This is a genomic window from Clostridium sp. BL-8, from assembly GCF_002006495.1.
GTDB lineage: Bacteria > Bacillota > Clostridia > Clostridiales > Clostridiaceae > Clostridium.
Genome location: NZ_LZZL01000021.1, coordinates 1 through 57,671 on the forward strand (window position 1 = coordinate 1; position 57,671 = coordinate 57,671).

The window sequence follows — 57,671 nt, forward strand, 5'->3', positions numbered from 1 at the left end:
TATGACACAAAATAGGCAAGCATACTGGTCTGTTATTTTTTTGATTGTGCCTAAATCGCTATTACCAACAGATTACTAGTAAGTGGTAGTAGTTGTGCGTTATAAATTGTTAATTGCAATATATGTAGATATAATAATACTGTTTTATTTTATAATAACATTATATAATTAGCAATGATAATAAGGATAAACATGAAGCCTAATACAAATTTAAACTAAAATTGTATTAACTCATTATATAATCTGATAAAATATAATTTGCAAAGCAATAAACAAATATTAATAGATTTGTGTGAGCATCTATAGTATCAGGTTTGAGGAGGACTATTATGAAATTTAATAAAAGTAATTATAGATTAGGTGCAGTAAGTGGTATCATATCTGCTGCTACATGGGGATTAGATACAGTTTTGATGGCAATTGTACTTGCAATGAGCCCATTCTTGCCAGAAGGTGCAGTATTTTTAGCACCATTTATAACAGCATTCTTTCATGATTCTTTTTCAGCAGTATGGACATTTATATATCTTGCTTTTAAAAGACAATTAAGTAATTTATTCAAAGCTATGAAAACCAAAAGTGCTTTATTTGTTGTACTTGCAGCACTTATGGGAGGCCCTATTGGAATGACTGGATATTTACTTTCAGTTAAACTCATTGGACCATCTTATACAGCTATAATTTCATCACTTTACCCAGCAGTTGGATCAATCTTAGCATATATAATATTAAAAGAAAAAATGAATAAGAAAGCATGGCTTGGATTAGTATTTGCAATCATAGGTGTTAGTATAATTGGTTATTCATCAGGCGAAAATGGAACTAACATAGTGGGCTTTTTATGTGCATTATTATGTGTATTTGGATGGGGAAGTGAATGTGTTATATGCGCATATGGTATGAAGGATGATGAGGTATCATCAGAATTCGCACTTCAAATAAGACAAATGACATCAGCTATTGTTTATGGGATTCTTATAGTTCCTGTTATTGGAGGAATAGGGCTTTGCTTTGAAGTTATAAGGACAAGTGTAATCTGGTGGATTGGAGCTACTGCTTTATCGGGAACTATATCATACTTATTCTATTACAATGCAATTTATAAAATTGGTGCGACTAGAGCTATGGGCTTAAATATAACATATGTTGTTTGGTCTATTATGTTTGATATATTAATCAATGGACGTCAAATAGATTTGATAACAATTGTATGCAGTATTATGGTTATAGGTGGGGTTTATTTTGTAGCAAAACAACCAGAGGCTAGGAGTGAGGAAGATGGAGAAATTGTAGAAGCTAAGTAGCTTACTATAATTGTTACAAAAATACTTAATAAAAAATGAATTAATAAGTTCTTTAGTAATAATGAGTAATCCAATGTTTTTAATACATTTATGTGTTGGAAATATTGGATTATTTAGTTTGCAATACCATTTAATACGATGTTATAATTAATGTGGAATAATAGTATAAAAATAACATATGATGTAGCTTGCTTTGATGCATAATAAAATATGTATCAGCAGGTGAATAAGTGGAGGGATAATAATGTTTTGTAAAAATTGTGGAAATGAAGTTTTGGACGGAGATAAGTTCTGTGGAGTTTGTGGATGCCAACAATCAGAAACGGGTAGTATGCCAAGAAGTGGACATACACGTATTAAAGTAGTGGATGCGGGTTTAATAAAATTATGTAAGAATTATTTTATTAAGCCAGTATCCTTTTTTAGTGAATTAAAAGGTGAAGAACTGTTAAAATCATCAATTGCTTTGCTTATAGGATTACCAATTATATATGGAATATTAAATATCTTATATGCTTCAGCATTCCTTAATTCTATTTTTAGCATGATACAGAAATTGCCGCAGATTTTAGCTAGTGCCAAAATAATATCTGAGCAAGAAGCCGCAAGAGGATCACAAGAGCTTATGATGTCTAACGAAATGCTAGAGGCTAAAAGTAAAATTAACGCATTAATTGATAATAAGGATATATTTTTAGGTGCATTTGCTCACATATTTATAATTATGATTTTAACCGCTATAATATTGGCAATTTTAAATGCAATAATATTAAAAAATAAAATAAACCTAGTAGATATATTATTTTTATCAACTGCATCATATATACCACTAGTAATTTCTATGGCATTAGCAAGTATAGTTACATTTATCAGCATTATTTTTGGATTACTTATATTGTTTTCAGGATATGCATTATCGTTTATAACTCTATATAGTGGAATAAAGCAAATAAGTGAAGAAAATAGAGATAAGGTATTTATGATAATCACAATACTATTTGTTTTATGTTCTGCTTTATTATCAATAGTTATTGTTAAATACATAGAATCGTCTCTAATATCAACAATGAATATATTTAATTCTTTTAAAGGATTAATATAAGCGTGAGGGAATAGTTTATGAAATGTTGTGAGAAATGTGGAAGCAAGTTAAGGGATAACTCTAAATTTTGTCCTAGCTGCGGGAATCCGATTGGTTCAAAGTATACTGACAATATTTCTGATGATATTGGTGTTAATCTGCACAAAAATATAGAGAAAAAAAGAAGTAGTGCGTTAAAAATAATATTAATCTGCGTATTATTAGCTCTATTGTTTTTGGGTTCAGCAGGAGCAGCATATATGAAGATAAGTTCAGAAAATAAAGCCAGTGCAACCAAAACTATAGAAATATTAAATGTTGATATTGATAAGTATCCTGAAGTAACAGTTTCAATGAAAATTAATAATTATGAAAATAAGCTTAATGAAAAAGATGTTACTATAAAAGAAAATGACGCATTTCAAAAAGATTTAAAATTATCTGATGGAGAAAATACTAATGAGTACAAGATTACTTATAAAACCTCAGATGAATCTGATACTGGAGAGAAGAATATGAAGGTAGCCTGTGCATTAGATGGAGATGAAGTTATAGCTGAGTATAGCTACACACCACCAGAAAAAAAGCAAACAAGCAATCAAAAATCTAATTTGGATAATACAGTCAGTACTTATGACAGCAATGAGATCAAAGTTAAAAATGCATTAGATAGTTATGAAGCAGCATACGTAAAAATGATTAATTCAAAAAATATTGATTATATTAAAGGAACAATAGATTTAAGCGGAGGCTTAATTGGTGAATTTACTACACTTATAAAAAATTATTCAGAGCAACAAATAACTGAAGACTTATTGAGTGATAATATAGAAGGAATTAAAAAAATAAGTGATTCAGAATATGAAGTGACTGTATATGAAAAATATTATATATCATATGGAAAAGATAAAAAATCTTCATATGAAGATTTTAGAAGCACTTATGTAGCTAAATCAACTAATTCAGTGTTCAAAATATACGCTGTTAAAAATGCGGTTACCATTAGCAACAAACAAACTCCATAATTGGAATTTCAAAATTCGGTTATGGATAGAGATTAAGAGGTGATAAAATGAAATTTTGTACTAAATGTGGGAATCCGCTTAAAGAGAATATAAAATTTTGTACGAAGTGCGGAAATCCAATTAAAAATTTAGATGTAGATAATAAAAAAACTAATCAAGATAAAACTGATTTTTTAAAAAAGGCTAACAATAATATTAGTGATACTATAGATTTTTCTAAAGAAAACACAATTAAATCTATAAATGATTCAGTAAATATATCTAATGATGTACCGAATCAACAAAATCCAGTTTCTAAAAAAGAAGATAGAATGAACCGTAGTTATGAAGATAATGAGTACAAAAAGTTTGAAGCTAATAAACACTCAAGTGATAATAAGATAAATAATGGACATAAAAAGGAAAAAAATACATTTTTTTCTGGAAGCGCTCCTAAAATTTTAGTGGCAGTTGTTTTAATTGTAGCAATATGCAGTGGGATATTCTTTGATAGAATAAGAGGGGAATATTATATAATAAAAACTAATAATGCAGCTAATGCTGCTGAAAAGTTTGAGTATGCTGCTAAAGCTGTGAAAGTATTAAACTCTAATGATACTAAGGAGTTATTAAAATCTAGTCTTGTTGAAATTGCTAAAAACGATGTGGATTCAGCTGAGGATAAATTAAATCAGGTATCGAGCTTAATATCTCAAGGGGATTATCAAAATATTGCAATAGGCATAAAGGATAAAAAGATAGATAGCCTTTATAAGGATGGAAAATATCAAGAAGCCGTAGCAGAATTTAGTGAAATGGATAAATTAGGTGGTAATTTTAAAGACAATAAAAATTATGACGATATTATGTTAAACGTAATTTCAAAATTAACTAATACTCCTCTAGCTAATACTAAAGACTTGCTTATGGAAGATACACAAATATGCTTTGATAACTTTGATGATGATCCTTTTGATGAAATAATGGAAGTAAAGAGTAACGGAAAATATTCATATAATTCTGGTTTTAAGATAAATTTATATAAAATGAAGAATGGGCAATATAAATTAATTGATAGCAATGTCATTAATAATGGATGGGATAGCAATATTCAAGGAGTATATAATTATGCTGCTGATAAGAAAGGTCTATTTGTGCATTATGCAAATACTTCTAATGCTAGTGGGACAAGCATTTTTGGAGTAAATGGCGATAAAATTCAATTAAAGGGGACTGTATTTGGAAATAATTATACAAAACCAGATGATGTAGATAATGATGGAATATATGAAGTTTTATCAAATAGCACAAGTATAGTGCCATCAGCTAAAAAGGATAATTCAAAGTGGTACAAAATATATGAAGATGGAAGAACTCCAACTGAAGTAAACGTAAGTAATGGTGGGGCGTCTAATTCAAGTACGAAATCATCAAATGACTATATATTTAAAGATAGTGATAAAGCGTATCTTACAGAGGATGACGTAAAAGATTTGAGTAAAGATCAGCTAGGTCTTGCTCGAAATGAGATATTTGCGCGTCATGGATATGTTTTTACAGAGGATGAATATAAAAAATATTTTTCTTCAAAGAGCTGGTATGTTCCTAATCCTAGCTATGATGGAAGTGATTCCACTTTAAATCAATATGAAATAGCAAATTATCAATTATTACAAGCGTGGGAGAAAAAGAAATAAATGAAGAAAGTTTTATGTGGAGCTTTATCAATTTTAATACTTATAACCTTATTTGGATGTAGCTCAATTATGAGTGGAAATAGGGAGGTGAAAAATGATAATACTAATTCCCAAGAAGAGAATGAAAATGAATCAGTAGAAAATAAAACAGCAGATAATAGTGATAAAATAAAGGATGAAGATAAAACTCAAAATAATGAGGAACAACCATCTGCTATAAATAAAAAGATTGTAGTTATAGATCCAGGGCATTCTTCTACTGGAAATAAGGAGATGGAAAAGCAATCGCCAGATTCTGATATAATGAAGATAAAAGATCCAGGCGGGGCAGAGGGTATTTATACGAAGACACCGGAATATGTTGTTGCTATGAGTGTGTCACAAAAATTAAAGGCATTATTGGAGCAACATAATGTTACAGTTATAATGACAAAGACTCAAGATGCTGACAGTCCAGGAAATATTGAAAGAGCAGAAATTGGAAATGATAACAATGCGGATTTAGCTATAAGAATACATTGTGATTCAGCTGATTCTGAAAGTGCTAATGGTGCATCCATGTTAACTCCAGCACCCATAGGTTATGCGAAAGACATTAGTGGAATAAGTAAAAAGTATGGGCAGATAATATTAAATGATTTAGTTGCTACAGCAGGAATGAAAAATAGAGGCGTAGTAGAGAGAGAGGATTTAACAGGATTTAACTGGTCAAAGGTTCCTGTAGTTTTAATAGAAATGGGATTTATGTCTAATAAAGAAGAAGATAAACTTTTAAGTGATTCTGACTATCAAGAAAAGCTTGCAGAAGGACTTTGCAATGGTATATTAAAATCACTACAAATATAAGTAAATAGAGTTAGCTTATTAAGCTCATATTAATTCAAAGAATAATAGCCTTGTTACTATATTTACAAGGCTATTATTTTTTTATATACATTATAAAACATCTTGTTTTCAAAAAAAACAAATAACTAAAAAGCAGTACGTGTTCCTAAAGTGCAGAAATTGAAGTAATTGTTTTCAATATATGATAAATTAAAGTAAAGAACTTAAAACGGTTATGAGTTATAAGTTATAAGTTTAGGAAGAAAAGCCTACAGGCTTTTCAACGAAATATATATATTTAAAATTCTATTTAGGGGAAAAGTGAGATAAGTGAGAGTCCAAATTTTATATTTGGGTTCTCGAACTTTCTCTTTGAGCTTCATCTTCAACTTATAACTTTTAATTCATAACTCTCAACTGATGAAAGTGGGGATGAGAATTTATGAAAAAGTTAAAAATTGTTACTATTGGCGGTGGGTCAAGCTATACTCCTGAACTGATTGAAGGATTCATAAAAAGAAAAGATCAATTACCTATTAAAGAAATTTGGCTTGTGGATATTGAAGAGGGAAAGGAAAAACTAGAGATAGTTGGAGCTATGGCTCAGAGAATGGTTAAGGCTGCTGGACTTGATTGGAAAGTAAATTTAACGTTAGACAGAAGAGAAGCACTTAAGGATGCTGATTTTGTATCAACTCAATTTAGGGTTGGACTTTTAGATGCCAGGATAAAAGATGAAAGAATTCCTTTAAACCACGGGATAATTGGACAGGAGACAAATGGAGCTGGAGGTATATTTAAAGCATTTAGAACGATTCCAGTAATATTAGACATAATAGATGATATGAGAGAATTATGCAAAGATGCATGGCTGGTAAACTTCACAAATCCATCAGGTATGGTGACAGAAGCAGCAATTAAGTATGGCGGATGGGATAGAACTGTTGGCCTATGTAATATTCCTATTAACTGTGTACAGGAAGAGTCCAAGATACTCGGAATAGATTCTAGTGAATTGTTTTTTAAGTTTGCCGGATTAAATCACTTCCATTGGCACAGAATATGGGATAAGGATGGAAATGAAAGAACTGCTGAAGTAATCGAGAAATTATATGATCCAGTATTTTCAGAGGAGAGAGAAAATGCCGGAGTTGCAAATATTAAGGATATTAAATTTAATTATGAACAAATTAAAGATTTAGGAATGTTACCTTGTGCATATCACAGATATTATTACGTTACAGATGATATGTTAAAGGAAGAGCTTGAAAGTTTTTCAAAAGGTGAAACTAGAGCAGAAATAGTAAAGAAAACTGAAGCGGAGTTATTTGAATTATACAAAGATCCAAAACTTGATTATAAGCCAGAACAATTAACAAAAAGAGGTGGAGCTTATTATAGTGATGCTGCCTGTGAATTAATTGCTTCTATTCATAATGATAAGAGAAGCACAATGGTAGTCAGCACAAAGAATAATGGAACATTAGAGGATCTTCCATATGATTCTATAGTGGAAGTTTCAAGCATAATAACAGCTCATGGACCTGAACCAATAAACTTTGGAAAGTTTGAGCCAGCACCAAGAGGAATGGTTCAAATGATGAAAGGAATGGAAGAAACAATAATTTCAGCTGCAGTTACAGGAAATTATAACAAGGCTCTTCAAGCATTTACGATGAATCCACTAATTCCAAGTGGAAAGGTTGCAAAAGATTTATTAAATGAGATGTTAATAGCACATAAGAAGCATTTACCACAATTTAAGGACACAATAGATAGACTAGAGGAAAATAAATAAAAATAGAATAGGAGTGGTTAAGTTGAATAACAAAATTAATGTTTTACCTGAAGATTTTTTATGGGGAGGAGCAACAGCTGCAAATCAATTTGAAGGTGGATATAAAGAAGGTGGAAAAGGTCTTAGCACAGCTGATGTTATGACAGGAGGAACACATACAACGCCAAGAAGAATAACTCCGGAATTAGAAGAAGGAACATATTATCCAAGTCATGAAGCTATAGATTTTTATCATCATTATAAAGAGGATATAAAGTTATTTTCAGAAATGGGTTTTAAAGTTTTTAGAATGTCTATAAATTGGAGCAGAATCTTTCCAAATGGGGATGACTTAGAGCCGAATGAGGAAGGATTGAAGTTTTATGATGAGGTTTTTACAGAATTAAAGAAATATAACATTGAACCATTAGTTACAATTTCTCATTATGAAACACCTTTTGGATTAACTAAAAAGTATAATGGATGGGCAGGCAGAGAAGTTATTGATTGTTATGTGAGATACTGTGAGACTATCTTTAAAAGGTATAAAGATTTGGTAAAATATTGGCTGACTTTTAATGAAATAAATGTCTTAACTACACCATTTGGAGCATTTATGGGTGGGGGAATTTTATTAGACGGAGGTGGTGAAGTTTCCTTTAGTAAAGAAAATAGAGACAGTAAGCAAATAAGATATCAGGCACTTCATCATCAATTTATAGCTAGTGCTAAAGCTGTTAAGCTAGGCCATGAAATTAACAAAGATTTTAAAATTGGCTGTATGATCGCATACATGACAGCATATCCGTATACTTGCAATCCAGAGGATGTATTTTTAGCTCAAGAAAGAGATAATTTGAACAATTTCTTATGTTCAGATGTGCAGGTAAGAGGAGCTTATCCAGGCTTTGCAAAGAGATTTTTTAGAGATAATAACATTGAAATAAAAATGGAGGAAAATGATGAAGAGATTTTAAAAGAAGGCTGCGTAGATTTCTATACATTTAGTTATTATATGTCAAACTGTGCAAGTACAGATCAGGAATTAGAGAAAACATCAGGAAACATCCTAGGAGGAGTAAAGAATCCTTATCTTAAAGCAAGTGACTGGGGATGGCAGATTGATCCAAAAGGTTTAAGATGGACATTGAATAATATTTACAACAGATACCAAATTCCTCTAATGGTTGTGGAAAATGGATTAGGTGCTGTGGATGAAGTAGAAAAAGATGGATCAATAAATGATAACTATAGAATTGATTATTTAAGAGCACATATAGAAGAGATGAAGGAAGCAGTAAAAGATGGCGTTGAATTAATAGGATATACTCCATGGGGATGCATTGATTTAGTAAGCGCATCAACAGGAGAAATGAAAAAAAGATATGGCTTTATATATGTTAATAAAGACAATGATGGAAATGGAGACTTAAGCAGATCAAGAAAGAAGAGCTTCTACTGGTATAAAAAAGTTATTGAAAGTAATGGAGAAGAACTTTAGGCAAGTGTACAATTTGTGTTATTTATAGGATATCCTGTGGACAACTTTCAGCTGACAGTTAATAAAAGATGTCCGTAGATATTCATTAAAATATATAGATTGAAAATTTTAAAATATATTTGCATGTAATAAGTTAAATTCATATTTACTTATTCATGCATACAATGGAGGTTTAAATATGTTTCATAAAAAGTTAAAAGATTTTCCAAAGGATTTCTTATGGGGGGCTTCAACATCCGCTTATCAGGTGGAAGGAGCTTATAATGAAGATGGAAAGGGATTATCAGTTCAGGATACAAAAGATCCAGTTCCAGGAACACCAGATTTTAAAGTATCTAGTGATCACTATCACCATTATAAAGAAGATATAGCACTATTTGCAGAAATGGGCTTTAAAACTTATCGTTTCTCGATTTCATGGGCTAGAATAATGCCAAATGGTGTAGGAGAAGTAAACCCTAAAGGAATAGAATTTTATAATAATTTAATCGATGAATTATTATCATATGGAATAGAACCACTAATAACTATGTATCACTTTGATTTACCAGATGAGCTTCAAAAAGAAGGCGGTTGGTCTAATAGAAAAACAGCAGATGCATTTGTTAATTATGCAAAGGTTTTATTTGAGAACTTTGGAGGCAAAGTCAAGTACTGGCTTACAATAAATGAACAAAATATGATGATACTTCATGGCGGTGCAATTGGAACTGTAAATGATGGAGCAGAAAATATTGAAAAAGAATTATATAAGCAAAATCATCACATGCTTCTTGCACAAGCTCAGGTAATGAAATTATGTCATAAAATGTGTCCGAAGTGTAAAATAGGACCAGCACCGAATATAACATCTATATACCCAGCAAGTTCAAAACCAGAAGATGTATTGGCTGCGGGAAATCTATCTTCTATAAGAAACTGGTTATATTTAGACATGGCCGTATATGGAAGGTATAACTCAATAGCGTGGAGCTACATGGTTGAAAAAGGAATAGAACCAACAATTGAAGAAGGAGATATGGAAGTTTTAAAGGGAGCAAATCCTGATTTTATAGCATTTAATTATTATTGTACAGGAACAGCGGCTGAAAGTAAGGCTAACGATAAGGAAATTTCTTCTCAAGAGGGAGATCAGCAGATTGCAATGGGAGAATTAGGTGTTTATAAAGGCGTTTCTAATTCGAATTTAGAGAAGACTCAATTTGGATGGGAAATTGATCCAATAGGCTTTAGAAATACATTAAGGGAAGTATATGAAAGATATAATTTACCGATTATTATAACTGAAAATGGCTTAGGGGCTTATGATACTGTTGAAGAAAATGATACTATAAATGATGATTACAGAATAGATTACTTAAGGAAACACATAGAACAGGCAAGACTTGCTATAACTGACGGAGTAGATTTAATTGGGTATTGTCCATGGTCAGCAATAGATCTTATAAGTACTCATCAAGGTTTTAAGAAGAGGTATGGCTTTATTTATGTAAACAGAGATGAATTTGATCTTAAGGATTTAAGAAGAATAAGAAAGAAGAGTTTCTTTTGGTATAAAAAGGTTATTGAAACTAATGGGGAAGAACTTTAAGATTTAGAATAAATAATAGTCTTGCACTTAAAATTATGTGGTGACTTACTGAAATTATATGAAATCTAGCAAATCTGTAAACTGGGATTAAAACAGATAGATGCTTGTTCTACAGTACTATGAAATTTAGATGAAAACACTTAGAGGAAGGTTGGATACAATTTAGCATGCTCAAGTTACGGTTGGACAAGCTGAATTAGAACACCCTTCCTCTAATTATTTTTAATAGTTAATTTTCAAATTCCTGTTTAATAAACATGTATCTCTTTTCTTTGTTTCAATATACATTTAAGTAAAGTAAATGTTAAATGTATATCTTAAATTTTAAGGTAAGTAGATAGATTTTTATGTTATATATTTAAACCTTCTTTTTGTATGGAAAATGTTTACCTTGTGATATATTATTTATATAGGTAGATAAATTAAAATTCAGTTTATAATTTGCAGATTGCTAACTGTAAACTGATTAAGGAAGGATGGAGTGCAACTAATATATGTTTAATTATGAAATTATTCAAAGTCTGAACGATTTAGAATTATTATTATATAGATATATAATGAAAAATGCAGAAAAAGTTGTTTACATGAGAATTAGGGAACTATCTGATGAGGCGCATGTATCAACAACTACCATATTGAGATTTTGTAAAAAGGTCAATTGTGAAGGTTATTCAGAATTTAAAGTAAAATTAAAAATGCATATACAGAAAAATGAAGAAAATAAAATAAGTGATGATACATCTATAATAATTGATTTTTTTAAAAAATTAGATAATAGCGAATTAGATAGGAAACTCAATGTTGTTTGTGATTTTATCAAAGAGGCGAGAAATGTTATATTTATAGGAACAGGAACCTCTGGAATACTATGCAAATATGCTGCAAGATATTTTTCTTCAATAGGCAGATTTGCAATGTATATAGATGACCCGTATTTCCCAAGAAATTATAAAATGTATGAAGAATCTGTAATAATTGCAATATCAGTTTCTGGTGAAACACCTACAGTTATTGATCACATAAGTAATTTAAAAAGAGAACATAGTACAGTTATAAGCATAACTAATAGTGAAAATTGCACAATAGCTAAAATATCTGATCTTAACATATCTTATTATGTACAACGAGAAAAAATAGGAATCAGCGATATAACTACTCAAATACCGGTATTATACATAATAGAAAGCATTGGAAAAAGACTTCATAATAAAGTCTTAGAAAATTAAAATCAGCCATGTTTATAAAGGTGAACATGGCTGATTTTAGCTATATATATTATTTGAGCTTATCTGCAAGTGTAGGTTCTGTGTTTAGCAGAAGATTCATTAAATAACAAATCTCATCATCTATTATATTTATATTATATTTAATATTTATAAAGTTAAGATTGTCTTTTACTATATTGTATAAATTAATATTTTCATTAATAAAAGCATCTTTATTAGGATAAACAGCCGGATTATCATCATTTCTAAGCCTTCCAACGACAAAGGATAAATGAAGAATAATACCAACAGTATTTTCGTCTGATAATTTAATAGATAGTTTCTCTTGTAATGTATTTAATAAATTTGTTACATCTTTAAATAATTCAGCACCATCAATATTGTATATATTTTCTTTTATTATCTTAGGTAAATTAAGCATAGTGTTTTTGGAATCAATAGCAGCCTGAAGCTCTTTTAGTACGTCCATATTAAATACTTCATACATAGCGTATTGTTTTATAGGTGAATTTACAGGAAAAGAAGAAACTATAAACAATATCTCATTATGCTTTTGAAGATTAATAATTTTTTGTTTGAAGTAATTTTTGTCAAGGCAGTTTAAGCATACAATTTCAAAGTAGTCACTGTTTAATCTAAGATTGCTAAGTAAAAAATTTTTGATAGCAATGGCAGCACCCTCTCCTGTTAAACAGGCTGTTATAATCAATATCTTATCTTGATTTTCAGATACATTATTTATATTTTTATGTATTTCTACATAAGAATTAACCATAAGCACATCGTTATATATATCATCTAAAGAAGATCCGATTAATGCTTTTCTTGTAGCTTCTAATACATGCAAAGTTGAAACAAGAGATATTACTTTAATATCCACATTAAATTCTTTTTTGATAACATCCGCAAAGGTAGTTAAAGAACCCATGTCAACTAATAAGAGATATCCTGCAGAAGTAGGATTATCTTGTATACATATTTTTAAGCTTTCTAAAACTTTTGATGGAGCAATATCAACAGGCGCATTTATAGGAATTACATAATCTTCACCTAAAAGTTTCCCAGCAACATCAGCCATTGAAGTTGCTGTAGATTCTCCGTGAGCAATAAGTATAACTTTTACTTTATCTTGAGACACATCATTAAAAGTATTATCTGGTATTAAAAAGAGGGTTAAGTAACCAGCTTCATCTATTGGAATTGATTTACTAATGTGGTTTTCAATAAGTTCCTTTACCTCAAGGGCTATGGCAAATTCTGCTGGATAAAGTTCTTTAATCTTGTTTAAGTTAGTATTAATTATTATCTTATCGCTCTTTATTCTATTTATTAACGTATTAATGTGCAAAGCAAAAGCAGTGTAAAGATTGTTATCAAAGATTATAGGAAGTCTTTTAGTAATATGAGTTATTATTGCATCAAGGCAGCCTAATGTACTTTCATCAATTATCGTTAATAAGTTTTGTCTATTTATTTCTTTAGGCACTTCAGAGTTATTCTTATTAAAATGTTTTGCGATATCTTTCTCAAGAATATTTTCAATATCAATATTAGAAATATCTAAAGACTTAAGTTTTTCAAGCTTATTTTCTATAAAATCATAGATTGTATTATCACTATTATTAAATATGGTGTTGTTATCTTCATTAGAGCCATTGAATCTAAAATACTCAATTTCTTCACTCATAAGTTTATTCCACAAAACTCTATGTTCCTTTTCTTTATAAAGGCCTTCCTTAATATAAGGGGGTAACATTTTACTATAAATTCTTACATCTTTTTTAACATTAGTTAGAAATTCTGAATAAGCTTTTGCACAAAGAAGCTGAACATCACTTTTTAGTTGACCTATATTGTTAGGACAATCATAGGAGAGCAGAGCCCTAAGAGAATTTAACGAGGCATAAATGTCTTTATTTATACGAATACTTTCGTGTTTAAAAAAGTTTTTGATTAAAAATAAACGCTCATCTAAAGTTCTGTCTTTAAGAGAAGGAATGTTAATTACAATTGGAATTCTTCGAGTAAAAGTATTTAGTAAGGCAGAGTTTGGATCTTCTGTGGTAGCTGAAATTATTAAAACATCTGATTTTCTAGTTTCAGAATCACCAATTCTCCTAAAGGTACCATTATCCAAAAATACAAAAAGAGCTTCCTGGCCTTCAGGAGGAAGTCTATGAATTTCATCTAAAAATAAAATTCCGCCATCTGCCTGTTCGATTAATCCAGTTTTATCAGCTTCAGCACCTGTATAAGCACCTTTTTTTACACCAAAAAGCTGCGAGGTAAGCAATTGAGGATTATTACTATAATCAGCACAATTAAACACTATAAATGGAGAATCAGCAGATTTTACGTTCATTTCTACAGCATAATTGTGCATTAAAGAAGCAAACATAGATTTACCAACACCAGTACTACCTAGTATTAAGCAATTCATACCCTTAGGTGGATATAATATAGCAGCCTTGGCTTGCTCGACACAATCTTTAAGTGAAACATTATTTTCTGCTAGTAAATCTAACTGAGATTTTTTACTTGTAACCTTATTCTCTGAAAGAAAAAATAGTACTGGCCTAGTAGAAGATTTGAATAATTTACCTTCTTTACAAAGTTCGTTTAATTCATGACTTAAATTAGCTCTGGACATATTGATTAATGTTGATAGTGTTTGAGTATCTATACCATCTGAAAGGTTTAATTGGAGCAGTTTTTGGTAAACTAAATCTTTTTTCGTCATTGATATCCTCCTATTATAATAAGTATTTGCAATTAGTATATATGAATTTAATATTTTCTACATTTCAATGAAAATGATATCATAATTTTATTAATTGAGTCAAATAACAATTGCCATAGTGTTTGATAGTGTTTAAAAGAAATAATAAACACTATATTTATGACATCAAACACTAGAAATTTATAATAAACAGTTAATTTTAATCAATAGATGAGTATAAAATAGTAAAAAAATAATATATAAAAAAATAATAAAAATGCAAAGTGTGAAACATATTGAAATTAAAAGGTTTTCATTCACTAAAAGGATATATATAATATAAAAAATAATAAAATATATTGAAAATTTTTAGTGATTTTTAGTGTTTGGCATAGGTCTTGCTATATATAATGGCATAAAGCAATAAAAGCATAAACAGGAGGCGAGAAGATGGATCAATTAGAAATGGCAATTATGAATATTATAATTAACGCAGGAGATTGCAAGAATCATGCTTATATGGCTCTTAATATGGTAAACGAAGGAAAGTATGAAGAGGTTGAAAAAGAAATGGAGTTAGCTAATGAAGCTTTAGCTAAAGCACATGATGCGCAAACAGAGATGCTTCAAAAAGAAGCTGCTGGAGAAAAAATAGAACTATCAGTTTTATTTGTTCATGCGCAAGACCATTTAATGACAGCTATATCAGAAAAAAATTTAATTGAACAAATTATTGATTTAAGAAAAGTTGTAAACACGTTATTAAAATAATAGTAAATGAAGAGAAAACGATACAAGCTAGGCAATGTTAAATAGTAAATATAATATATGTATTGCAATTCGAAATGTATGTTTTACAATTAACAATTGTTGAAGAAATCCTGTAAGGATTTTAATCATAATTGTCAATTGTACATTATAAATTTTTAATTGTAACATATATAAAAGTATAATATATTTTTAAATATTTAGGAGGAGAGTATTATGATAACAATAAAATTATTCTGTGCATCAGGAATGTCTACAAGTGTTTTGGTTAATAAAATGAAAGATGCAGCAAAAAGCAAAGGAATAGAAGCAGAAATAGTGGCTTTTCCAGAAGCACAAATGGATAGACATCTAGACAGTATGGATGTTGCTTTACTTGGACCACAAGTTGGATATACTTTAGGAAAAGCAAAGAAACTTTGTGAACCAAAAGGAATTCCTGTAGAAGTAATACCAATGGTTGATTATGGAATGATGAATGGAGCTAAAGTTTTAGATTTAGCATTAAAGTTGGCTCAAAAATAAAAAACACTGTTGATTTATGAAATGTGAAAATAACTTAATTGATAAATAAATATTAAAGTACGGTTTGCCTTATTAAGATTAAAGCAAACTTATAAGAACTAAGTAAACGATTATAAAATATTGGAAATTGTTAAAATTTATTAACGGTAATAATAGCAAATTTATTATTTGTAATTATTCATAAATATAATTTTAAGGGGGAAAAGTATTATGTCAGTCAATCAAACATTAAACGAAAAAGTAGTACCAGCGGTAATGAAATTCGTCAATTTAAAAGGACTGCAAGCATTAAAAGATGGTATACTATTTACCTTACCATTGAATATTGTTGGATCCATTTTCTTATTAATTGCCGCATTTCCATGGAAACCATTTACAGATTTTATGACTGGAATTTTCGGACCAAGTTGGAATGAGCCATTATATAAAGTACAACATGGTACAATGGGAATTATGGCACTAGTGGCCGTTATTGGTATTGCCTATATCTATGCAAAGAATGAGGGCGTTGAACCTTTTTCATGTGCTGTAATTTCATTAGCCGTATTCATGATTGTTACCAATGAATATACTATGTTTGCAGCAGATCCATCCGCAACTCCAATTAAAGTTGGAGGAGTCCTTTCGCAAGATTGGATGGGTGGTAAAGGTATGATCACTGCAATTATTATAAGTTTAGTCGTTGGAGCCATTTATTCTGCATTAATAAATAAAAATATTACCATAAAAATGCCAGAGGGTGTTCCTCAAGGAGTTGTTAATGGTTTTGCAGCTTTAATTCCAGCTGCCATCATATTTACAGGTGCATGTGTTGTATATGCTGTGCTTGAGTTTGTATTTAATACTTCTTTTTCAGAACTTATATACAAAGTTGTTCAAACACCATTACAAGCAGCATCAGATTCTCCATTTGGAGCAATTCTTATCGCTTTTGCGGTACCATTCTTATGGTTCTTTGGAATACATGGAGGTGTAACAGTAAGTGGAGTTGTAACTGCTTTGTTACAAGCTAATACTGCAGATAATGCGAATTTACAAGCAGCAGGAACATTAGATCTTGCTCATGGAGCTCATATAGTAACTCAACAATTTTATGATAACTTTATTAACTTGACAGGTAGTGGTCAAACACTTGCATTTACAATACTATTAGTAGTTTTTGCAAAATCTGCTCAATACAAACAATTAGGTAGATTAGCATTGCCAGCCAATATATTTAATATCAATGAGCCAATATTATTTGGTACTCCAGTAGTATTAAATCCAATGATGGCTGTTCCATTTATATTTACACCAGTGATAAATGCAATATTACTTTATGTTGCAATTGCATCACATATACTTGCTCCAATGGGTGGAGCTATGCCACCTTGGACAGTACCAACTATATTCTCAGGTTTCATAATTGGTGGCCCAAGTTATGCTATAGCACAATTTGTATTCTTAATAACTTCAGCTTTGATTTACTTCCCATTCTTCAAGAAAGTAGATGCTATGGCATTTGCAGATGAATTAGCTGCACAGCATGGGAAAGGCGTAGAAGCTTAGTAAGTTTATTATAAAATAATTAAAAATTAAATATAGTTTGCATAGCAAACTAATGAAGTAGCCCTTTTATTAACAATTTAAAAATATATTTAAACTAAAGATTTCAATGAATTAAGATTGAAGCTCGATATTTGTACTATAGTGTGAATGCCGGGCTTCTTTCTTTTAATTTTTTAAGTCAGATAAATTCCTTTATTAAAAGCATTGGCTTAGAGTTATAAATCTAGTTTATATGTTGAATATCCATAATTATTGTTGTTTGAAGGCTTCTTAAGTGGTAAAATATATGTGTTTGAATATAAAAATCAATGATAATTTTTATGTTCAAGCGGTGGAGTGGTATTTCGATTAATTAAGGTTTTTATGAAAATTTTGTCGTCAAGCATACCACGCAAAAATATATGAGGTGATAAGTTATGGATAAGCCAATGGTAACTGTCTTAATGTCAGTATATAATGGTGAAAAATTCCTTAAAGAAGCAATTGAAAGTATACTAGATCAGACTTTTACTGGTTTTGAGTTTTTAATAATAAATGATGGCTCTACAGATAATAGTGTAAAAATAATTGAGTCATATAAAGACCCACGTATAAGACTAATTAATAATGAAAAAAATTTAAAGTTAATTGCATCCCTGAATAAAGGTATATCTCTTGCAAGAGGTAAATATATAGCAAGAATGGATTGTGATGACGTTTCCATGCCAGAGAGATTAGAAAAAGAGGTGGAGTTTCTAGAAAGTTCACCGGATTACGGATTGGTAGGAACTCATTATACTGTTATAGATGGCGAAGGAAAAGAGCAATATAATGTAAATTATCCATCAAGTAATGAGTTGATTAAATTATTTTTATCATTAAATTGTCCTTTAGCCCATGGAAGCATAATGGGGAGAACTGAATTGTTTAAGAAGAACCTATATGGTAGTAAAGAATCGTATGCAGTTGAGGATTATGAATTATGGACAAGAATAGCTAAGATGACTAAAATTCATAATATACCAGAATATTTATTTAAATACAGAATATATGGAGAAAGTTTTTCTGATTCTAAAACTCAGTTAATGTATAATCAAACATTAGAGCTTAGCAAAAAGCAATATATTAGTAATAAAAAAGAATATAAGGAATTAGTAAAAAGACAGATTTTAAGCGATTTATATAAGCAGGAAAAAGAAGAAACTGTAGAGTACATAAATAAGTGGATATTGAGCTTTGCAAAGAGGTTTTTATATGTGCGAGAATTTGGATATGCCTTAAAATTATACATTAAGCATGTAAAGACAAATAAACACAACTAGTTATGAGTTCTCAATAATGAGATATTAGATGTCGTCGAATTATAATTGATATTTATGGTAATAATCTTAAAAGTATTTAGCTTATGCGAATTTGGAGGCATTTATATGGATTATAAGGTTAGTATTATAGTACCAGTTTATAAAGTTAGAAATAGGATATTAAGGACTCTAGAATCGCTTAAATCTCAAAGCTTTAAAGATTTTGAAGTTTTATTTATTGATGATGGTTCACCTGATGACAGTAGTGAATTTGCCAATGACTATTTAAAGAATTCTGATGTTGTTTATAGAATAATAAAAAAAGAAAATGGTGGAGTTAGTTCAGCAAGAAATTTAGGAATTAAGGAAGCTAAAGGTGAGTATATTCAATTTTTAGATTCAGATGATTATATAGATGACAATATGCTTGAGAATTTATATAAAAAAGCAATTGATACGAATAGTGATGTGATTTATTCTGGCTATGTCTTTGAAGAAATTAATGGGACAGAGATTTTAAATAATTTAGATGATCTAAAAGAAGGCCTATTTACTGGTAAAGAAGCAGCTCTTGGGCTTATATATGGTACTTCACATACGCATATTATGGCAAATTTATTTAAAAGGACACTTATAATTTCAAATGATATCAAATTTGATACTAATAGAAAATTTGCTGAGGATATAGCTTTTGAAATAAAGGCTTATTCATATGCTGAAAAAGTATATTGTTTAAAAAAAATATATTCTCATTATGTTAAATGGGAAGAATCTGTTATGAATAATATATCATTGAACTTTTTGGATATGTATTATTCAAATATCGAAACTTTAGAGTATTTGAAGAAAAGATTTAATGATGTGGAACTTGAAAAAGCAATGATTCATAGTAGAATTCCAAAATCTATCATAAATGTTGTAGTGGCATTTGCTGTTAAACGAGAATTACATCATGAGATGTATAAATTCATAAAAAATCAGGATGTAAGAATGTATCTATGTAAATATAAAATATATAAGCTGAAAAAAGATAGGATTAAAGATTTTATCTTAAGCCGTATAATCTTATATAAGCCAGATATAGTAAAGAAATATTATAGCAAAAAAGCCTAAATAAACTAACAGCAAATTTAAAGTATTTTAAATGAAAAATAAAGAGCAAATTTAGAAATTGCATTAACCTATAAGCAGTGGAAGAGTAGTAGGAAAGGAAAACAAGTAATGAAGGATAATAACTATACATACAATAAGGATGATTACGAAAATCTAGGATTAAGAGATGCTCAAATTATCATGGTAAAGATTTTAAAAAGCGTTCATGATGTATGTGAAAAGCATGGATTAAGATATTTTTTAGATGCAGGCACATTAATTGGAGCCGTTAGACATAAGGGATTTATTCCATGGGATGATGATATTGATATTGGGATGCCAAGAGAAGATTTTAAAAAATTCTTGGAAATAGCTAAAAAAGAGCTTCCTGAATATTTATTTTTACAAACCTTTGAAACAGATGAATATTATGATGTATATCCTGTTCCATGCAAAGTTAGGTATAATGACACAATATTTCTAGAGGAAGGCGCAAACGAAAATTATAAAATGCATAATGGGATTTTTATAGATGTATTTCCATATGACAGTTTGCCTAAACATAATTTCGTGTATAAAATACAACGCACACTTAGCTACAACATCTTGAAAAGCTTTAAGAGACTTAGAGATAAACCTGAAAAATTAAGTTTTAAAAACAAGCTGACCTTTTCATTTTATAAATTAGTTGCAGCTATGTTTCCAAATGAAAGACGATTAAGATTTTTTGATTTTTTAGTAAAATGGAACGATCCAAACTCAGAGTACATGGGATATGGAGTTGATACTTATTGGAGTGAGTATATTTATAAAAAAGCGGATTATTTTGAATTAATTAAATTAGAATTTGAAGGAGAGCACTTTTATGCTCCTAAGAATTATGATTCTGTATTAACTCAATTATATGGAGATTATATGACTATGCCAAAGGAAGAAGACCGCGTATGGCATGCAAAGGAAATTAAAAAATTGAAAGTAAATAATTAGTTGTTTAATTTTATGTGGCAAAAATATGAAATTTTACTTAAGAAAAATGACTAAATATTGCATATCGTAAGCAATATTAGTATAATTCAAGAAGAAAGAATGAATTGTAAAGGTAGTGAATAATATTGATAAATGTATCTATAATTACTCCAGTTTATAATGTAGAAAGATGCATTGAAAAAACAATAAATTCTATCATAAATCAGAGTTCTAAGAATTTTGAACTTTTGCTTATAGATGATGGTTCAAAAGATAGGAGCATTGAAATAGCCGAAAAGTTACTTATAAATTCAGAGGTAAATTATAGAATAATAAGCCAGAAAAACAGTGGAGTTAGTGCTGCAAGAAATAAAGGAATATCAGAGGCAAAAGGGGAATATGTATGCTTCTTAGATTCTGATGATTATATTCATGAAGATTATATAAAACTCATGTATCAAAAAGCAGCGCAATTTAAGTATGATTTAGTTTTTTGTGATTATATTCAAGTAGATTCAAAAGATAACGTATTAGTTCCAAGTACAACTAGATTTTTAGAGCATGACATAAGTGGAAGAGAAGGCGCATTAAAGCAGTTGAATTGTGATATAACAATTGGGATGGGAAGTGCGTTATATAAAACGTCCATAATAAAGGAAAATAAAATATTTTTTGATAGCAATAGAAAATATGCTGAAGATGTTGTGTTTACAGTTAAGTCATTACTCAAAATGAAAAAGATAATGTCTCTAAATAAAGCTTTAATGTTTTATGTTAGATGGGATTTATCAGTTACTAATTCGGTATCACTAAGGCATCTTGATTGCTATTATTCTTATGTTGATTTATTGCAATACCTTGATTCACAAGGTGATTTTGAAGAAATAAAGAAGTTTCTTATAGAATATAAAATTCCATATGCAGTAAGTCATATTTTTTCTATGTTATCAAAAGATAAGCAATTTCATGGAGAGCTTCATGAATTTTTAAGTAAAGATCATGTTAGAAATTATTTAAGAGCTTATAAAGTACAAAAAGTTAACAAAAATGATATTAGGTATTTAATTCAATGTAAAGGAATATTATATTTTCCTAATATTTTATTGAAGGTTTTTGGGTATATGAAATAAAATAACAAGTCTAGGATGTGAGGTACATTTTGTATCTAGCAGAGAGTCATGCTATCTCATAGCTTGAATTATTAGGCAACTATATTTTTATAGAGTGATAAAAAATAGACTAACTTGGTAAAGTGTTATTTTTTTATATGACCTAGCAATGGAGTTTAAGATTTTAGTAAAAATCTTTCCAGATAGGAGGAAAGTCAAATTGAGAAGTTGGAAAACATTAATAATTATGATTATTGATATGTTTATGGTTAATATGGCATACCTTTTTGCTATAAACATAACTAATAGTGGTGACTTTACAGAAATAGCAAAGATATATAGTCATGACTGTATGGTATTAAGTCTTGTTTATTTAGTATGTTTCTATTTGTTTAAAATGTATGAAAGTTTATGGCATTTAACTGGTACAGATGAGTTCTTATTGGGTGTTGGAGGAAATATTTTAGCAGGTATAATATCTATTGGATATACTAGAAGTCCTTTGGGAAATACAGTTCCTTTAAATGTTTGTGTTGTTGGAATACTTCTAAGCATCTTTTTTGTATTAGGTTACAGGATTCTTTATAGAGTTTATAGAAGAACACTTTTGTACATACCGTTCAAGTATTCAGCTGATCAAAGAAGGGTAATGATAGTTGGAGCAGGTTCTGCTGGAACTATGATTATTAATGAGATGATGGCAAGAAGAGAACTTAAATATAATCCTATAGTTCTTATAGATGATGATAAAAATAAGATTGGTAAAAGAATATCAGGAGTAAAAATCGAAGGTAACAGATATGATATACCTTATATAGTAGGAGAGCAGGAGATTGATTTAATAGTAATTGCTATTCCATCATTAGATGCAAAGAATAAAGCAGAAATAATAGATATTTGTAAAAATACTAATTGTAAATTGCAGATAATACCAGGAATGTATGAGATATTAAGTGGGGACGCTACAGTTAGCAGAATTAAGGATGTTGACTTAGAAGATTTACTTGGGAGAGACCCGATTCAATTGGACAACAAGGGAATATCTCATTATATTGAAGGAAAAACGATATTAGTTACTGGAGGCGGTGGGTCAATAGGTTCAGAACTCTGCAGGCAGATAGCTATGTATAATCCTAAAAGACTTATTATATTTGATATTTATGAGAATAACGCGTATGATATTCAAAATGAACTTAAGGAAGATTTTCCAGACATGAACCTTACTGTATTAATAGGTTCTGTTAGAGATAAAAAGAGAATTCATGAGGTATTTGCTAGATATAGGATAAATGTCGTGTTCCATGCAGCCGCTCATAAGCATGTTCCATTAATGGAAGACAGCCCTAAGGAGGCTATTAAAAATAATGTGTTTGGAACATTAAACTTAGCTCAGGAAGCAAGTATGGCAAATGTAGAAAGATTTGTTATGATTTCAACAGACAAGGCTGTTAATCCAACAAATATAATGGGAGCTACTAAGAGATTATGTGAAATGATTATTCAGGCTATGGATAAGCAGTCTAAAACAGAGTTTGTAGCTGTTAGATTTGGTAATGTGCTTGGAAGTAATGGCTCTGTTATACCTATATTTAAAAGACAAATTGCTCATGGGGGTCCAGTAACAGTAACTCATAAAAAGATTATTAGATATTTTATGTTGATTCCAGAAGCTGCTCAATTGGTAATTCAAGCAGGGGCATTTGCTAAGGGCGGAGAAGTTTTTGTATTAGATATGGGCAAACCTGTTAAGATTTATGACTTAGCATGTGATTTGATTAAGCTTTCAGGTCTGGAACCTAATAGAGATATAAAAATCGTATTTACAGGACTCAGACCAGGTGAAAAATTATATGAAGAGCTTTTAATGAGTGAAGAAGGTTTAGAAAATACTGTTCATAATAAGATATATGTTGGAAAGCCTACTTTTGAAAATATGGATACCTTAAAGGAAAAGCTTGAACAATTACAAAATTTATTAGAAGTTAATGATATAGGAGAAATTAAGCATCAAATGCAAAAGATTGTCCCAACCTATCATTATAAAAATGAAGATGAAGTGGCTGCAGAAAATGCAGATAAGGAGTAGTTATGACTAGAGAAAATGTAATGAGAAGCATATTATTATTGATTATATTTGCTATTAGTGGTTTTTTAGGGATAGCAAGTGGAAATTATCTTATAGCTGGAATGTATATATTAACTGTGCTTATAGCAGTAATTCTTGTGGTTAGAGATACAGATTTATATAATGTGTTATATGGAGTACTTTTAGTATCTGCATTTTATGATTATTCACTATATGTTCCAGGAAGAGAAAATGTATATATGTTTCATATAGTTTTAGGCATATTTACGCTCGTATCGTTATATAAGGCATTTAAGGATAGAGAGGTTTTTATCAATATAGACAAGAAGATTCTAGCTATATATGTGATATGGTTTATTTATGCTTGTGTTAGTATACTATGGGCATTAAATAGAAGCTTATCTATTAAGTACATAGCCATATACTTAATGATGTTTGCATTTATCGTTGATATGATGATTTATAATATAAGCAAGGAAAGAATTAATAAGACTATAAATTTATTATTGTTCTTAATTTCGTTAATAATAATTGTTGGTTTTACAGAAGTACTTTTAGGACAGCAGTTGCCAATTAAACATTATATAGATGGTTTTAGAGACAGTCTTCCAGAATGGCAGATTAACACTATAGCAGCTAGGCCGATGGCTTTTTCATTTAATACAAATAATTTAACAGCTACTTTAGCAATCCTATCACCACTTTGCATGTTTGCTATTTATAAATTTGAAAATATATTGGCTAAGATTTGGTTTACAATAATATGCTGTGCAGCCTTTTCATTAGTTGTTATAACTACATCACGAACTGGGTTTTTCGCATTTTTATTTGGATTTGCAGTATTTATAATCTATACAATAATTAATATTAAGAGTTTAGGAGTGAGGCAAGTAATTTTTCCATTAATATTAATAGGTGGTTTTGTTTTAGCTTTCAATTATAGTTTGTTACTTATGCATATAAAACCATCGTCGATAGAGCCTGGAGGGACGAGTCTAACAGGAAAATTACATTCGTTGGAAGACTTTACAGAAGGAGAAGTATCAGAAGAAGGTTCTACATTGCACAGGATGGAAATTATAAAAACTGTATTAAATGGAATTGTAAAAGACAAAAAGTATCAGGGATACAGCGCAGGCAATGTTGAACAGTTATTAAAAGATAGAGGAAATACAGGATCTGTATATAGTCCTCATGCGTATCCAATAGAAATTTTAGGTGACTTTGGATTACCAGGTATAGTATTGTATGGAGTGTATTATTTATACTTGCTTATAAGTAATTTAATTATTGGAATAAAGAAAAGAAGCATCATGTGTTTTGCAGCAGTTGCAGGTTTAATAGCCTTTGCACCAGCTAGTTTTGGTCCAAGTTCAATAACATATGTATTTTCATATTGGATATTAATTGGATTTTCAGTATCATGTATACAAGTATATAAAAATGAAAATAACGGATATAGATCATCAAACACAATTAGGGAATATAGACTTATATAGAAAAACAACTTTGAAATTAGAGTTATGTGATTTCTGGTATAGGTATACACCAAAGCTTAATTAAAATAGATGATTATTATATATATGTTAAAAACTTGATTTGTTACTTGCAAATATTAGTTTATGTTACCTATACTTACAAGTGATAAGTTGAGGATGAAGCTCGCTAAAAAAGTTCTGATGATCAAATATAAAATTTGGTCATCAGAACTTTTTTTGAATTATGAATTGCAACCTATCTAGGGTGCTACTTATCACTATTTTTATAATTATATAAACTTATAAAAATATCAGTTGTAGTATAAGATTTTAATTAAGGCACATGGAAATAAATAACAAGTCTAAAGTTGACATGGATATTTTTCATCAGGCGAGAAGGCAAATTGCCATCATAGCGGATCTATTAGGCCAATTTGCCGCCGTAGGATGATGGAAAATAGGCTGGCAAATTGACTTGTTATTTATTTGATTGTGCCTAATATCTTTCTATTATATCTGTAATTATTGAAGATGTATCTCCATTTCCAAAGACAGAAGCAGGAGTACCAGTTGGATTAAAGGATTCTAATGCATCCATGATCTTATTAGAATCACTACCAACTATAACGTTCCAGCCATTATTCACTGTTTCTACCCATTCAGTTTCATCTCTCATAGTTATGCATGGCTTCTTTAAGAAATAAGCTTCTTTTTGAACTCCGCCGCTATCTGTAACTATTTTTTGAGAATTTCCTTGTAAGGAAAGCATATCTAAGTATCCGACAGGTTCTATAATCTTAATATTATCTCCAATATGAAGATTATACTCTTCAATGAACTTTTTTGTTCTTGGATGGAGAGGAAGTATTATTCTTTTTCCAGAATTGCTTAAAGCACTGATTATTGAAGTTAATCTTTCTATGCTGTTTGTATTTTCTGCACGATGTATTGTAGATAGTATGTAACTTTCAGGAGCTAAATCTAATTTTTCGAGTATAGTAGATACTTCCTTAGCTCTTTCCTTAAAAAGATTTACAGCATCGTACATTACATCACCGACATTATGAACGCCATTTGTGATATTTTCATTTTTTAAGTTATTCACTGCAGTTAAAGTTGGTGTGAAAAGTAAGTCAGATATATGATCAGTTAAGATTCTATTTTGTTCTTCTGGCATGGCTTTATTAAAGCTTCTAAGTCCAGCCTCTACATGAGCCACTGGGATTAATAATTTGCTGGCACAAAGGCTTCCAGCAAGAGTTGAATTTGTATCTCCATAAACTAAAACCATATCAGGCTTTTCCTTTAAGTATATTTCTTCAAGAGCTATTAACATACTGCCGGTTTGATGACCATGATTTGATGAACCAATACTTAAGTTATAATTAGGCTTTGGGATTCCAAGCTCCTCAAAGAATATATCAGACATGTTATTATCATAATGTTGCCCAGTGTGTACTAAAATTTCACTATTGCCATTTCTTCTAATTTTATTTGATACTGTTGCGGCTTTTATAAACTGTGGTCTAGCACCAATAACAGTTAGTACTTTCATGTACTTATTCCTCCTTAAATTGAAATATAAGTCCATTTTAACACAGATTTTATTAGCGATACAGTAAATAGAGAATTTTATTGAAAATAGGCTTGCATACAGGTCTATAGTTTTTTAAATTGTGGTTGATTTTATTCACAAGAAAATTATTAATATAATTTAACAATTATGTAACAAGTTTTATTTATAATTATTGGAGTAAATTTTTCTTACAGGGGACTAAACGAACAGATGGTTAAAAATCTCTAGATTTAAAGTATACTATAATCTTATTCTTATCAAAATTCAATATGGTATAATTTAGTTAAAATGAGTTATTTTGTGAAATTATCATAAGGTTGTATACTTAGCAATAAAAAATCGGTACATGGGGGAAATTATGGTTAAGAGAAAAATATTAGTGGTAGAAGATGAATTTTCAATTAATGATACTTTAAAATTTGCTCTTTCAAAAGAAAATTTTGAAGTGAAGGGAGCGTATGACGGAGAAGGTGCTTTAAAACTTTTTGAGGAATTTGAACCTCAGTTAGTTTTACTAGATATAATGCTCCCAGATATAAGTGGTTTTGAATTATGTAAAATCATGAATCAAAAAAGTTATGTGGTTATGCTTACTGCAAGGGATGATGTGATTGATAAAATATTAGGTATGGAAATAGGTGCTGATGATTACATAACAAAACCTTTTGAAATAAGAGAAGTCATAGCAAGGATCAATGCTATTTTTAGAAGGGCAGGTAAAAATATTTTCAATAATGAAAATATATCTAGTACTGTTTTAGAGAATAATAAAAATGATGAACCTTTTGATAAGCCTAAAAAAGATCAAATTAATATTAATTTTGATACGAGAACAGTTATAAAATATGGAAAAGAAATCATGCTAAAGAGAAAAGAATTCGATTTATTAAGTTATTTGTATAAGAATAAGGGAATTGTGTTTACAAGGCAACAGCTTTTAAACGAAGTTTGGGGATATGATTATTATGGAGATACTAGAACTGTTGATGTTCATATTAGAAGGCTTAGGGCAGATCTTGGAGATGATAAGGAGAATTCAGTAGTAGAAACAGTTTTTGGTGTAGGATATGTAATAAGATGACGAACAGTTGGTTGGGAAGTGAGAAATATGCTGAAAACATTAAAAAGAAAGATAATGATGGGAATTATTTTAGCCCTTATTATATTTAATTTTGGGTTAAGCATTTTTATATATAATACTTTTTACACAAATATAAAGAATAATATTAAAGGTGATATGGAAAGTATTAAAAAATTTAGTATAAGCACTTTAAAGTATAGTGCTATGGTTATTGAAGATGATTTTAAAGTGAAAAATAAAACGGTTTATGAAATTAATACTAATTATGATTGTTATGCAGGATTATATGATTCAAATAATAAATTGATAGATTATAAAGGAGATATATTATTTGAAAACAGCATTAACAATATATTGGAAAGTTCAAAATGGAAAAGTTCAGTAATAATATTTAATCTTAAAGAGGGATTGATTTGTACATACATATATCCTGTTTATCTTAATGGAAAATACGATTGCAGTTTAGTTATACAAAAAAGTTATAATGATTATTATAATAACATTAAAAGTACAATGACTAGCATAATAGCAGCACAAATTGTTCTTTTAATAGTCATAATTGGTGCCTTGAATTTTTTTATTAATCAAATAGTAAGTCCTTTAAAAAGGCTTAGTATAGAGATAAAAAAATATGGAGAGGGAAAAGAGGTTAATAAAATTTTAGTGAAATCAAAAGATGAAATTGGACAAGTCACTAAATCCTTCAATGAAATGATTGAAGAAAAGAAAAAGTTAGAGAATATATCAAAAAACTTTTTTAATAATGCAACCCATGAGCTGAAGACACCAGTTACTTCAATATACGGGTATATTCAAATATTAGAAGAAGATTTAAATACCATAGATGAGGAATTTAAAAAGAGAGCTGTTAACAGAATTATGATGGAATGCGGTAAATTAAAAGAACTTATACAAAAGCTTTTAGAGATTTCAAGATGTGGCGTGAGAAAGAAGGATATAAAGCAAGAGGTGAAGCTTAACATATTAATTACAGAAATATGTGATAGATTAATAGACAGGTGCAGACGATTAAACAAAGAGTTTATTATTAATATAGAGGAGATTACTATATTAGCCGTAAAGGAAGATGTTGAACATATAATTTTAAATTTAATAGATAATGCATTAAAATATTCAAAATGCAGAGAAATATATATTTCTCTTAAGAAGTATGATAAAAATACAGATTGTTTTATGTTTGAAATAAAAAATAAAACCTCTTCAATACCTAATAATATTTCTGGAAATTTATTAGAGCCTTTTATTAAATACAATGAGTTTGATGGAAAAATGGAAGATAGCATTTCAAGTTCAGGATTAGGATTATATTTATGCAATGAATTGGCTCAAAAGAATATGCTAGATTTAAAATATGAAATAAAAGAAGATGAAATCTCTTTTTATTTATCAAACCTTAAGTTAGTTAAGAGTTAAAAATTAAGAGTTAAGGATGAAATCCCTTTGGAGATTTCTAAAATATACACATATAAATAAAGCAGCTATGCACATATAAAAAGAGTGGCTTTGCCACAATACGGAACTTTTCTGCAAATAACAACTTACTGAAAATAACTAAACTAATATATGAAAAAAGGTACGCTCCTATGAAGAAGCATTGAGTGCAATATAAAAAATTGTATTACAAGAATGTTACAAAAGTGTTAAATAAGTAATAAGTATTAGCAAGATCCTACAAGAACATTACAAAAATGTAAAAACCATTGAAACTCTTTAAAACTGGTTTATTATAGGAAATGTACCAAGGATGCAAATGAAATATTTATCAAATTATTTATATTTAGGAGGAATAGAAATGAAGAAGAAAATATTAAATCAATTAGTTGCAGCAGCTTTAGTCTGTGGAAGTGTTTTAGCAGTTGGGAATGTATCTGCAAAGGCAGAAGATGGGAAGAAGGACGTAAAGTTTACAAAAGAGTGGGTCTTAGAGGGTGGTAAGAATGGTTCAGTATGGCATTATTATGATGAGAATGGTCAAATATTAAAAAATACAACTATTGTAGGGCCTAATCATAAGACTGAGGTTAAGATTGATGAAAATGGAGTAGGCGAAGTTAACTGGGAATATGGAGTAGATTGTAAGGCTGAAAATGGAAAGATCTATTATGTAAATGCATCAAAACAAAAAACAGGCTGGGTTGAAGATCAAGGTAAAATGTATTATTACAATGAAAAGGGAGAATTGCAAAAGAACACAACCGTTAAAAATCAGCTTGGACAAGAGGTTAAGTTAAATGATAAAGGAGTACTTGTTGGTGAGCACGGATATGATATCATTGATGGAGTAGAAGTTACTTATGATAGTTCAGAAGCATATAAAAAGAGCCACAAAGAGTGGAAACAAGTAGGAGATGACTGGACTTATAATGATGGAGATAGAAATGAAGAAGATTTAGCTCATGACTGGGAGCAAATTAATGGAGTATGGTATTATTTTAATGATAAGGGAATAATGCAAAAGAACACAACAATAAAAGACTACAAAGGTAATGAGAATGTATTAAATGCAGATGGAGCATTAATTAATAGAACTGAGCCAAAATACGAATACCAAGAAGAAGTAACTTATAGTCAGAAAGTTATTGATGGAAAAACATATATAGTGGATGATAAAGGAGAGAAACAGATTGGATGGGTTATGTATAATGATAAATGGCATTATTGTGACAAGGATGGTGTAATGCAAAAGAATACAGCTATAATAGAAGGCGATAACAAATATGTTCTCGATTCAGATGGTGCATGGATTAATAATTAATATATATCCTATAGTTAAGTGTTTATATTCTATTTTAAATTGATGCTGAATTTATTAAAATATTTAATATGAATTTGTTAATATCGTTTATGTGATTAGCAAAATTGATAATCACATAAAAATCTTTAAAATATATAAAAAACTATCCATATAATATTGAGCTTAAGATTTCTTAAGAATGAGTTTTATATGGATAGTTTTTTTATTTCTAAGCAGCTTTAAGCCATATGAAATTATTTAACAATTATGTAACAACTTTAGTTTATAATTAACTTTATTGGATTAATTTAAAACATGAATATTTAAGTATTTCGGTAGATTACCACATAAGCCTAAATTTTTTGGGATATTTATATTTTTTATTTAGGCACAGTTATATGCTAGGAGGATGAGATGAAAAAGCTAATTGGTTTTATAAGTTTATTAGTTATCGTATTATCATGTATGTTTTATCAAGTATATATAAAAAAGGGAAATCAAGAAATTGAGATATTAAATGCTGATGTAAGTATTAATAATATAAAGAGTATTATGGAGACTGAAAATGAAACTGATGATGATTATGAAGAAGTTTCATTAGGATATAATGAGGGAAGTATATACTTAATAAAATATGATTCTGTTAATAAAAAATTATATGATAATAATATATTTATTTTAAATAAAGATGGAAGCAGCAAAGAATCTGGAGTAAAGCTGCCAGATAATTATTTAAATGGTGAATTAAAGATTTATGGGGATAAGATTTTTGGAAAGGATGGATATTTTAACTGGCAGTCAGGAAAGGAATTTAAATTACTTTCTGATGGAGATAATATATTGACTGCAATGTGGTATCCGGTTTCAGGAAATAGTGACTATTATTTATGTACTGAAGATAATGAACAGAATAAAAAATACATATTATATAATATCAGTAGCAATGATAAATATGAGTTTGAGTGCAATAGTGATAGTGAAGATGTTATTAAGGGTGTATTTTATGATGACATATCAAAAAACTTTTATTCATTATGCCAAAATAATGTAGTAAAACAAATACACATAAATGAAGATAAATTTAATTTGGAAAAATATGATGATATAAAAGATGTTGATAAAGGTGAAATCAACCAGAATGGAAAATATAAAAATAGTTATATATATTGTTCTAATGGACAGGCATATATAGGTTTAGATTATAATGATAAATATAAAGATAGTGATAATATTAATCAATATGATATAGCTAATAAAGTTATAGAACCATTAGATAATATAAGTCTGTATGGTTATGATGACTTTTACAAGGAATATATACTAATTAAAAAAGATGATGAAAAAAGTGTTAACAAAATTTATTTGGCTAAACTTGAAAAAAATGGATTTGATATGCTTATTGAAATACCTAAGATCTATGGTGATGATAGTACAATAAGTATTCATATGATTGATTCAGAGAATGTATTAGTTAAAGAAGAAAGTCATGATAAGGAAAATAAAAAGATTAAAAATAAGTATATAGTTTATGATTTAGCACAGTATTTTCAAGAGAATACAAATAAAACAAAAAATGATAGTGATCAGTTAAACTTAAAAAATACTTATAGAAATATCAATGAGCTTAATAATTATGATGTTGATAATAAGAATAAGGAAAATGCAAAAACTCAAAATAATGATGAAGTTGAGCAGCAGGTTAAGTCACCAATTCAGGATAACACAGAAAGAGATAATATATCTAAAGATAGCGTATCTAATACTAAACCTCCAGAAGATAAGGATTATAGAGAATCTGATTCATCATGGAGAAAAGGAAATGGTGATTGGTACTATTATGAAAACAATGATGAAAAAGCCATAGGATGGCTAAAAACACAGAAGGGCTGGTATTATTTTTACAAGGATGGAGTTATGCAGAAGGATGCTATTGTGATTGGAAAACATGATAAAGAGTATAAATTGGGCCATGATGGATTATGTATTAATCCAGATTCAGACTTAGATAATAATTATGTTGAAAGCAAAGGGAACAATACTAGCAGCGATGAAAGTAGTAATAGCACAAAAAATAATAATGTAGATATGGATTCTAATGCTTCAAATGTAACTAAGAATAAACAAGATTCTAAAGACAATAATAAGAAATAGATTATCATAAAATAACCAAATATTAATTAATTTTTGTTTTAGAATATTTATTATTGTTCATTAGATTATAGTTTTGCATAATGCATATTACAACATAATTTACCAAGTATTACATATGCTCTACATACATTTACTATGTAGAGCATTAGTATGTTGAATATGAGATAATCCGTCGTTATGTTTACTCCTTTTACGAGAGCGTCTCGGCATATTATAAGGTAAGGAAACTCTACCCACCACATACGTTCGCTGAGTAAGTTCGAGAAGCAAAATCATAGATGGATAACGAAGTAGAAGGTGTTAATATAACGTTAGGGTGGATTTAGGGTTCTTTTTTTAAAGGAAACTCGACTCGTTGCACTCGCTGAGTAAGCGATTCACACAAAATCATAGATTTTGGTTCTCTGCTTAAGGAAACTCGACTCACATGCGTTCGCTGAGTAAGTTCGAGAGGCAAAATCGTAGATGTATAACGAGGTAGAGGGGCATTAATATAATATTTAGTGTAGATTTAAGGTTCTTTTTTATAAGGAAGCTCGACTCGCATGCGCTCGCTGAGTAAGTTCGCCTAGCAAAATCGTAGATTTTGAGGCTCACTTATGTTATAATCTATAGGGTTAATTAGCATTATATTGTAAAAAAAGGAGCAAATTAAGATGAATATCTTACTTATAAATCATTATGCGGGGTCTGATTATCATGGAATGGAATTTAGACCTTATTATATGGGGAGAGAATGGGCTAATATGGGACATAAGGTGACTATACTTGCCGCTGATTTTTCTCATTTAAGAAAGAAAAACCCTAAGATACAAGAAGATTTTCAAGAGGAAATAATTGATGGAATTACATATGTATGGGTTAAGACACCTGAATATCATGGAAATGGCGTTGGAAGAATAAAAAATATAGCAGCGTTTATGTATAAATTAAGAATGAATTATAAAAAAGTTTCAGATAAATATAAGCCAGATGCAGTCATAGCATCTTCTACTTACCCTTTAGATATATATCCTGCGCATAGGATTGCTAAAAGAGCTAAGGGAAAGGTTTTCTTTGAAATACATGATTTATGGCCATTGACACCTATGGAAATAGGGGGATACTCTAAGAATAATCCAGCCATAGTATTGCTTCAAAGGGCAGAGGACTTTGCTTTTAAAAACAGCGATAAAATAATTTCAATTTTACCGAATGCAGATAGGCATATTAAAGATAGAGGATTTAATATAAGTAATTATGTTCATGTTCCTAATGGAATTATTGTGGGAGAAAAGAAAAATGCGCCTATGGAAAAGACTATTGAGAGATTAAAAGAATTAAAAGAAGAAGGCTATTTTTTAGTGGGATATACAGGTAATCACTCTCCAGCAAATGTATTAGATACACTTATTGATGCAGCTAAAAAGACAACAGATGAAAAAATAAAGTATGTGCTAGTTGGAAATGGAAATGTAAAAGATCAATTGATTCAATATGCAAAGACAAATAATGTAACTAATATAGAATTTTTAGATCCAGTGCTAAAAGACAATATGGATAATGTACTACAATTATTAGATATATGTTATATAGGGTTAAAAAAGCAAAACCTATTTAACTATGGAGTAAGTCCTAATAAATTATTTGACTATATGATGGCAGCAAGACCGGTAATATATGCAGTGGAGGCTTCAAATGATCCTGTAAAAGACTCAAGTTGTGGCATCACAGTACCAGCTGAAAATCCACAAGCTATAGTAGATGCTGTTATGAAAATAAAGAGCTTAAGTGAAGAAGAGAAAAATAAATTAGGTCAAAATGGAAAAGATTATGTGCTAGAAAATCATACTTATCATGGACTTGCAGAAAAGTTCTTAGATGCATTGAAATAACTTAAAAATTTATGAAGAAATGCAAATTATGAGGTTAAGTATATTAAATTGTTGTAAAATAATTAATGTATGATAATATGATTTTAAATAATTTTTTAGGAGTAGATACATGAATAAATTTAATAAAGTAGTTAAAAGAATCTTTGATTTTGTATGCTCTACTTTGGGGTTAATTATATTAAGCCCGATTTTGATTATAATTGCAATTAGGATAAAAACAGATTCTGATGGACCAGTATTTTTTAGGCAGATAAGAGTTGGTGAAAAGAATAGAGAGTTTGAGATCCTTAAGTTTAGAACTATGGTTGTAAATGCTGAAAAGTTAGGAAGACAGATTACAGTAGGAAATGATAGTAGAATTACTAAAATAGGAGCATTTTTAAGAAAATACAAGTTAGATGAATTACCACAGTTAATAAACGTATTTAAAGGGGATATGAGTCTGGTAGGACCAAGACCAGAGGTACCAAGATATGTTAAACTGTATGATGAGAAGCAAAAAAAAGTATTAGAAGTTAAACCAGGGATAACTGATTTAGCATCGATTAGGTATAGGGATGAAAATGATTTACTCGGAGAAGCAGAAAATCCGGATGAATTTTATATAAATACAATAATGCCGGATAAACTTGCACTAAATTTGGAGTATATTAACAGAAATAATATTTTTATTGATATTTATATCATACTAAAGACAATAATAAAATGCATTTAATTCAGTTGACAATTGATTATGAATAATTGTCAGTGAAGTGAGAAAAGCTAAAGGCTTTTCAAAAAATAAATTAAGAGAAAGCCTATTGCTTTCAACTACAATTGGCCGAAGACTACCTGTAAAGGGCATTAAGTATACATTGTCAATTGTTTAATAATATAATGGGAGAAGGTAAACATATTATGAAAAAATTAAAATTTGCAATTATTGGTTGTGGAAGAATTTCTTATAAGCATGTTGAAGCTCTAGCAAAAAATAATGAAGAAGCAGAATTAGTTGCAACTTGTGATGTTATTTTAGAAAATGCTGAAGCAAAGAAAAAAGAATATATTGAAAAGACTGGAGCAGCAGAAGGGTCTGTTCATACATATACAGATTACAAGGAAATGTTAGAAAAGGAAGAAATAGATGTAGTTACAATTGCTACAGAAAGTGGATATCATGCAGAAATTGCTATTTATTCAATGAAAAAGGGAGCAAATGCATTAGTTGAAAAACCAATGGCGATGTCTATTGAAGATGCTAATGAAATGATTAAGGTAGCGAAAGAAAACGATGTTAAGCTTGGAGTTTGCCATCAAAATAGATTTAATAAGCCAATACAAAAATTAAGAGAAGCAGTAGAAGATAATAAATTTGGAAGATTGATTAACGGTACAGCAAGGATACTTTGGAATAGAAATATGGGCTATTATGAACAAGCACCTTGGAGAGGAACATGGGCTTTAGATGGCGGTACTCTAATGAACCAATGTATACATAATATTGATTTACTTCAATGGATGATGGGTGGAGAAATTGAAAGAGTATATGCTGAATGCGATACATATTTAAGAGATATTGAAGCAGAAGATTTTGGAGCTATAGTGATAAGATTCAAAAATGGAGCTATTGGAATTGTTGAAGGGTCAGCATGTGTATATCCAAAAAATCTTGAAGAAACTCTAAGTATTTTTGGAGAAACTGGAGCAGTATCCATTGGAGGTCTTGCAGTTAATGAACTTGAAACTTGGAGATTTGACGGCGAAGATGAAGATGCTATTAAGAAATCGGTAAATGTTAAAATAGATAACGTATATGGTGAAGGACACACACCTTTATTTAAAGATGTAATTGATTCGATAAATACTAATAGAGCTCCATTGGTATCTGGAGAAGAAGGTAAAAAGGCAATGTCAATAATACTTGCGGCATATAAATCGAGAAAGACAGGAATGCCAGTGCAGTTTCCGTTAAAAGATTTTAAAACATTGGATATGAAAGATGCATTTAAGGGAAGAAAATAAAATGTTTATATTATAAATTAAGGATAATAAAAGCATATTAAGTAAAATATATATTTGTTATGTATAGATATCCAAAATATAAATTTAATTTATAACTTATAATTAATGACTCATAACTTCTAATTATATGTAGATAATCCAAAAGTTATAAGCGATAAATCAAATTTCTAATTCATTTATTTATATATTTTGAAGTTAAAAAATAGAAATTTTAAAAGTGAGAGGATGATAGGTCATGAAAGTAAAAAAGGCTATTATACCAGCAGCAGGGCTTGGAACAAGATTTTTACCAGCAACTAAAGCACAACCTAAAGAAATGCTTCCAGTAGTTGATAAGCCAACAATTCAATATATTGTTGAGGAAGCAGTTGCTTCTGGAATTGAGGAAATTCTTATTATTACAGGTAGAAATAAGAAATCAATAGAAGATCATTTTGACAAATCAATTGAATTGGAATTAGAGCTAGAGAAGTCAGGAAAAGCTGAATTACTTGAACTTGTAAGAGATATTTCTGACATGGTTGATATACACTATATAAGACAAAAGGAACCTAGAGGATTAGGTCACGCAATCCATTGTGCAAAAACTTTTGTTGGAAATGAACCATTTGCAGTTTTACTAGGAGATGATGTAGTTGACAGTGAAACTCCATGCTTAAAACAATTAATAGATTGTTATAGTGAATATAAGACTACCATTTTAGGAGTTCAGACAGTAGCCAAAGAAAATGTACCTAAGTATGGTATCGTAGATGGAATTCATATAGAAGATAGAGTTTATAAAGTGAAGGATTTAGTTGAAAAACCATCTGTTGAAGAAGCACCAAGTAATGTTGCAATACTTGGAAGATATATCATTACACCAGAAATATTTAATATATTAGAAAATACTAAACCTGGAAAAGGCGGAGAAATTCAATTAACCGATGCTTTAAAAACATTAATTACTAAAGAAGCTATGTATGCATATAATTTTGAAGGAAAAAGGTATGATGTTGGAGATAAATTAGGTTTCTTACAGGCAACTATAGAATTTGCTTTAAAGAAGGATGAATTAAGAGAAGATTTTATAAATTATTTAAATACTAAGCCTTGGGAACAAATATAGAATAATATTGATTTCGGTAAGCTATCACATAAGGCTAGGTTGAAAATTGGATATCTATAGATTATGGAGGCCTAAATTTTATGAAAATATGCTATTTAGCAGATATTAATAGTGCACACACTCATAAATGGTTAAATTATTTTATACACAAGGGGTATGACATTCATGTTATATCCCTTGGAAAAGGTGAGTATGAAGGAGTAACAGTTCATTCATTAGATGTGCAGGATAACGTTATGAAAAGATCTTCAGATAAGAATAAATTATTAGAATATTTGAAAAAGATAAAGAGAGTCAGGGCTTTAATTAAAGAAATCAATCCTGATATATTACATGCTCATTATGCCAGCAGTTATGGATTATTGGGAGCTATAGCAAAATATCACCCATATATTATTTCAGTATGGGGAGCTGATATATATGATTTCCCGATTAAATCACCTATACATAAATTTATAATAAAACATAACCTGAAAAAAGCAGATTATATTTTATCAACTAGCAATGTTATGAAAATAGAAACTCAAAAATATACTAATAAACCCATAGAAGTGACTCCTTTTGGTGTAGATATTAATAAATTTATTCCAAATAAAACTGAAAAAGAGGAGCTTGTGATTGGAACTATTAAAACCTTAGAGGAGAAGTATGGAATACAATACTTGATTAAAGCCTTTAAGGAAGTAAAAGATAGAAATAAAGATTTAAATCTAAAGCTTAGAATTGGTGGAAAAGGAAGTCAAGAGGGGTATTTAAAAGAATTATCAAAAGAACTTAATGTAACTGAAGATGTTAGCTTTTTAGGTTTTGTAAAGCCTAATGATGTAATTAAGGAATTTCAAAATTTTGACTTGGCAGTTTTCCCTTCGACATTAGATAGTGAAAGCTTTGGCGTTGCAGCAGTTGAAGCAGAAGCGTGTGGTACACCAGTTGTCGTAACAGATGTTGGTGGACTAATGGAATCAACAAAGCCTAATGTAACAAGCTTGGTAGCTAAGAAAAAATCTGTAGAAGATTTAGCTGATAAAATTGAAATGCTAGTTAGAAATAAAGAACTTATGAAGAGCATGGGAAAGAGTGCAAGGAAGTTCGTAGAAGAAAACTATAATATCGAAGATAATTTCAAACATGTTGATGAAATTTATAAAAATATAATTAAAGGTGTTTAAGCATATTTAAGGCACATGGGCTTGTTATTTTTTTGATTGTGCCTAACTATATATCGAAGTAAATAAATCCTAAAATGTATTGCTACATTTTAGGATTTATTTATAAATTTAAAAATAAGCTTCAGATAATATTTTATGTAATATAAATAGAAAATCTTTCAGATTAATAATGTCTGATATTCTGCTCAAGTAAAAATTTTATGCCAAGAGTGGCTAACGAAATGAGTAATAATGTACTTAATATTGAATTGCCAAATTGTATGAACATCGTACAAATGAATAAAAACATAAACATACCTAACAACCATTGTATAATTCTCATTATTTTATCTCCTTGTAAAAATTAATTCTGCAATGTTATTGTATCCTATATTACAAATGAAATTCATAAAATATAAACTGAAATGTATCCATACATTTGAAACATTGAAATAATGCAAATATAATATTAATAAAATATCAAAGAAAATAGTTTTTATATTAAATGAAGATTGTATGGAGGAAGATTTCATGGGAAATAATAGAATACTAAATACTAAAGATATGGTGTTAACAGCACTAATGATTGCTTTAGTCTGGATAGCTGGAAGTATAATAAAGATTCCTACATTTGGTGGGTTTGTACAGATGGGAGACTGTATGGTATTTTTATCAGTGGTCATATTAGGTAAAAAAAGAGGAGCAGCAGCAAGTGCACTAGGAATGTTTCTTGTAGATGCACTTGCAGGATATTACTTATGGGCACCATTTACATTTTTAATTAAGGGAATAATGGCATATATAGCAGGAAGCATTTTAGAAAAAATGAGTGAACAGAGGTATTTTACAAAGCATATTATAGCCTTTGTAGCTGGCGGAATTTTTATGGTTATTGGGTATTTTGCTGCCGGAATAGTAATAGCTGGTTTTCTAACAGACAAAGTAGGACTTTTTCAAGGCTTAATCTATTCATCTAAAGATATAATTGGGAATATAATTCAAGTTACTACTGGAATTGTAATTGCTTTAGCTTTAGGAGCAGTAGTAATAAAAGCAAAGGATATTTCAGTCGCAAATTAGATCAATTTTTAAATTGTGTTTATATAAATCACCAATAAGCATTCTATATAGATATATAAAATATAAACTAGATGTGTAACTTGCAAGCAATGTTTTTGATTTGTTTATCTATATGTTCAATTATCATATTAAATGTAGTATAATTAAGATAAGTATGAGAATGAGTTATTTATCATAAAGAATTTATGGTTAAGGGATGGTGAGAATAAATGCAGAATTATGAAGAGCTATATAATTCTTTAAAAATGGAATATGAAACTTACCAAAAATTTTCTGAACAGCGTATACAAGAACTGAGCCAAAAAAATGTAAGGCTAGAAAAAAGCATAGATTCTTTATCAAATATAATAGAAGTAAGTAAATACATAAATACTTACTTCAGCAGTGATAACTTAATATCAATGATTAATGATATGATACTTGGGATATTAGGCGTTACATATTCAACTATATTCTTAATGGAAAATGACGAGCTGATTGTAAAAGCTAGTAATATCGAGAATATGAATATAAATCTAACGTCTAAAGAATACATATATGTAAATAAGGGAGAAGAATTTTTAATAAATTCTGAAAAGCCATTAAAGCAAACAGGAGAGCATAAAGTAGATATACACTCAAGTATGGGAGCACCAATTAAAGTAAGAGAGAAATTTATAGGATACATAATTGTGGAGCATAATCTTTACAAATTTATGACTATTGAATTAAAGCTCTTTCTTAGATCAATCTCAAATCAGATTGCAATAGCAATAGAAAACTCATTATTATATAAGGAATTGGAGAAGTTAAATCAAAGAGATCCTCTACTTGGAATATACAACAGAAAATATTTTTTTGAATATCTTGAAAAGAATGAGAGTGGAAAAGCAAAAGATAAGTTTGCAATAATAATGATAGATATAGATGATTTTAAAAAGATAAATGATACTTATGGGCATCAATTTGGGGATAAAATATTAATAAGTACTGTTAGCATTATAAAAAACGGTATAGATGAAGGCGATATTTTAGCTAGATATGGTGGAGAAGAATTTATTTTATATATTTCAGGTTACGAGAATGAGGACAAAGTTTGTGAAAAAATTGAAGCAATAAGACAGAATCTTGAAAAAGAAAAAGTGACTTTTAATGATAAATGTAAGTCTGTTACAGCTAGTTTTGGAGTTTCATTCTTCCCTTTGAATGGAACAGATTTAAATGAACTTATTAGCAAGGCTGATGATTTATTATATAAAGCTAAAGCGAGTGGGAAAAATAAATTTATGAGTGGGCATATATTAAAAATGCAATAATATTATTATAAAGCAAGCTTATTTAAAATAAGGGTGCTTTTTTGTTCTTTATAGATATTCAACTTTGAAATCAAACTTATATGAATTATAAGGAGGAGTGAATTATGGATAGTAAAAAATTACTATCTCTGATAGCGAGAGAAGAAGGAACAAAATTAGATTTTAAGTTAAGATTAGAACTTAATTATGAAACGGGAAAGAAAGAATTAACTAAGGATATATGTGCCATAGCGAATTCAAGTGGTGGAAGAGGGTATATAATTGTTGGAATAGAGGATAAAACTAAAAAAGTTATAGGACTTCAAGATGATGATATATTTCAAGAAGAACAAATACAACAAATAGTGACATCAAGGTGCGAACCTCCAATTCCAATAGAAGTAGATTTTATTGATATTAAGAATAAAAAAATAGGTGTAATATCAATATATGATGGAGGTCAGAAACCATATCAGGTTAGAGAAAATGGTGCTTTCTATATTAGGAGAGGATCCACAACAGATGTGATGAGAAAGCAGGAATTAATAGCTTTATTTGAAGAAAACTTAAGTTTAACAATTGAAACTTGCCCGTTAATTAAAAGCAATACTGATATGCTTAACATGAAATTGGTCGATAGTTATTTTAATAAAAAAGGAATAGAAGTTAATGATGAAAATAGAAAGTATTTATTGCTAAGTGCAGGAATCGTTTATGAAAAGAAGGAAGCTTCACCACTTATATGTACATATGGAGGACTTCTTGTATTTTCTGATAAAAACTACTTATATATTCCTAACAATATGATAAAAATTATTAATAAATATAGTGCAAATGGAGAGGCACAGATAATTCAAGGGAGTCTTTTATCAATGATTGATAAAGCAGAAGAGGAGATCAATAAGATCATACCTAAGACATATCCTATACAAGCAATAGTTGAAGCTATGAAAAATGCTGTATTATATAGGGAATATTTTGACTTAAATAAAATAATAGAAATAGTTATAGACAAAAATAAAATTATAATTTCAAGCCCAGGTGAATTTATTGGAGAAAATATTAAGGGCCAGAGGACTAGCTACAATAAAAGAAACATTTGGCTCTATGAAAAATTAATAACGTTAGATGAAAAAAAGAGATTTTTAAATAATGGAAACGGATTTAAAATTATAAAAAATGCATTTAAAGGAAAAGGAAAAGTCAAATTTATAAGTTCCAGAGCGGAGCATAGCTTTAAGGTTATATTACCAGGAGTTTTATCAATTAAAGCTTAGTAGTGTTCCTTCAGTTCTTATTTCTATAAGCTATATTGTTACATTAAGCTATTGTATAGATAACAAACGAAAATTTGAGAATTATGAATTGTTGCCAAATTTGAAGGTTGAGGATATACTATAATAAGTGATTTAAACAATGTGGTGTTATTAAATTAAAAATTGATTTTACGGTCAAAGCTTAATTTAATTTTAAATAAGAAGATTTTTAGGAGGTACTGTTATAATGGCAAACGTATTAGATGAGCTATTAGAAAGAGGATACATAAAACAATTTACGCATGAAGAAGAAACAAGAAAGTTATTAGAAAATGAGAAAGTAACTTTTTATATAGGTTTTGATCCAACAGCAGATAGTCTACATGTAGGACATTTTATAGCGATGATGTTCATGGCACATATGCAAAGAGCAGGGCACAGGCCAATAGCTTTAATTGGTGGTGGAACAGCTATGGTTGGAGATCCAAGTGGTAAGACTGATATGAGAAAAATGCTTACAAAGGATGATATTCAGCATAATGTTGAATGTATTAAAAAGCAAATGGAAAGATTTATAGATTTTTCTGATGGTAAGGCAATACTCGCAAATAATGCAGATTGGTTATTAAATCTTAATTATGTTGATTTTTTAAGAGAAGTTGGAGTTCACTTCTCGGTAAATAGAATGTTAACAGCAGAATGTTTTAAACAAAGATTAGAAAAAGGATTATCCTTCTTAGAGTTTAATTATATGTTAATGCAGGGATATGATTTTTACGAATTAAATCAAAAGTATAATTGTAAAATGCAGCTTGGAGGAGATGACCAATGGTCTAACATGATAGCTGGAGTCGAACTTGTAAGAAGAAAAGCACAAGGTGAAGCTATGGCTATGACTTGTACTTTATTAACTAACAGTCAAGGACAAAAGATGGGTAAAACTGTTGGTGGAGCATTATGGCTTGATCCAGAAAAAACTTCTCCATATGATTTCTATCAATATTGGAGAAATGTAGATGATGCAGATGTTGAAAAATGCTTAGCTTTATTAACTTTTGTACCAATGGATGAAGTAAGAAGGCTTGGAAGCTTAGAAGGTGCTGAAATAAATACAGCTAAGAAAGTACTTGCATACGAAATAACTAAGCTTGTTCATGGTGAAGAAGAAGCTAAAAAAGCAGAAGAAGCTGCTGCTGCCTTATTTGCAGGTGGAGCTGATATGTCAAATGTACCAACTGTGACAATAACAAAAGAGGAAATTGGATTACAAATTTTAGACATTATGGCAAGTACTAAAATTGTTCCATCTAAAAAGGAAGGCAGAAGATTAATTGAACAAGGTGGACTATCTATCAATGGAGTTAAGGTTGAAGACGTAACTAGAACTTTAAATGAAGAAGATTTTAAAGATGGTGCAGCTTTAATTAAAAGAGGAAAGAAAAATTACAATAAAATAGAAGTGAAGTAATAAAGTCAATTTTAAAGCTATGTATACTAGTAATATATTTTCTAGTATATATAGCTTATTTTTATTAAAAAGATTTTTTGAACAACTATCTTTGTTTTCATACCGAAAAGATATAGGTGTATTAAATTCGCTTATTCTTAATAAAACTTTCCCATTTATCAAGCATTAGATCAGAAAAATGATTGCACATAATAAGTTATTTCAATGCACATAATACAAAGGAAAGGTGGTTACGTAGAAACCTTACCTTTAGAACAATATACTAAGTAAAAAGGAAGTGATGCAATTATGAAAAGTAAACCAGATGATAGAACGGATAATGTAGAAAGAATCCAATATAATATTGATAAAACTATCTTAAATTGCGAGCTTGCAGATGAAATGATTGCAAAAACAGATGACCCAAACATGAAGCAAACGTTAAAAGAAAAAAATGAAAGAAGAGAAGAAGCTCTTTGTGCTATGAGAAAAGAGATTAGAGAAGAAGCACTGGATAGGGAGAATAGATAAAAGATTATTTAGAATTATTATTAGCATTTAACAAAATAGAAAGTATCACAGGAGAGTGATGCTTTTTATTTTTTAGATAAAGTTTAATATTTCAATAATATGGGAATATTAAAAATGAAAATATATGATATGGAGGTAAAAATGAGTTATAAATTATTAATAATAAATCCAGGCTCTACATCAACTAAAATATCTGTTTATGAAGATGAAAAAGAAATATTTGGAGAGACCATAAGACATTCTTCAGAAGAAATAGGTAAGTACAAACATATATTAGAGCAAAAAGATTTTCGAACAGAAATTATATTAAAAATATTAAAAGATACTGATATGGACATAAAAGAATTAGATGCAATAGTTGGAAGAGGTGGGCTTTTAAAGCCTATACTTAGCGGAACATATAATGTAAATGATAAAATGTTACAAGATTTAAAAAACAGTGTGCAAGGGGAGCATGCATCTAATCTTGGTGCTATAATAGCAAGAGAAATTGCTGATTCTATCGGGAAACCAGCCTACATAGTAGATCCTGTGGTTGTGGATGAAATGGAAGAGATAGCAAGATTATCAGGTATTCCGGAATTGCCTAGAAAAAGCATTTTTCATGCTTTAAATCAAAAGGCTGTGGCTAAGAAATATGCAAGAGAAAATTCTAAAAATTACGAAGATATCAATGTCATAGTAGCTCATATGGGAGGGGGAGTTTCTGTAGGGGCACATAAAAATGGAAAGATAGTTGATGTTAATAATGCTCTTGACGGAGAGGGGGCTTTTTCGCCAGAAAGAAGTGGTGGCGTTCCAGCAGGTGATTTAGTTAGATTGTGCTTTAGCGGAAAGTATACATTAGAAGAGCTCCTAAAGAAAATTACAGGAAAGGGCGGTTTTGTAGCTTATCTTAATACAAATGATGCAAGAGTTGTAGAAAAAGCTGCTTTAGAAGGTGAACCTAAAGCAAAGCTTGTTCATGATGCCATGGGATATCAGGTTGCAAAGGATATAGGAGCAGCAGCAACAGTCCTTAATGGAAAGGTAGATGCTATAATTTTAACAGGAGGAATGGCTTATGGAAAACCAATGGTAGATCTTATAAAGGAAAAGGTAGACTTTATAGCTCCTATAGTAGTTTATCCAGGTGAAGATGAAATGCTTGCATTAGCCCAAGGAGTAATTAGAGTGTTAAATGGAGAAGAAGAAGGTAAAGAATATAAGTAGGGTATATATATCCTACTTATGAAATAGACTTATAACTTAGAATTAATATTTTTTATAAGTCAAGATAACAAACAAAGTAGTAACTAGTTACAAATGGAAAGCCTATGAGCTTCTCCTTGTAAACTAGCTAAATTAGACTCTTAAATTTCTTTTATATAACTCAATTTATATATCATTTATACGATAAGTATATTATAGAAGTAGTGAATTAGTGGGGGAGAAATAATATGCCAGGAGTTTGGAATGTAAATAATGGATATAATACAAACACAAAAAAAGTTTCTAGTAAGTTAACCTTTGAAGTTGGAGAGCGTTTTACAGGACGAGTAGTTGAAAAAGGAAATGGAAAGGATGTTACAGTAAAGCTTGCAGATGGATGGCAGTTTATTGCAGAACTTGATGGTAATGTTGATTTAGACGACCTTAAACTAATTAAATTTCAAGTAGATGGATTTCAAAATGGAAAATTAAAATTAAAATTGGTACAAGATTCAACAAACGAAGGAACAAATGAAGATGAAAATTTTCAGGATGTTATAGATAAAGAAGGACTATCAAAAGAAGATATTGATATATTAAAAAATATGGTTAAGCATAATATCCCATTAACTAGAGAGAATATTAATGAAATTAAGGGATTAATTCAATTTAATGAGAGAATAAGTGCTAATCCTAAAGAGTTAGATGCATTTATTCAGACATATATACAAAGTAAAGGGCTATCTTCTGATAGTTCAGAAGGTCAAGCTATTAAAGAGTTATTGACTAAGTTCTTAAATGAATATAAAAATATAAATTCAGATGATATACTTGCATTTATAGAAAATAAGCTAGACTTCTCTGAAGAAAGTATAAAAAGTTTTAATAAATTATTTAAAGGAAATTCTTCAATTGAAGAGATTATCATGAAGATAAGTGATTCGTTAAATTCTGATGGGAATGCGAAAAGTGCTCAAGATAACAATGCTTCTCAAGTCTCCATTGATGAAAAAATGATAAATAAGGAACTAGAATTAAATAGGAATTCCTCAGATAAAACTACAGCACTCTTATCCAAGGCTTATAATGAAAATGATCCGCTATCTAAGAAAATCAATATATTGGATGTATTGAAAACTTTGGCTGGAAGTGAAGATAGTGAACTTAGTATGATACAAAAAAGTGCTGGACAGGAAAGTGGCAGTTCGAGTATGGAAAAAACGAATCTTCCTGAATCAATATTGGAAAAATTAGATAATCCAGATATTGTTAAAATAATAAAAGATACTGTTGGGGATGATTTGGCAACTAATAATGCTTCTAAAACTCAAGCAGATCGCCTTGTTGAATCAGCAAATAAGATAAAGTTAGAAGAATTATTAAGTAACATGGAAGGAAGGGAAGTTAAGCTTACAGACAGCGAATTCAAGGCATTTAGCGAGCTATTAAATAGTAAGTCTAAAGGAGAAGAAGTCGTTAAAGAAAATCCATTTATGGATGTTAATAATGATAGTATACAGCCTAAGGAAGCATCAGATAATGCGGTTAAGGATACAATCTCCAATAAAATAAATATTGGAAAAGCGGATGCGGAAGATATATTTTTAAGAAGTGGATTAGATATCAAAGAATCAATAAAAGGTGAAATGAAAGATAAAATCAACAATATAAGAGATATAGTTAAGAATATAATAACTCAAACAGAAATAAAAGGAGATAGTTACGAAAAGATAATGAATTTGATAAAAAACAATATTAGTGACATCAAAGTGTTTAATTCTATGAGTAATGAGTATTATTATTTAAATGTTCCTGTAACTGCTAATTCTAAGGAATATCCTTGTAAATTGATAATAAAGGATAATAGAAAAGATGGGAAAAAGATAGATAAAACTAATGCTAAAATGATCATTAGTGTAAAAACCGCTAAGTTAGGGGATATTGATGGTTATTTGACCATGAGAGATAATAGAATTGATGTAAATTTAAAATGTGAAAGTGATTATACGTCCATTATAAATAAGAATAAATCAAAATTAGCAGAAGGTTTGTCAACACTTGGATTATTTGTAAATATAAATGTATCGGTTAAAGATAAACCTGTGGATATAGTAAATTGCAGAAATTTCTTTAATGATTTAACTATATCTACTATTGATATTAAGGTATAATATAAATAAATTAAAAAATTTATTTATTACGTGCAAGTTTTAATTTGTAACTTGTTACTGATTTAAGTTATAAAAAAAGATAAGTTCTAAGTTTAGTTCATATTTCAGCTAACTGGAGAGAAGGGAGTGTACGAAGAAATGAATCAAAGGAAAAAAGCAGCAGCATTAAAATATGAATTTAATAGCGATGCTCCAATAGTTACAGCAGCTGGAATGGGATATATAGCAGATAAAATAATAGAGAAGGCTTCAGAAAATGAAGTACCAATAGTGTACAATAAAGAATTAACGGATTTATTATGTAATGTAGATGTTGGAGATGAAATTCCTACTGAGCTATATGAGGCTGTAGCGCATGTAATAGCTTTTATTACTGATTTAGATAAGAAAAGATAAACATATAAGGATGACAGAAAGGTGATAAATAAATGGCACTTTATACTATTTCAGATTTGCATTTAGGCTTTAATGTTGAAAAGCCAATGGATGTCTTTGGTGATAGGTGGAAAGATCATTGTGACAAAATAAAAAAAAATTGGCTTAATAAGATAACTGGAGAAGATATGGTGCTTATAGCTGGAGATATATCCTGGTCATTAAAGGAACAGGACAGTAAATATGATTTAGATTGGATTAATGAACTGCCAGGTAAAAAGATTATTAGCAAAGGTAATCATGATTATTGGTGGGGAAGTATTTCTAAGTTAAATAAAATGTATGAAAATACTAAGTTTATTCAAAATAATTTTTACTTTTATGAGGATTATGCAATATGTGGGACTAGAGGATGGGTATGCCCTAGTGGAGATAAATACACTGATAAAGATGAAAAGATATATAAGAGAGAGCAAATAAGATTAAAACTTTCTCTTGAGGAAGCTAAACGTAATAAATTCGAAAAAATTATAGTTATGCTTCATTATCCTCCTACAAATGAAAAGTTTGAGGAATCTGAATTTACGAAGATAATAAAAGAATATAGTGTACAAAAAGTCATATATGGGCATTTACATGGACCTGTATTATCAGGGAAAGTGCTAGATGGATATTTAGATGGGGTTGAATATATATTAACTTCAGCAGATTATCTCGATTTTAATCCGAAAAGAATACTTTAAAATAAATACAAAAAAAGAACTTCAATTAAATTCATTGAAGTTCTTTTTTATATTTAGAATAATTTTCCGAGTGAGTTACTGATTTCTTTTAAAGAATTATCTTGACTATGAAGATCTGAAGCAATTTCTTTTGATAAGCTTTCATGCTCTTCAAAGACCGTGCTAATATTATCTACTAAAGAGATTACATTATCCTTATCTTCGGAAGCAGTAGTTAAGTTTTCTATACAAGTAGTAATTTCTTGAGTAGCATCATCAATAGAAGTTTTTATATCGGAAAAACTATTTTTAGCTCCTTCTAGGGAATTATGTTGAGTGCTTAAAGCTGAATTACCAGAATTCATTGCACTGGATGCTTTTAAAATATCTACTTTAATTTCTTCTAATATACTTGTTATACTTTGAACAGCAAGTTTTGAATTTTCAGCTAACTTTCTAACTTCTCCTGCAACCACAGAAAATCCTTTTCCAGCTTCACCAGCTCTGGCTGCTTCTATAGCTGCGTTTAGAGATAAGAGATTAGTTTGAGCTGCTATTTGACTTATTGAGTCAGTAATACTGTTTACAGATTCTAATTTTGATACTAAAGCGTTTACTGTTGAAGTTGATACTGTAAAGGCATCTTCTAAATCAGCCAATGATGAATCTAAGTTATTAATAGAATTTAAACCTGTATCAGCCAGTTTATCAGTATCTAATACTTTAATATGAACATTAGTAATATTAATTGCTAAATCCTCCATATTTGATCTAAAGTTAGAAAGCATGTCTTTAGCATTCTTAAGTTCTTTATTTTGGGACTCAGTATAAGATACTAATGAAGAAGCAGAAGAAATAATGCTTTTAATAGAAGAATCTACTTGGTCAGTTTTATTCTTCAGGCTACTAATTTCATTGCTTAGATCTCTCTGATTTGTATTAACATTGCTATCTTGATTTTTAGAAGGTTGTGTAAGGTTAACATCTAAATTTGTTGAAGTGTTATTTTTAAAAAATCCCATAGTCTAGTCCCCCTGTTAATAAATTAAAAATACTTTTTTAAAGATCTGTAGCTTTAATTAAATCCTTACCAGTACGAGCCATATCTTTAACTCTAGATGAAGAATTTACGCTTACGATAGTTTTTGAAAACCACAATAGTGCATCATGGTCATTTCCTAATTTTCGATTTAATTCACCAAGTAAATACATTAGAGAATCTCTTTGTAGTCCATATATAGGAAAAAGCTCATGTATATAAGCATTATTAAAGCCTTCAAGAGCTTGTCTAAGAAAAACTTTTTCTAAGTCTACATCATTTAACAATCTATACATCCAAGCAATTTTCAGTGAAATCATAGCTTTAGTGCTATCAGGAAGATTGATGAGCACTGAATTTAGTAAAGCTAATTTGAAACGTTCAATTGCTAATTTCTCATCTAAAATATCAGGGTATTCTCTTGGCTTCCATTTCGGAGTTACATTGCTTAAAACAAGCTCCTTTTTGTGGGATTTGAGCTTTTCAAAATCTGACCGCATTGCAGCATAACCGCAAGAATTACAGATAATAACATCATAAAAATATGGATTTACTGCTAGATATCGTACAAAAAAATCTGAATCTTTGGAAATAACTCGCGGTGACTTAGATTTAACAGTTTTTGTCTTGAAATGTGAATTACAAACAGGACAAAGTATTTGTTTGTCAAATAAGTGGTTTAATATGTCAGTATCATTCATTTTTAGTCACCTCATTAAAAGTACATTACTTTAAAAAAATTAATATTCTACATAAATTATATCATAATTTGAAGAATATAGATTATAAAAATTTTCAAAATAGTTTATTAATTATTATTATTGATTATACTTAATTTAAAGATTTTGATATAATAGATAAGGACAATATTGAGAAATGATGTAATTAAAGGGTGGTATTAATGGCAATAAGCGATTGGAAGGTTTTTTTAACGCCTTATGAGCAAGCAGTAGATGAATTGAAGGTTAAATTAAAATCAATAAGAAAAGAGTATAGAAAAAGAAATGAATATTCACCTATAGAATTTGTAACTGGTAGAGTAAAGGAAGTATCAAGTATATTAGAGAAAACTAATAAATTTGAAATACCAATAGACAGAGTTAGATATGAACTAGAGGATATTGCAGGAATACGAATAATGTGTCAATTCGTTGATGATATAGATACTGTTGTTGAAATATTACGAAGGCGTAAGGATATGCAGATTCTTTATGAAAAAGATTATGTAAGAAATGTTAAGGAAAGCGGCTATAGAAGTTATCATATGATAATAAAATATCCAGTAAATATGGCAGAAGGATTAGTTGAGATTTTGGCAGAGTTTCAAATAAGAACTCTAGCAATGAACTTTTGGGCAACAATTGAGCATTCTCTTAATTATAAATATAAACAACATATACCAGAACAGCTTAAAGAAAAGCTCAAGAGATCTGCAGACGCCGCATTTAGACTAGATGAAGAAATGTTAGAAATTAAAGATGAAATTAAGGATGCTCAAAAGTTATTTGAAGTGAAATCACACTTAATTTCTAATATAATGAATTCGTTATTGACATTAATAACTTTAGGTAAAGAAGTAGAGGCAGCCAGATATCAAAAAACATTAAACAAGTTGATAGAAGATGGAGAGGTTTGGGAATTGAACAGTTTACTTTTTTCTGTTAAAAGAGAAATTGAAAAATATAAAGATTAGAAAGATTTCGTATATGGTCCAATAATAGAGAAGGGTTATACATTTGTTTGTGCTGCTAATTATAAGATTTAAAATTTTACCAGAAAAAGTATCTAGGTAATAAATTCTATGGCAGTATCATTTAAATTCATAGCCTCTATTTTTGTTTATAACATTAAATGTGATAAAAGTGAAGATAAGAATCAAGTATGAATAATGTAAAGGAGAGAGAAGATGGATAGAGAACAATTATTATCAAAGTTAAAAAGTAATCCGAAATACATTCAAGAATTATCTGATGTAGATGAAGATTTAATGTTATTTATAGTTAAACATAATGGTAGTAATATTAAATATATAAAGAGTCCTAGTAGGGAAGTCCAAAAACAAGCCATTATGAATGCTCCTTTAAGCATAAAATATATTAAAAATGTAGATGAAGAAGTTGGGATAATGTGCGTTAAAAGTCTATGGAATTCTTTGGAGTACATTAATCATCCAAGTGATAAGATAATTGAAGAAGCTATTAAAACAAAAGGCTGGGCGATTCAATATGTAGAAAATCCTAGCGAAGATTTACAGCTTTTAGCGGTAAGTAAAGATTATGATGCGATTAAGTATATAGATAATCCTTCAGAAAAAATTCAACTTGCAGCTATAGATAATTATTATGTTGCAATTAGATTCATAAAAAATCCTACTAAAGATGCTAAAATAAAAGCTATATCATTAAATGGAGAGGCTATAAATTATATAGCTAATTATGATTTAGATGAGATAAAGTTATTCATTCATGAGAATATAAATGTAGTTAAGTATATTTATGAAAGTATTGATGTAAATTTAGTAATTGAGGTTCTTAAAGAAAAAATTGAAGATGACAATATTGAAAAGAAATATATTGAGGATTTTTTAGAATTAGAGATTCTGGAGATGGATAAAATCGGATTTGTTGACGAGTTTGGAAGTAAAAATGCTAAAAAGCTATTAATAGATTATAAATTAGCATTGTAAGGCACATGAAAATAAATAACAAGTCCAAAGCTGACATGGATATTTTTCATCAGGCAAGAAAGCAAATTGCCCTCATAGTAGCCCTATTAGGTCAATTTGCTGCCGTAGGATGATGGAAAATAGGCTGGCAAATGGACTTGTTATTTATTTGATTGTGCCTAAGAGTCATTTTGAGATAAAGAGGTGAGAGTTTTGAATTATTCGGAATGTTTAAATACTGTAGATTTAATAATTGCATCAAATGATGTACCCTTAATCATAGGGGAAAGCGGAGTAGGGAAAACTTCGCTAGTTAAGCATATTGCAAAAGATAATAAATACTATCTGGTAACAATAGATGCTAATTTGTTAAAGGAAGGGGAAATTGGTGGATTACCAATAGTTGAAAATAAAGTTACAACATATGCAACACACAGTAAATTAATTGAAATAGAAAAGGCTATAAAGGAAGATAAATATGAAAGTGTTATTTTATTCATAGATGAACTAAATAGATGTGATCATGCTGTAGCTCAGGAACTTATGAATTTGATTTTAAATAGAGAAATTAATGGATATGTACTAGATGATAAAGTAAAAGTGATAGCTGCAATGAATCCATCAAATAAAAATGATGGTTATTATAACAGTAACTATGATGTTGTGGACATGGATCCAGCTCAAGAGGATAGATTTGTATGGGTGAGGCTTGATTCGGACGTTAAAGAATGGATCAACTGGGGAATGAGCAAAGAAGGAAATATCAATGAACATATTATAGAATTTTTATCTACTTTTCCTGAATACTTGCATACACCAGATTCTGAGGAAGACATAAAAGCTACTCCAAGAAGCTGGGAAAGGATATCTAGAGCATATAATGTTTACTTAAAAAATAAAGAAAAGTATTCGCTAGATATATTTTTAAATGTTGTAAAGGGAAATGTTGGAGTAAATATAGGAAATGATTTTGGAAGTTTTATAATAAACTTAAAGAACCCATTGATAAAGGTAGAGGATATATTTAGCAATGAAATTTTAAGTGCGGAATTAAGAGAGGCTGTTAAGAAAGAAAATCATTCAAGGCTTTATATATTAGCTAAAAATTCATTAAAGTTCTTAGAAGGTTATTCTTTAGAAAAAAATTTAAGGCTATTTTCCGAGATATTGAACTTATATCCTAGAGATTTAAGGCTAGGAATAATGAAAGAAATAAAAAGGGATTATAGTGGCGGAATATATGAAAAACTATTGAATAGTGAAGCATTTATAGATGCATTTTTTGATATATTTAAATAAGGAGGCTAAGTATGGATTTTGAAGAAAAAAGACAGTGGCTTTTAAAAGAAGCATATGATTTAGAAGAAAAGATTGATTCTAACGATAATTTTAAAAGAAGTTTCTTTGAATTAATTGAGGATGTTATTTTATATCTATTACAAACCCAAGATGCTTTTTTTGGACAATTTATGCTTAGAGTAAGAAGAAATATAAATGTAGACTTGACAGTTCCAATAGCTACTATTCCAAATAGAGATGGTTTTAATATGAATTTCAATCCATTTTTATTTTTAAATTGTAGCAAAAAAGAAATGGCTGCATTATTTAAACATGAAATATATCATATAATGAATTCACACTTTGAGAGAGAAAGAAAATTGAAAAATAGGTTTAGCAAAGAGGCAATTAGCATTGCATTAGATATTTCAATTAATCAATACATAAAAGATCTGCCAGGGTATAGTAGAAAGCTTAATGGCATTAATATGGAACATAATCTTTCACTTGAGGAAAATAGAAGCATTGAGGAATATGCAGAAGAAATATATAAAGCTATTAAATCAAGAATAAAAGAAAGTAAAATAAATGATGATGATAATTCAAAATATGATATTGATATGTCAAAAGCACATGATTTATGGGAGCAAATACAGATAAGTGATGAAGATATTAGAAATCTAACTAAGAAGACGGCAGTAAGCGCTTATGTTAAAAATACACCTAAGGGATTAGAAAACATAATTTTAGCTTATAAGGAAAAGGCTGAAATACCATGGCAGAGCGTTCTTAAAAATATTCTGCCAAGTGTAAAATCAGGATATAAGAAAACAATAACGAGAAGGAATAGAAGACAGCCTGAAAGATTAGAGTTAAGAGGAAGACTGCCTGAATCTCAAATAGAGCTTATTGTTGCGATAGATATAAGTGCAAGTATGAAAGAAGAAGATATACACAAGATATTGATAGAGATATTATCAATAACTTCAAATACTAAAAATAAAGTTACAATTATTGAATGTGATAATGAAATTAGGAATGTATATATAATTAAAAATGAAAAAGATATACAAAAGAGAAGTAAGGATAATGGATCAACTGAGTTTACTCCAGTATTTAAATATATTATTGATAATAATTTGAAAAATTCTGTGTTGGTATATTTTACAGATGGGGTAGGAGAAAAAGAGCTAAGAGTAAAGCCCATTAATAAAAAGATAATATGGGTTATATCTGGAAATGAAGAGTTATCTTTAAAAAATCCATATGGAGAGATTAAAAGAATAAATACAGAAAGAAAAGAAGTAATAGAAGCTGGTATTGGATTAAAAATGGTCAATGAAGCTATACATGATTGGGCGAGATAAAAACTTATATATGTTCAATTTTAAATATGCAAACATAAGCTTATATGTTAAAATAAATTAGAGCATAGGAGGGATGATTTTTATAAAAAAAATAAAAAGTTCAGATTATGTGATGCTATTATCTATGCTTCTTATAATAAGTATATTAGGTAATATTTATGTATTATTCAAATTAAATAATTATAAGTTTAAATTAGGACAACAATCTTACATTGAGATTGAAGATTTTAAACAGAGGAACGAAAGTAATATGGATGTTTTAGCTAAAAGTATTGAAGAGGGCAGCATAAAAAATGAAGAATTATTAAGGCTTTACAAAAATTATGATGCTATGTCAAGTGATACCATAGAATTATGGCAGCAATATAGATCATATTCACAAGATTCAATTACTATATTTTCAAAAAACATAAAAGCAAATAAGATAGTTGAAAATGATATACAATCAAAAATGAAGGAATATATGTTTTCTACATTAAGTAAAGAAATGAAGAATGAGAATAAAAAGATGGAATTGAAAGATGATGATTTACAGTATTTTGAATATATGAATGAAATCTCTTCGAGAATATATGAATATTTAAATGAGTTTGGTAATGAAACATTACAAGGAGCAACAGGAGAAGAAAAAGAGAAGATGGTTGTGAAAAAATATTATTGGATAGATATGTTAGAGGGAATATATAATATAAGCAACGATTATGCTGGTGTACAATGGAAAATAGAAACTGCAGACTAACCTATAGATAAAGAAATCAAAAATTTGAGTTATTACTTATAACTTTTAACTCATAATTGATTAAGGGCTTTCGCCCTTAACCTTAAACTATGAATTGTAAGCTGGTTTAGTGGCATCCAGCACAAGAACCACCGCATCCACCTTCAGGCTCAATGACAGGTTTTAAACTTAAACCATTACCGTCATTTTCTTCAGAAGAAAGAATTATAAATCCTCCGAACTGGTCGATTAAGCTTTTTTCATATATGAATGAGATGTCATTAATCTTTTCAACTTCGTCATCATCACTTGCATTTGAAACAGATATGTTAAATATTGGGCCGCTACATGCAGAGCCGGCAAAATTTATTCTAATATTAAAATCAGCTATTTCATTTTCTTCTAAAAAAGCTTTAAATTCATTATAAGCTTCTTCACTTATAGTAACATTTTTCATATAAACACCTCTACTTTACAAAATATTAATGAATTAAATCATTAGAATAAGTATAGCATATATGTATATAAATAAAAAGTTTATTTGACGGTTATATTGAAGTTAATAATGTGTTATTATATTATGGTTTATCAAATATATATATGTTGCAATAATGAAATTAGATTTGGGACGGATATTTGATAAGTAAGTATCTAGATGTAAAACGTATAAATTAATTGAATATATACATAAATATAAAAAATATGTGAGAATGTTACTCATTTATTAAAATATTATGATATAGTAAAGATATTAAGAATTCTGTGTTAAATATTGTAAGAAAGGGAATTAACTATGAAACCATACAATAAAAATTTCGTGTTCCAAGAGATAAAAAAATACAGTGATTTAATTAATCAAGGAACTTGTGGTGACTATAAAATAGTTAAAGATACCATGAAAAAAGAAGATTTACATGGATATATGTATGAAAATAAAGAGGAATATAATGTAGATATAGTTAAATTATATAAAAAAGGGATTAGTCTAATGAAACTTATGCCTAAGGAAATAGAGAGTTCGTATGAGGCTATTGCTTTTGCACAAGGAAGAGTTGGCATAGTAGGTCTTGGAATAGGGTATGTAGTTCAAGAAATTGCAATGAAACCTAAGGTTAAGGAAGTTATTGTATATGAAGCAAATGAAGAACTAATAAATTTATACAACCAAAGTTTTAAAAAAAATGATAAAATAAAGATAATTAAGGGTGATCCTTTTAAAGCTAAGGGAGAAAAATTTGATTTTTTCTATGTTGACTTATATAAATATGAATTAGTTCCTGAAGTTG

Annotated in this window: 47 protein-coding genes (1 of these 47 running past the window's edge); 42 read left to right on the forward strand and 5 right to left on the reverse strand. The window is 29.2% G+C overall.

Going from position 1 to position 57,671, the window contains the following annotated elements; genetic code table 11:
• Positions 1-329: 329 nt before the first annotated feature.
• From CLOBL_RS09160 to CLOBL_RS09200, 9 genes are all read left to right on the forward strand, one after another.
• Complete coding sequence (locus CLOBL_RS09160; RefSeq protein ID WP_077858738.1) at positions 330-1,304, forward strand: DMT family transporter; 975 nt, start codon at positions 330-332, stop codon at positions 1,302-1,304.
• 244 nt (positions 1,305-1,548) lie between these two features.
• Positions 1,549-2,406, forward strand: a complete 858-nt coding sequence (locus CLOBL_RS09165; RefSeq protein ID WP_077858739.1) for a zinc ribbon domain-containing protein — start codon at positions 1,549-1,551, stop codon at positions 2,404-2,406.
• Positions 2,407-2,423: 17 nt separating this feature from the next.
• The gene (locus CLOBL_RS09170; RefSeq protein WP_077858740.1) at positions 2,424-3,410 is read left to right on the forward strand and encodes a zinc ribbon domain-containing protein; all 987 of its coding nucleotides are present in this window, start codon (positions 2,424-2,426) and stop codon (positions 3,408-3,410) included.
• A gap of 47 nt (positions 3,411-3,457) precedes the next feature.
• Positions 3,458-5,086, forward strand: coding sequence for a YARHG domain-containing protein (locus tag CLOBL_RS09175; RefSeq protein WP_207652352.1), 1,629 nt, complete (start codon positions 3,458-3,460; stop codon positions 5,084-5,086).
• Positions 5,087-5,932: an N-acetylmuramoyl-L-alanine amidase gene (locus CLOBL_RS09180; protein ID WP_077858742.1), complete on the forward strand. Its 846-nt coding sequence runs from the start codon at positions 5,087-5,089 to the stop codon at positions 5,930-5,932. It abuts the gene before it with no gap.
• Between the two features lie 421 nt (positions 5,933-6,353).
• A complete protein-coding gene (locus tag CLOBL_RS09185) occupies positions 6,354-7,709 on the forward strand; it encodes a 6-phospho-beta-glucosidase (RefSeq protein ID WP_077858743.1) in 1,356 nt (451 codons plus the stop codon).
• Positions 7,710-7,731: 22 nt separating this feature from the next.
• The gene (locus tag CLOBL_RS09190) at positions 7,732-9,189 is read left to right on the forward strand and encodes a 6-phospho-beta-glucosidase (protein ID WP_077858744.1); all 1,458 of its coding nucleotides are present in this window, start codon (positions 7,732-7,734) and stop codon (positions 9,187-9,189) included.
• A 178-nt stretch (positions 9,190-9,367) separates the two neighbouring features.
• On the forward strand, positions 9,368-10,780 hold the full coding sequence (locus CLOBL_RS09195) for a glycoside hydrolase family 1 protein (RefSeq protein ID WP_077858745.1): 1,413 nt from the start codon (positions 9,368-9,370) through the stop codon (positions 10,778-10,780).
• A gap of 494 nt (positions 10,781-11,274) precedes the next feature.
• On the forward strand, positions 11,275-12,006 hold the full coding sequence (locus CLOBL_RS09200; protein ID WP_077858746.1) for a MurR/RpiR family transcriptional regulator: 732 nt from the start codon (positions 11,275-11,277) through the stop codon (positions 12,004-12,006).
• Positions 12,007-12,055: 49 nt separating this feature from the next.
• Here the strand turns inward: CLOBL_RS09200 and CLOBL_RS09205 are convergent, their stop codons facing one another.
• Positions 12,056-14,746 (reverse strand): sigma-54-dependent transcriptional regulator, encoded by a 2,691-nt coding sequence (locus CLOBL_RS09205; protein ID WP_077858747.1) that lies wholly within the window; start codon positions 14,744-14,746, stop codon positions 12,056-12,058.
• A 429-nt stretch (positions 14,747-15,175) separates the two neighbouring features.
• Here CLOBL_RS09205 and CLOBL_RS09210 point away from each other — a divergent pair, with 429 nt between their 5' ends.
• The 9 genes from CLOBL_RS09210 to CLOBL_RS09250 all read left to right on the forward strand — a co-directional run bounded on the left by CLOBL_RS09210 (position 15,176) and on the right by CLOBL_RS09250 (position 25,598).
• On the forward strand, positions 15,176-15,496 hold the full coding sequence (locus CLOBL_RS09210; protein ID WP_077858748.1) for a PTS lactose/cellobiose transporter subunit IIA: 321 nt from the start codon (positions 15,176-15,178) through the stop codon (positions 15,494-15,496).
• A 213-nt stretch (positions 15,497-15,709) separates the two neighbouring features.
• Entirely contained in the window at positions 15,710-16,018 is a 309-nt protein-coding gene (locus CLOBL_RS09215; protein WP_009172714.1) for a PTS sugar transporter subunit IIB, read from the forward strand.
• Between the two features lie 210 nt (positions 16,019-16,228).
• Entirely contained in the window at positions 16,229-17,566 is a 1,338-nt protein-coding gene (locus tag CLOBL_RS09220; protein WP_077858749.1) for a PTS sugar transporter subunit IIC, read from the forward strand.
• 416 nt (positions 17,567-17,982) lie between these two features.
• Positions 17,983-18,867: a glycosyltransferase family 2 protein gene (locus CLOBL_RS09225; protein WP_077858750.1), complete on the forward strand. Its 885-nt coding sequence runs from the start codon at positions 17,983-17,985 to the stop codon at positions 18,865-18,867.
• A gap of 105 nt (positions 18,868-18,972) precedes the next feature.
• The gene (locus CLOBL_RS09230; protein ID WP_077858751.1) at positions 18,973-19,959 is read left to right on the forward strand and encodes a glycosyltransferase family 2 protein; all 987 of its coding nucleotides are present in this window, start codon (positions 18,973-18,975) and stop codon (positions 19,957-19,959) included.
• A gap of 108 nt (positions 19,960-20,067) precedes the next feature.
• Entirely contained in the window at positions 20,068-20,925 is an 858-nt protein-coding gene (locus CLOBL_RS09235) for a LicD family protein (RefSeq protein ID WP_077858752.1), read from the forward strand.
• Positions 20,926-21,050: 125 nt separating this feature from the next.
• Positions 21,051-22,034: a glycosyltransferase family 2 protein gene (locus CLOBL_RS09240; RefSeq protein ID WP_077858753.1), complete on the forward strand. Its 984-nt coding sequence runs from the start codon at positions 21,051-21,053 to the stop codon at positions 22,032-22,034.
• Positions 22,035-22,233: 199 nt separating this feature from the next.
• Positions 22,234-24,099 (forward strand): nucleoside-diphosphate sugar epimerase/dehydratase, encoded by a 1,866-nt coding sequence (locus CLOBL_RS09245; protein WP_077858754.1) that lies wholly within the window; start codon positions 22,234-22,236, stop codon positions 24,097-24,099.
• Positions 24,100-24,101: 2 nt separating this feature from the next.
• Positions 24,102-25,598, forward strand: coding sequence for an O-antigen ligase family protein (locus tag CLOBL_RS09250; RefSeq protein WP_077858755.1), 1,497 nt, complete (start codon positions 24,102-24,104; stop codon positions 25,596-25,598).
• 475 nt (positions 25,599-26,073) lie between these two features.
• On the opposite strand, the gene wecB is transcribed toward CLOBL_RS09250, so the two are convergent.
• Positions 26,074-27,132 carry a UDP-N-acetylglucosamine 2-epimerase (non-hydrolyzing) gene (gene wecB / locus CLOBL_RS09255; RefSeq protein ID WP_077858756.1) on the reverse strand — a complete coding sequence of 353 codons (1,059 nt, stop codon included), beginning with the start codon at positions 27,130-27,132 and terminating at the stop codon, positions 26,074-26,076.
• Positions 27,133-27,511: 379 nt separating this feature from the next.
• On the opposite strand from wecB, the gene CLOBL_RS09260 reads away from it, so the two are divergent.
• The 18 genes from CLOBL_RS09260 to CLOBL_RS09345 all read left to right on the forward strand — a co-directional run bounded on the left by CLOBL_RS09260 (position 27,512) and on the right by CLOBL_RS09345 (position 49,339).
• Positions 27,512-28,234, forward strand: a complete 723-nt coding sequence (locus CLOBL_RS09260; RefSeq protein ID WP_077858757.1) for a response regulator transcription factor — start codon at positions 27,512-27,514, stop codon at positions 28,232-28,234.
• Positions 28,235-28,261: 27 nt separating this feature from the next.
• Positions 28,262-29,668: a HAMP domain-containing sensor histidine kinase gene (locus CLOBL_RS09265; RefSeq protein ID WP_077858758.1), complete on the forward strand. Its 1,407-nt coding sequence runs from the start codon at positions 28,262-28,264 to the stop codon at positions 29,666-29,668.
• A gap of 379 nt (positions 29,669-30,047) precedes the next feature.
• Positions 30,048-31,010 carry a hypothetical protein gene (locus CLOBL_RS09270; protein WP_077858759.1) on the forward strand — a complete coding sequence of 321 codons (963 nt, stop codon included), beginning with the start codon at positions 30,048-30,050 and terminating at the stop codon, positions 31,008-31,010.
• A gap of 393 nt (positions 31,011-31,403) precedes the next feature.
• A complete protein-coding gene (locus tag CLOBL_RS09275; protein WP_077858760.1) occupies positions 31,404-33,140 on the forward strand; it encodes a cell wall-binding protein in 1,737 nt (578 codons plus the stop codon).
• Between the two features lie 656 nt (positions 33,141-33,796).
• Complete coding sequence (locus CLOBL_RS09280) at positions 33,797-35,014, forward strand: glycosyltransferase family 4 protein (RefSeq protein WP_077858761.1); 1,218 nt, start codon at positions 33,797-33,799, stop codon at positions 35,012-35,014.
• Positions 35,015-35,123: 109 nt separating this feature from the next.
• Positions 35,124-35,729, forward strand: a complete 606-nt coding sequence (locus CLOBL_RS09285) for a sugar transferase (protein WP_009172699.1) — start codon at positions 35,124-35,126, stop codon at positions 35,727-35,729.
• A gap of 182 nt (positions 35,730-35,911) precedes the next feature.
• Entirely contained in the window at positions 35,912-37,015 is a 1,104-nt protein-coding gene (locus CLOBL_RS09290) for a Gfo/Idh/MocA family oxidoreductase (protein ID WP_077858762.1), read from the forward strand.
• A gap of 235 nt (positions 37,016-37,250) precedes the next feature.
• Positions 37,251-38,123 carry a UTP--glucose-1-phosphate uridylyltransferase GalU gene (gene galU / locus CLOBL_RS09295; protein ID WP_009172697.1) on the forward strand — a complete coding sequence of 291 codons (873 nt, stop codon included), beginning with the start codon at positions 37,251-37,253 and terminating at the stop codon, positions 38,121-38,123.
• An 80-nt stretch (positions 38,124-38,203) separates the two neighbouring features.
• Positions 38,204-39,292 (forward strand): glycosyltransferase family 4 protein, encoded by a 1,089-nt coding sequence (locus tag CLOBL_RS09300; protein ID WP_077858763.1) that lies wholly within the window; start codon positions 38,204-38,206, stop codon positions 39,290-39,292.
• Between the two features lie 510 nt (positions 39,293-39,802).
• The gene (locus CLOBL_RS09305) at positions 39,803-40,351 is read left to right on the forward strand and encodes an ECF transporter S component (RefSeq protein WP_077858764.1); all 549 of its coding nucleotides are present in this window, start codon (positions 39,803-39,805) and stop codon (positions 40,349-40,351) included.
• 209 nt (positions 40,352-40,560) lie between these two features.
• On the forward strand, positions 40,561-41,646 hold the full coding sequence (locus tag CLOBL_RS09310; protein ID WP_077858765.1) for a sensor domain-containing diguanylate cyclase: 1,086 nt from the start codon (positions 40,561-40,563) through the stop codon (positions 41,644-41,646).
• A 104-nt stretch (positions 41,647-41,750) separates the two neighbouring features.
• Positions 41,751-42,902: an RNA-binding domain-containing protein gene (locus CLOBL_RS09315; protein ID WP_077858766.1), complete on the forward strand. Its 1,152-nt coding sequence runs from the start codon at positions 41,751-41,753 to the stop codon at positions 42,900-42,902.
• Between the two features lie 226 nt (positions 42,903-43,128).
• Entirely contained in the window at positions 43,129-44,349 is a 1,221-nt protein-coding gene (gene tyrS, locus CLOBL_RS09320; protein ID WP_077858767.1) for a tyrosine--tRNA ligase, read from the forward strand.
• A 288-nt stretch (positions 44,350-44,637) separates the two neighbouring features.
• Positions 44,638-44,859, forward strand: a complete 222-nt coding sequence (gene tlp, locus CLOBL_RS09325; protein ID WP_077858768.1) for a small acid-soluble spore protein Tlp — start codon at positions 44,638-44,640, stop codon at positions 44,857-44,859.
• Positions 44,860-45,000: 141 nt separating this feature from the next.
• A complete protein-coding gene (buk, locus tag CLOBL_RS09330; RefSeq protein ID WP_077858769.1) occupies positions 45,001-46,071 on the forward strand; it encodes a butyrate kinase in 1,071 nt (356 codons plus the stop codon).
• Between the two features lie 227 nt (positions 46,072-46,298).
• Positions 46,299-48,221, forward strand: coding sequence for a flagellar hook-length control protein FliK (locus tag CLOBL_RS09335; RefSeq protein ID WP_077858770.1), 1,923 nt, complete (start codon positions 46,299-46,301; stop codon positions 48,219-48,221).
• 138 nt (positions 48,222-48,359) lie between these two features.
• Complete coding sequence (locus tag CLOBL_RS09340; protein ID WP_009172688.1) at positions 48,360-48,617, forward strand: EscU/YscU/HrcU family type III secretion system export apparatus switch protein; 258 nt, start codon at positions 48,360-48,362, stop codon at positions 48,615-48,617.
• A gap of 32 nt (positions 48,618-48,649) precedes the next feature.
• The gene (locus CLOBL_RS09345) at positions 48,650-49,339 is read left to right on the forward strand and encodes a metallophosphoesterase (protein ID WP_077858771.1); all 690 of its coding nucleotides are present in this window, start codon (positions 48,650-48,652) and stop codon (positions 49,337-49,339) included.
• A gap of 53 nt (positions 49,340-49,392) precedes the next feature.
• Here the strand turns inward: CLOBL_RS09345 and CLOBL_RS09350 are convergent, their stop codons facing one another.
• Positions 49,393-50,340: a methyl-accepting chemotaxis protein gene (locus tag CLOBL_RS09350; RefSeq protein WP_077858772.1), complete on the reverse strand. Its 948-nt coding sequence runs from the start codon at positions 50,338-50,340 to the stop codon at positions 49,393-49,395.
• Between the two features lie 37 nt (positions 50,341-50,377).
• Positions 50,378-51,058 (reverse strand): DUF2225 domain-containing protein, encoded by a 681-nt coding sequence (locus CLOBL_RS09355; protein ID WP_009172685.1) that lies wholly within the window; start codon positions 51,056-51,058, stop codon positions 50,378-50,380.
• A gap of 200 nt (positions 51,059-51,258) precedes the next feature.
• Here CLOBL_RS09355 and CLOBL_RS09360 point away from each other — a divergent pair, with 200 nt between their 5' ends.
• The 5 genes from CLOBL_RS09360 to CLOBL_RS09380 all read left to right on the forward strand — a co-directional run bounded on the left by CLOBL_RS09360 (position 51,259) and on the right by CLOBL_RS09380 (position 56,406).
• Positions 51,259-52,050: a GTP pyrophosphokinase family protein gene (locus tag CLOBL_RS09360; RefSeq protein ID WP_077858773.1), complete on the forward strand. Its 792-nt coding sequence runs from the start codon at positions 51,259-51,261 to the stop codon at positions 52,048-52,050.
• 213 nt (positions 52,051-52,263) lie between these two features.
• Entirely contained in the window at positions 52,264-53,043 is a 780-nt protein-coding gene (locus CLOBL_RS09365; RefSeq protein ID WP_077858774.1) for a hypothetical protein, read from the forward strand.
• A gap of 192 nt (positions 53,044-53,235) precedes the next feature.
• A complete protein-coding gene (locus CLOBL_RS09370; RefSeq protein WP_077858775.1) occupies positions 53,236-54,321 on the forward strand; it encodes an AAA family ATPase in 1,086 nt (361 codons plus the stop codon).
• Between the two features lie 11 nt (positions 54,322-54,332).
• The gene (locus CLOBL_RS09375; protein WP_077858776.1) at positions 54,333-55,667 is read left to right on the forward strand and encodes a VWA-like domain-containing protein; all 1,335 of its coding nucleotides are present in this window, start codon (positions 54,333-54,335) and stop codon (positions 55,665-55,667) included.
• Between the two features lie 73 nt (positions 55,668-55,740).
• On the forward strand, positions 55,741-56,406 hold the full coding sequence (locus CLOBL_RS09380) for a hypothetical protein (RefSeq protein ID WP_077858777.1): 666 nt from the start codon (positions 55,741-55,743) through the stop codon (positions 56,404-56,406).
• A 106-nt stretch (positions 56,407-56,512) separates the two neighbouring features.
• Here CLOBL_RS09380 and CLOBL_RS09385 read toward each other — a convergent pair whose 3' ends face one another.
• A complete protein-coding gene (locus CLOBL_RS09385) occupies positions 56,513-56,842 on the reverse strand; it encodes a HesB-like protein (RefSeq protein ID WP_077858778.1) in 330 nt (109 codons plus the stop codon).
• A 336-nt stretch (positions 56,843-57,178) separates the two neighbouring features.
• Here CLOBL_RS09385 and CLOBL_RS09390 point away from each other — a divergent pair, with 336 nt between their 5' ends.
• Positions 57,179-57,671, forward strand: the 5' portion of a protein-coding gene (locus tag CLOBL_RS09390; protein WP_077858779.1) for a hypothetical protein. 257 nt of this gene lie beyond the right edge of the window; 493 of the gene's 750 nt are visible here — the first part of the coding sequence; its start codon is at positions 57,179-57,181; the stop codon falls past the right edge of the window.

Coding starts and splice junctions, on each gene's coding strand:
- CLOBL_RS09195 (WP_077858745.1), top strand. CDS start 9,368: ATGTTTCATAAAAAGTTAAAAGATTTTCCAAAGGATTTCTTATGGGGG.
- CLOBL_RS09285 (WP_009172699.1), top strand. CDS start 35,124: ATGAATAAATTTAATAAAGTAGTTAAAAGAATCTTTGATTTTGTATGC.
- CLOBL_RS09305 (WP_077858764.1), top strand. CDS start 39,803: ATGGGAAATAATAGAATACTAAATACTAAAGATATGGTGTTAACAGCA.
- CLOBL_RS09310 (WP_077858765.1), top strand. CDS start 40,561: ATGCAGAATTATGAAGAGCTATATAATTCTTTAAAAATGGAATATGAA.
- CLOBL_RS09340 (WP_009172688.1), top strand. CDS start 48,360: ATGAATCAAAGGAAAAAAGCAGCAGCATTAAAATATGAATTTAATAGC.
- CLOBL_RS09335 (WP_077858770.1), top strand. CDS start 46,299: ATGCCAGGAGTTTGGAATGTAAATAATGGATATAATACAAACACAAAA.
- tyrS (WP_077858767.1), top strand. CDS start 43,129: ATGGCAAACGTATTAGATGAGCTATTAGAAAGAGGATACATAAAACAA.
- CLOBL_RS09300 (WP_077858763.1), top strand. CDS start 38,204: ATGAAAATATGCTATTTAGCAGATATTAATAGTGCACACACTCATAAA.
- CLOBL_RS09270 (WP_077858759.1), top strand. CDS start 30,048: ATGAAGAAGAAAATATTAAATCAATTAGTTGCAGCAGCTTTAGTCTGT.
- CLOBL_RS09160 (WP_077858738.1), top strand. CDS start 330: ATGAAATTTAATAAAAGTAATTATAGATTAGGTGCAGTAAGTGGTATC.
- CLOBL_RS09215 (WP_009172714.1), top strand. CDS start 15,710: ATGATAACAATAAAATTATTCTGTGCATCAGGAATGTCTACAAGTGTT.
- CLOBL_RS09180 (WP_077858742.1), top strand. CDS start 5,087: ATGAAGAAAGTTTTATGTGGAGCTTTATCAATTTTAATACTTATAACC.
- CLOBL_RS09210 (WP_077858748.1), top strand. CDS start 15,176: ATGGATCAATTAGAAATGGCAATTATGAATATTATAATTAACGCAGGA.
- CLOBL_RS09280 (WP_077858761.1), top strand. CDS start 33,797: ATGAATATCTTACTTATAAATCATTATGCGGGGTCTGATTATCATGGA.
- CLOBL_RS09200 (WP_077858746.1), top strand. CDS start 11,275: ATGTTTAATTATGAAATTATTCAAAGTCTGAACGATTTAGAATTATTA.
- CLOBL_RS09250 (WP_077858755.1), top strand. CDS start 24,102: ATGACTAGAGAAAATGTAATGAGAAGCATATTATTATTGATTATATTT.
- CLOBL_RS09380 (WP_077858777.1), top strand. CDS start 55,741: ATGATTTTTATAAAAAAAATAAAAAGTTCAGATTATGTGATGCTATTA.
- CLOBL_RS09235 (WP_077858752.1), top strand. CDS start 20,068: ATGAAGGATAATAACTATACATACAATAAGGATGATTACGAAAATCTA.
- CLOBL_RS09315 (WP_077858766.1), top strand. CDS start 41,751: ATGGATAGTAAAAAATTACTATCTCTGATAGCGAGAGAAGAAGGAACA.
- CLOBL_RS09290 (WP_077858762.1), top strand. CDS start 35,912: ATGAAAAAATTAAAATTTGCAATTATTGGTTGTGGAAGAATTTCTTAT.
- CLOBL_RS09265 (WP_077858758.1), top strand. CDS start 28,262: ATGCTGAAAACATTAAAAAGAAAGATAATGATGGGAATTATTTTAGCC.
- CLOBL_RS09360 (WP_077858773.1), top strand. CDS start 51,259: ATGGCAATAAGCGATTGGAAGGTTTTTTTAACGCCTTATGAGCAAGCA.
- buk (WP_077858769.1), top strand. CDS start 45,001: ATGAGTTATAAATTATTAATAATAAATCCAGGCTCTACATCAACTAAA.
- tlp (WP_077858768.1), top strand. CDS start 44,638: ATGAAAAGTAAACCAGATGATAGAACGGATAATGTAGAAAGAATCCAA.
- CLOBL_RS09365 (WP_077858774.1), top strand. CDS start 52,264: ATGGATAGAGAACAATTATTATCAAAGTTAAAAAGTAATCCGAAATAC.
- galU (WP_009172697.1), top strand. CDS start 37,251: ATGAAAGTAAAAAAGGCTATTATACCAGCAGCAGGGCTTGGAACAAGA.
- CLOBL_RS09175 (WP_207652352.1), top strand. CDS start 3,458: ATGAAATTTTGTACTAAATGTGGGAATCCGCTTAAAGAGAATATAAAA.
- wecB (WP_077858756.1), bottom strand. CDS start 27,132: ATGAAAGTACTAACTGTTATTGGTGCTAGACCACAGTTTATAAAAGCC.
- CLOBL_RS09205 (WP_077858747.1), bottom strand. CDS start 14,746: ATGACGAAAAAAGATTTAGTTTACCAAAAACTGCTCCAATTAAACCTT.
- CLOBL_RS09165 (WP_077858739.1), top strand. CDS start 1,549: ATGTTTTGTAAAAATTGTGGAAATGAAGTTTTGGACGGAGATAAGTTC.
- CLOBL_RS09385 (WP_077858778.1), bottom strand. CDS start 56,842: ATGAAAAATGTTACTATAAGTGAAGAAGCTTATAATGAATTTAAAGCT.
- CLOBL_RS09345 (WP_077858771.1), top strand. CDS start 48,650: ATGGCACTTTATACTATTTCAGATTTGCATTTAGGCTTTAATGTTGAA.
- CLOBL_RS09230 (WP_077858751.1), top strand. CDS start 18,973: ATGGATTATAAGGTTAGTATTATAGTACCAGTTTATAAAGTTAGAAAT.
- CLOBL_RS09375 (WP_077858776.1), top strand. CDS start 54,333: ATGGATTTTGAAGAAAAAAGACAGTGGCTTTTAAAAGAAGCATATGAT.
- CLOBL_RS09355 (WP_009172685.1), bottom strand. CDS start 51,058: ATGAATGATACTGACATATTAAACCACTTATTTGACAAACAAATACTT.
- CLOBL_RS09225 (WP_077858750.1), top strand. CDS start 17,983: ATGGATAAGCCAATGGTAACTGTCTTAATGTCAGTATATAATGGTGAA.
- CLOBL_RS09220 (WP_077858749.1), top strand. CDS start 16,229: ATGTCAGTCAATCAAACATTAAACGAAAAAGTAGTACCAGCGGTAATG.
- CLOBL_RS09170 (WP_077858740.1), top strand. CDS start 2,424: ATGAAATGTTGTGAGAAATGTGGAAGCAAGTTAAGGGATAACTCTAAA.
- CLOBL_RS09185 (WP_077858743.1), top strand. CDS start 6,354: ATGAAAAAGTTAAAAATTGTTACTATTGGCGGTGGGTCAAGCTATACT.
- CLOBL_RS09260 (WP_077858757.1), top strand. CDS start 27,512: ATGGTTAAGAGAAAAATATTAGTGGTAGAAGATGAATTTTCAATTAAT.
- CLOBL_RS09350 (WP_077858772.1), bottom strand. CDS start 50,340: ATGGGATTTTTTAAAAATAACACTTCAACAAATTTAGATGTTAACCTT.
- CLOBL_RS09275 (WP_077858760.1), top strand. CDS start 31,404: ATGAAAAAGCTAATTGGTTTTATAAGTTTATTAGTTATCGTATTATCA.